57 protein-coding genes (1 of these 57 cut by a window edge) are annotated in these 55,618 nt (G+C 75.3%); 31 read left to right on the top strand and 26 right to left on the bottom strand.

Going from position 1 to position 55,618, the window contains the following annotated elements; translation table 11 throughout:
- Positions 1 to 3 carry the final stretch of a DUF1330 domain-containing protein gene (locus tag EAD96_RS14865; protein WP_121684686.1) on the top strand. It extends 303 nt beyond the left edge of the window, so only the last 3 of its 306 coding nucleotides appear in the window; its start codon lies beyond the left edge, outside the window; its stop codon occupies positions 1 to 3.
- 4 nt (positions 4 to 7) lie between these two features.
- Here EAD96_RS14865 and EAD96_RS14860 read toward each other — a convergent pair whose 3' ends face one another.
- Positions 8 to 751, bottom strand: coding sequence for an N-acetyltransferase (locus tag EAD96_RS14860; protein WP_233585780.1), 744 nt, complete (start codon positions 749 to 751; stop codon positions 8 to 10).
- A 71-nt stretch (positions 752 to 822) separates the two neighbouring features.
- On the opposite strand from EAD96_RS14860, the gene EAD96_RS14855 reads away from it, so the two are divergent.
- Entirely contained in the window at positions 823 to 1,245 is a 423-nt protein-coding gene (locus EAD96_RS14855; protein WP_121684684.1) for a thioesterase family protein, read from the top strand.
- Between the two features lie 7 nt (positions 1,246 to 1,252).
- On the opposite strand, the gene EAD96_RS14850 is transcribed toward EAD96_RS14855, so the two are convergent.
- Together EAD96_RS14850 and EAD96_RS14845 are read right to left on the bottom strand one after the other, a co-directional pair.
- Complete coding sequence (locus tag EAD96_RS14850; RefSeq protein WP_121684683.1) at positions 1,253 to 1,912, bottom strand: response regulator transcription factor; 660 nt, start codon at positions 1,910 to 1,912, stop codon at positions 1,253 to 1,255.
- Positions 1,900 to 3,183 carry a sensor histidine kinase gene (locus EAD96_RS14845; RefSeq protein ID WP_121684682.1) on the bottom strand — a complete coding sequence of 428 codons (1,284 nt, stop codon included), beginning with the start codon at positions 3,181 to 3,183 and terminating at the stop codon, positions 1,900 to 1,902. Before EAD96_RS14845 ends, EAD96_RS14850 begins: the two co-directional genes overlap by 13 nt.
- 133 nt (positions 3,184 to 3,316) lie before the next feature.
- On the opposite strand from EAD96_RS14845, the gene EAD96_RS14840 reads away from it, so the two are divergent.
- The 7 genes from EAD96_RS14840 to EAD96_RS14810 all read left to right on the top strand — a co-directional run bounded on the left by EAD96_RS14840 (position 3,317) and on the right by EAD96_RS14810 (position 9,813).
- Positions 3,317 to 3,961 (top strand): DUF998 domain-containing protein, encoded by a 645-nt coding sequence (locus EAD96_RS14840; protein WP_121684681.1) that lies wholly within the window; start codon positions 3,317 to 3,319, stop codon positions 3,959 to 3,961.
- Positions 3,962 to 3,965: 4 nt separating this feature from the next.
- Positions 3,966 to 4,253 (top strand): DUF1905 domain-containing protein, encoded by a 288-nt coding sequence (locus EAD96_RS14835; RefSeq protein ID WP_120569760.1) that lies wholly within the window; start codon positions 3,966 to 3,968, stop codon positions 4,251 to 4,253.
- The gene (locus tag EAD96_RS14830; RefSeq protein ID WP_121684680.1) at positions 4,250 to 5,107 is read left to right on the top strand and encodes a Sir2 family NAD-dependent protein deacetylase; all 858 of its coding nucleotides are present in this window, start codon (positions 4,250 to 4,252) and stop codon (positions 5,105 to 5,107) included. Before EAD96_RS14835 ends, EAD96_RS14830 begins: the two co-directional genes overlap by 4 nt.
- A gap of 183 nt (positions 5,108 to 5,290) precedes the next feature.
- A complete protein-coding gene (locus EAD96_RS14825) occupies positions 5,291 to 6,517 on the top strand; it encodes a low temperature requirement protein A (RefSeq protein WP_121684679.1) in 1,227 nt (408 codons plus the stop codon).
- 69 nt (positions 6,518 to 6,586) lie between these two features.
- Complete coding sequence (locus tag EAD96_RS14820; protein ID WP_121684678.1) at positions 6,587 to 7,939, top strand: extracellular solute-binding protein; 1,353 nt, start codon at positions 6,587 to 6,589, stop codon at positions 7,937 to 7,939.
- Between the two features lie 6 nt (positions 7,940 to 7,945).
- The gene (locus tag EAD96_RS14815; protein ID WP_121684677.1) at positions 7,946 to 8,899 is read left to right on the top strand and encodes a carbohydrate ABC transporter permease; all 954 of its coding nucleotides are present in this window, start codon (positions 7,946 to 7,948) and stop codon (positions 8,897 to 8,899) included.
- Positions 8,896 to 9,813 (top strand): carbohydrate ABC transporter permease, encoded by a 918-nt coding sequence (locus EAD96_RS14810; protein ID WP_199733176.1) that lies wholly within the window; start codon positions 8,896 to 8,898, stop codon positions 9,811 to 9,813. Before EAD96_RS14815 ends, EAD96_RS14810 begins: the two co-directional genes overlap by 4 nt.
- Before the next feature lie 3 nt (positions 9,814 to 9,816).
- On the opposite strand, the gene EAD96_RS14805 is transcribed toward EAD96_RS14810, so the two are convergent.
- Positions 9,817 to 10,362: a hypothetical protein gene (locus EAD96_RS14805; protein ID WP_120569764.1), complete on the bottom strand. Its 546-nt coding sequence runs from the start codon at positions 10,360 to 10,362 to the stop codon at positions 9,817 to 9,819.
- Positions 10,363 to 10,432: 70 nt separating this feature from the next.
- Here EAD96_RS14805 and EAD96_RS14800 point away from each other — a divergent pair, with 70 nt between their 5' ends.
- Positions 10,433 to 11,011 (top strand): TetR/AcrR family transcriptional regulator, encoded by a 579-nt coding sequence (locus EAD96_RS14800; protein ID WP_120569765.1) that lies wholly within the window; start codon positions 10,433 to 10,435, stop codon positions 11,009 to 11,011.
- Positions 11,012 to 11,036: 25 nt separating this feature from the next.
- On the opposite strand, the gene EAD96_RS14795 is transcribed toward EAD96_RS14800, so the two are convergent.
- From EAD96_RS14795 to EAD96_RS14775, 5 genes are read right to left on the bottom strand one after another with little or no spacing between them, the layout of a single operon-like run.
- On the bottom strand, positions 11,037 to 13,778 hold the full coding sequence (locus EAD96_RS14795) for an AAA family ATPase (protein WP_120569766.1): 2,742 nt from the start codon (positions 13,776 to 13,778) through the stop codon (positions 11,037 to 11,039).
- A gap of 48 nt (positions 13,779 to 13,826) precedes the next feature.
- Complete coding sequence (locus EAD96_RS14790) at positions 13,827 to 15,248, bottom strand: hypothetical protein (protein WP_121684676.1); 1,422 nt, start codon at positions 15,246 to 15,248, stop codon at positions 13,827 to 13,829.
- An 8-nt stretch (positions 15,249 to 15,256) separates the two neighbouring features.
- Positions 15,257 to 15,799, bottom strand: coding sequence for a hypothetical protein (locus tag EAD96_RS14785; protein ID WP_121684675.1), 543 nt, complete (start codon positions 15,797 to 15,799; stop codon positions 15,257 to 15,259).
- A gap of 11 nt (positions 15,800 to 15,810) precedes the next feature.
- Positions 15,811 to 16,377, bottom strand: coding sequence for a hypothetical protein (locus EAD96_RS14780; RefSeq protein ID WP_121684674.1), 567 nt, complete (start codon positions 16,375 to 16,377; stop codon positions 15,811 to 15,813).
- A 46-nt stretch (positions 16,378 to 16,423) separates the two neighbouring features.
- A complete protein-coding gene (locus EAD96_RS14775; protein WP_121684673.1) occupies positions 16,424 to 18,130 on the bottom strand; it encodes a sugar ABC transporter permease in 1,707 nt (568 codons plus the stop codon).
- Between the two features lie 115 nt (positions 18,131 to 18,245).
- Here EAD96_RS14775 and EAD96_RS14770 point away from each other — a divergent pair, with 115 nt between their 5' ends.
- A complete protein-coding gene (locus tag EAD96_RS14770) occupies positions 18,246 to 19,175 on the top strand; it encodes a diacylglycerol kinase family protein (protein ID WP_121684672.1) in 930 nt (309 codons plus the stop codon).
- A gap of 4 nt (positions 19,176 to 19,179) precedes the next feature.
- Here the strand turns inward: EAD96_RS14770 and EAD96_RS14765 are convergent, their stop codons facing one another.
- Both EAD96_RS14765 and EAD96_RS14760 read right to left on the bottom strand, forming a co-directional pair.
- Complete coding sequence (locus tag EAD96_RS14765) at positions 19,180 to 19,440, bottom strand: hypothetical protein (protein WP_121684671.1); 261 nt, start codon at positions 19,438 to 19,440, stop codon at positions 19,180 to 19,182.
- Positions 19,441 to 19,453: 13 nt separating this feature from the next.
- Positions 19,454 to 19,852, bottom strand: a complete 399-nt coding sequence (locus tag EAD96_RS14760; protein WP_121684670.1) for a DUF2267 domain-containing protein — start codon at positions 19,850 to 19,852, stop codon at positions 19,454 to 19,456.
- Between the two features lie 135 nt (positions 19,853 to 19,987).
- On the opposite strand from EAD96_RS14760, the gene EAD96_RS14755 reads away from it, so the two are divergent.
- The 3 genes from EAD96_RS14755 to EAD96_RS14745 all read left to right on the top strand — a co-directional run bounded on the left by EAD96_RS14755 (position 19,988) and on the right by EAD96_RS14745 (position 22,976).
- A complete protein-coding gene (locus EAD96_RS14755) occupies positions 19,988 to 20,740 on the top strand; it encodes a dienelactone hydrolase family protein (protein WP_121684690.1) in 753 nt (250 codons plus the stop codon).
- A gap of 63 nt (positions 20,741 to 20,803) precedes the next feature.
- Positions 20,804 to 22,099: an aromatic acid exporter family protein gene (locus tag EAD96_RS14750; protein WP_121684669.1), complete on the top strand. Its 1,296-nt coding sequence runs from the start codon at positions 20,804 to 20,806 to the stop codon at positions 22,097 to 22,099.
- Positions 22,100 to 22,262: 163 nt separating this feature from the next.
- Entirely contained in the window at positions 22,263 to 22,976 is a 714-nt protein-coding gene (locus tag EAD96_RS14745) for an RraA family protein (RefSeq protein ID WP_121684668.1), read from the top strand.
- Between the two features lie 5 nt (positions 22,977 to 22,981).
- On the opposite strand, the gene EAD96_RS14740 is transcribed toward EAD96_RS14745, so the two are convergent.
- The 6 genes from EAD96_RS14740 to EAD96_RS14715 form a co-directional block, all read right to left on the bottom strand.
- Positions 22,982 to 23,608, bottom strand: coding sequence for a response regulator transcription factor (locus EAD96_RS14740; RefSeq protein ID WP_121684667.1), 627 nt, complete (start codon positions 23,606 to 23,608; stop codon positions 22,982 to 22,984).
- Positions 23,605 to 24,822 carry a sensor histidine kinase gene (locus EAD96_RS14735; protein WP_121684666.1) on the bottom strand — a complete coding sequence of 406 codons (1,218 nt, stop codon included), beginning with the start codon at positions 24,820 to 24,822 and terminating at the stop codon, positions 23,605 to 23,607. The genes EAD96_RS14740 and EAD96_RS14735 overlap by 4 nt, the downstream gene beginning before the upstream one ends.
- Positions 24,823 to 24,921: 99 nt before the next feature.
- Positions 24,922 to 25,854, bottom strand: a complete 933-nt coding sequence (locus tag EAD96_RS14730) for a hypothetical protein (protein WP_121684665.1) — start codon at positions 25,852 to 25,854, stop codon at positions 24,922 to 24,924.
- 105 nt (positions 25,855 to 25,959) lie between these two features.
- Positions 25,960 to 27,147, bottom strand: a complete 1,188-nt coding sequence (dinB, locus tag EAD96_RS14725; RefSeq protein WP_121684664.1) for a DNA polymerase IV — start codon at positions 27,145 to 27,147, stop codon at positions 25,960 to 25,962.
- Between the two features lie 97 nt (positions 27,148 to 27,244).
- Positions 27,245 to 30,430, bottom strand: a complete 3,186-nt coding sequence (locus EAD96_RS14720; RefSeq protein ID WP_121684663.1) for a penicillin acylase family protein — start codon at positions 30,428 to 30,430, stop codon at positions 27,245 to 27,247.
- A gap of 258 nt (positions 30,431 to 30,688) precedes the next feature.
- Positions 30,689 to 31,822: an N-acetylmuramoyl-L-alanine amidase gene (locus EAD96_RS14715; protein ID WP_121684662.1), complete on the bottom strand. Its 1,134-nt coding sequence runs from the start codon at positions 31,820 to 31,822 to the stop codon at positions 30,689 to 30,691.
- A 223-nt stretch (positions 31,823 to 32,045) separates the two neighbouring features.
- On the opposite strand from EAD96_RS14715, the gene EAD96_RS14710 reads away from it, so the two are divergent.
- The 10 genes from EAD96_RS14710 to EAD96_RS14670 all read left to right on the top strand — a co-directional run bounded on the left by EAD96_RS14710 (position 32,046) and on the right by EAD96_RS14670 (position 42,691).
- Complete coding sequence (locus EAD96_RS14710; protein WP_233585778.1) at positions 32,046 to 32,492, top strand: thioredoxin family protein; 447 nt, start codon at positions 32,046 to 32,048, stop codon at positions 32,490 to 32,492.
- Between the two features lie 114 nt (positions 32,493 to 32,606).
- Positions 32,607 to 33,047, top strand: coding sequence for a DUF4395 domain-containing protein (locus tag EAD96_RS14705; RefSeq protein ID WP_120569782.1), 441 nt, complete (start codon positions 32,607 to 32,609; stop codon positions 33,045 to 33,047).
- Between the two features lie 42 nt (positions 33,048 to 33,089).
- A complete protein-coding gene (locus EAD96_RS14700) occupies positions 33,090 to 34,877 on the top strand; it encodes a hypothetical protein (RefSeq protein WP_121684660.1) in 1,788 nt (595 codons plus the stop codon).
- 304 nt (positions 34,878 to 35,181) lie between these two features.
- Positions 35,182 to 36,381: a serine/threonine-protein kinase gene (locus EAD96_RS14695; RefSeq protein WP_233585777.1), complete on the top strand. Its 1,200-nt coding sequence runs from the start codon at positions 35,182 to 35,184 to the stop codon at positions 36,379 to 36,381.
- Positions 36,378 to 36,728: a hypothetical protein gene (locus tag EAD96_RS31535; RefSeq protein WP_233585775.1), complete on the top strand. Its 351-nt coding sequence runs from the start codon at positions 36,378 to 36,380 to the stop codon at positions 36,726 to 36,728. The genes EAD96_RS14695 and EAD96_RS31535 overlap by 4 nt, the downstream gene beginning before the upstream one ends.
- 54 nt (positions 36,729 to 36,782) lie before the next feature.
- Entirely contained in the window at positions 36,783 to 37,742 is a 960-nt protein-coding gene (locus EAD96_RS14690) for a hypothetical protein (RefSeq protein ID WP_121684659.1), read from the top strand.
- Between the two features lie 73 nt (positions 37,743 to 37,815).
- A complete protein-coding gene (locus EAD96_RS14685) occupies positions 37,816 to 38,832 on the top strand; it encodes a hypothetical protein (protein WP_121684658.1) in 1,017 nt (338 codons plus the stop codon).
- Positions 38,833 to 39,038: 206 nt separating this feature from the next.
- On the top strand, positions 39,039 to 40,271 hold the full coding sequence (locus EAD96_RS14680; protein WP_121684657.1) for an MFS transporter: 1,233 nt from the start codon (positions 39,039 to 39,041) through the stop codon (positions 40,269 to 40,271).
- A 79-nt stretch (positions 40,272 to 40,350) separates the two neighbouring features.
- On the top strand, positions 40,351 to 42,213 hold the full coding sequence (locus EAD96_RS14675; RefSeq protein WP_121684656.1) for a transketolase: 1,863 nt from the start codon (positions 40,351 to 40,353) through the stop codon (positions 42,211 to 42,213).
- An 88-nt stretch (positions 42,214 to 42,301) separates the two neighbouring features.
- Positions 42,302 to 42,691: a DUF2267 domain-containing protein gene (locus EAD96_RS14670; protein WP_121684655.1), complete on the top strand. Its 390-nt coding sequence runs from the start codon at positions 42,302 to 42,304 to the stop codon at positions 42,689 to 42,691.
- A gap of 18 nt (positions 42,692 to 42,709) precedes the next feature.
- On the opposite strand, the gene EAD96_RS14665 is transcribed toward EAD96_RS14670, so the two are convergent.
- Positions 42,710 to 43,108 carry a YchJ family protein gene (locus tag EAD96_RS14665; protein WP_121684654.1) on the bottom strand — a complete coding sequence of 133 codons (399 nt, stop codon included), beginning with the start codon at positions 43,106 to 43,108 and terminating at the stop codon, positions 42,710 to 42,712.
- A gap of 79 nt (positions 43,109 to 43,187) precedes the next feature.
- Between EAD96_RS14665 and EAD96_RS14660 the strand changes: the two genes are divergently transcribed.
- A complete protein-coding gene (locus EAD96_RS14660) occupies positions 43,188 to 44,189 on the top strand; it encodes a phosphotransferase family protein (protein ID WP_121684653.1) in 1,002 nt (333 codons plus the stop codon).
- A 3-nt stretch (positions 44,190 to 44,192) separates the two neighbouring features.
- Here the strand turns inward: EAD96_RS14660 and EAD96_RS14655 are convergent, their stop codons facing one another.
- The 4 genes from EAD96_RS14655 to EAD96_RS14640 form a co-directional block, all read right to left on the bottom strand.
- Entirely contained in the window at positions 44,193 to 44,834 is a 642-nt protein-coding gene (locus EAD96_RS14655; protein WP_121684652.1) for a class F sortase, read from the bottom strand.
- A 73-nt stretch (positions 44,835 to 44,907) separates the two neighbouring features.
- Positions 44,908 to 45,390: a hypothetical protein gene (locus EAD96_RS14650; protein ID WP_073829387.1), complete on the bottom strand. Its 483-nt coding sequence runs from the start codon at positions 45,388 to 45,390 to the stop codon at positions 44,908 to 44,910.
- 242 nt (positions 45,391 to 45,632) lie between these two features.
- Positions 45,633 to 46,301: a response regulator transcription factor gene (locus EAD96_RS14645; RefSeq protein WP_121684651.1), complete on the bottom strand. Its 669-nt coding sequence runs from the start codon at positions 46,299 to 46,301 to the stop codon at positions 45,633 to 45,635.
- A complete protein-coding gene (locus EAD96_RS14640) occupies positions 46,298 to 47,401 on the bottom strand; it encodes a sensor histidine kinase (protein WP_121684650.1) in 1,104 nt (367 codons plus the stop codon). The genes EAD96_RS14645 and EAD96_RS14640 overlap by 4 nt, the downstream gene beginning before the upstream one ends.
- Before the next feature lie 169 nt (positions 47,402 to 47,570).
- On the opposite strand from EAD96_RS14640, the gene EAD96_RS14635 reads away from it, so the two are divergent.
- The 5 genes from EAD96_RS14635 (at position 47,571) to EAD96_RS14615 (ending at position 52,267) form a co-directional block, all read left to right on the top strand.
- A complete protein-coding gene (locus EAD96_RS14635) occupies positions 47,571 to 47,987 on the top strand; it encodes a DUF6069 family protein (protein WP_121684649.1) in 417 nt (138 codons plus the stop codon).
- 198 nt (positions 47,988 to 48,185) lie between these two features.
- Positions 48,186 to 48,593, top strand: a complete 408-nt coding sequence (locus EAD96_RS14630; protein ID WP_121684648.1) for a YciI family protein — start codon at positions 48,186 to 48,188, stop codon at positions 48,591 to 48,593.
- 8 nt (positions 48,594 to 48,601) lie between these two features.
- A complete protein-coding gene (locus EAD96_RS14625) occupies positions 48,602 to 49,744 on the top strand; it encodes an RNA polymerase sigma factor (protein ID WP_121684647.1) in 1,143 nt (380 codons plus the stop codon).
- 42 nt (positions 49,745 to 49,786) lie between these two features.
- Entirely contained in the window at positions 49,787 to 51,034 is a 1,248-nt protein-coding gene (locus tag EAD96_RS14620; RefSeq protein WP_121684646.1) for an MFS transporter, read from the top strand.
- A gap of 48 nt (positions 51,035 to 51,082) precedes the next feature.
- Positions 51,083 to 52,267 carry a lycopene cyclase family protein gene (locus tag EAD96_RS14615; RefSeq protein ID WP_199733175.1) on the top strand — a complete coding sequence of 395 codons (1,185 nt, stop codon included), beginning with the start codon at positions 51,083 to 51,085 and terminating at the stop codon, positions 52,265 to 52,267.
- On the opposite strand, the gene EAD96_RS14610 is transcribed toward EAD96_RS14615, so the two are convergent.
- Together EAD96_RS14610 and EAD96_RS14605 are read right to left on the bottom strand one after the other, a co-directional pair.
- The gene (locus EAD96_RS14610) at positions 52,264 to 53,382 is read right to left on the bottom strand and encodes a serine hydrolase (RefSeq protein WP_199733174.1); all 1,119 of its coding nucleotides are present in this window, start codon (positions 53,380 to 53,382) and stop codon (positions 52,264 to 52,266) included. The two genes, EAD96_RS14615 and EAD96_RS14610, sit on opposite strands and share 4 nt — an antisense overlap.
- 160 nt (positions 53,383 to 53,542) lie before the next feature.
- Entirely contained in the window at positions 53,543 to 54,331 is a 789-nt protein-coding gene (locus tag EAD96_RS14605) for a tyrosine-protein phosphatase (protein ID WP_121684644.1), read from the bottom strand.
- 70 nt (positions 54,332 to 54,401) lie between these two features.
- Here EAD96_RS14605 and rnhA point away from each other — a divergent pair, with 70 nt between their 5' ends.
- Positions 54,402 to 54,965 carry a ribonuclease HI gene (gene rnhA / locus EAD96_RS14600; protein ID WP_013476715.1) on the top strand — a complete coding sequence of 188 codons (564 nt, stop codon included), beginning with the start codon at positions 54,402 to 54,404 and terminating at the stop codon, positions 54,963 to 54,965.
- Here the strand turns inward: rnhA and EAD96_RS14595 are convergent.
- Together EAD96_RS14595 and EAD96_RS14590 are read right to left on the bottom strand one after the other, a co-directional pair.
- Entirely contained in the window at positions 54,884 to 55,144 is a 261-nt protein-coding gene (locus tag EAD96_RS14595; RefSeq protein WP_120569802.1) for a hypothetical protein, read from the bottom strand. The two genes, rnhA and EAD96_RS14595, sit on opposite strands and share 82 nt — an antisense overlap.
- Before the next feature lie 162 nt (positions 55,145 to 55,306).
- Positions 55,307 to 55,561, bottom strand: a complete 255-nt coding sequence (locus tag EAD96_RS14590) for a preprotein translocase YidC (RefSeq protein WP_120569803.1) — start codon at positions 55,559 to 55,561, stop codon at positions 55,307 to 55,309.
- Positions 55,562 to 55,618 lie beyond the last annotated feature (57 nt).

The following is a 55,618-nucleotide window of genomic DNA, read 5'->3' as shown; positions in this document are numbered from 1 at the left end:
TGAGCCGTCAGAGCCGGTGGCGCACCCACACGTTGGGCTCGACGTACGCGGCGTGGTCGTGGTCGACGTCGACGAGCACCGGCGTCAGCGCGCCCGGCACGCGTACCGGGCCGGAGGTGTCGAACGGCAGCCCGGTCCAGCGCCGCCAGTCGGCGAGCGTGCCGGTCACCGTCATCGACCGGGGCGCGATCCGCTCGACGACCCCGCCCGCCCGCACGTGCACCCGCAGCCACGGGTCGGCCGGCAGCCCGTCCGGGCCGCGCCGGGCCACGTACTCGGTCATCGGCACGTCCGGGACGGCGGCCTTGCCGTTCGGGCGCACCGGCGCCACCAGCGTGTCGAAGCCCGCGCCGGCCACCGCCGCGCGCATGGCCGCGAGCATCAGCCCGGACAGCCCGCCGCCGCGCCGGTCCGGGCGCACGCAGATCTCCAGCGCCGACACCAGGTTCGGAGTGGACCCGGTGAGCCGGCCCAGCGTGGCCCGCTGGATCACCCGGTCCCAGCCGCCGTCGGGCAGCTCGTCCTCGGTCCAGCGCAGCGGCACCGCGTACCCCCGGGCCACCGCCCGGCCCGGCTCGGCCGGGTCGACGGCGGCGAAGACGAACTCGGGGTACGTCTCGTGCGCGACGCCGTAGTAGATCGCGCCCATCGGGTCCCAGAGCATGAACGGCGGCCAGGCGCCGTCGAAGTCGGTGTCCAGCAGCGGCGCCAGGTCGGGCCGCTGCGCCAGGGTCACGATCTCCACTGTCACGCCGGGCAGGCTAGAGCCGCGCGGCCCGGACCGCACGCCGTTTTGTCGGCGCCGGTGGCTAGGCTGCCGGCATGGCAGATCCGTTCCGGGTGCGCGTCACCGTGCGCGGCTACGAACTCGACACGCAGGGGCACCTCAACCAGGCGGTCTACCTCCAGTACGCCGAGCACGCCCGCTGGGAGTGCCTGCGCGCGTCCGGCATCGGCCAGGACCGGCTGCTCGCCGGCGGCGTCGGGCCGGTCGCGCTGGAGGTGACGGTGCGCTACCTGCGGGAGCTGCGCGGCGGCGACGAGGTCGACGTGACCTGCGAGTTCCACTGGGGCGAGGGCAAGACGTTCCGGATCGGCCAGGAGTTCACCCGTGCCGACGGCACCCCGGTCGCCTCGGTGACCGGCGTCGGCGGGCTGCTCGACCTCACCGGGCGGCGGCTCGTGGCCGACCCGCGCGAGCGGTTCCGGGCGCTGGCCACCGACCCCGTGCCGATGAACCTGTGACGCCCGGTCAGCCCGCCGCGCGCAGGTAGGCGAGCACGGCGAGCACCCGCCGGTTGGTGTCCTCGTCCGGCGGCAGGCCGAGTTTGGCCAGGATGTTGCCCACGTGCTTGCCGACCGCCGCCTCGGTGACGTACAGCCGGGCCGCGATGGCCGCGTTGGAGTGGCCCTCGGCGACCAGGCCCAGCACCTCCCGCTCACGGGGGGACAGCGCGCCGAGCGGGTCGCGCGGACGCCGCAGCAGGTGCCGCACCACGTCCGGGTCGACGGCGGTGCCGCCGGCCGCCACCCGGCGCAGCGTCGCGGCGAACTCCGCGACGTCGGCCACCCGGTCCTTGAGCAGGTAGCCGACCCGGTTGCCGTCGCCGCTGTCGAGCAGCGCGGCGGCGTACCCGCTCTGCACGTGCTGGCTGAGCACCACCACGGCGAGGTCCGGGCATTCGGCACGCAGCGTGACGGCCGCGCGCAGGCCGTCGTCGCGATGCTGCGGCGGCATCCGGATGTCGGTCACCAGGAGGTCGGGCCGGTGCGTGCGCACCGCGTCGAGCAGCTCCGGGGCGGAGCCGACCGCGGCGTCCACCGCGAAGCCGAACCGGGTCAGCAGGCCCACCAGGCCCTCCCGGAGCAGCACCTCGTCCTCGGCCAGGACGACCCGGGTCACGGACGGCACGGCAGCTCCACCCGCACGAGGGTAGGCCCACCGGGCGGGCTGGACAGCAGCAGCCGCCCGTCCGCCGCGGCCACCCGGTCCGCGAGCCCGGTCAGGCCGGTGCCGCGCGCCGGGTCGGCGCCGCCCCGGCCGTCGTCGCGTACCTCCACCACCAGCAGGCGGTCGGTACGGGTCAGCCGCACCTGCGCCCGGGTGGCCCCGGCGTGCCGGGCGACGTTGCCGAGCGTCTCCGAGACCACGTACCAGGCGGTGGTCTCCACCAGGTCGGGCACCGGGCGGGTCAGGTCGGCGTGCACGGTGACCGGGACGACCGACCGGGCGGCCAGGTCGCCGACGGCGGCGGCCAGACCGAGTTCGGTGAGCTGTGGCGGGCGGATGCCCTGCACTATGCCGCGCAACGTCACCATCAGCTCCTTGGCCTGCTCGTGCGCCGCCGCGAGCGGCTTCGCCACCGGGGAGTCGTCCGGCACGTCCAGGCGGGCCAGCCCGAGCTGGAGGGTGAGACTGGTCAGGCGTGGCTGCACGCCGTCGTGCACGTCCCGCTCGATGCGGCGCCGCTCCGCCTCGTAGGCGCTCACCAGGCGGGCACGGGACCGGGTCACCTCGCGCAGGGCCGTCCCGGCGGGCGCGTCGTCGAGCAGCAGGCGGGTCACCGCCGCCTGCGCCGCGACGAGCAGGCCGGCCAGGTAGACCAGTGCCGGGGCCGCCAGCAGGCCGGCGAAGGCGTACGGCACCGCCTCGGCCGGGGAGTCGACAGTGGCCCAGACCAGCACGATCCGGTCCTCGCCGCCGGCCAGCCAGGGACCGGCGACGAGCGCCGCGTCCAGCAGCACGAGCAGCCCGAACATCCCGTACGCCAGCGGCACCGCCGCACCCAGCACGGCCAGGTACGCGCCCTCCCGCCACCCGGTGGCGGTGGTGAAACGGGCGGCGAGCCCGCGCCACCTCGGCGCGGTCACCGGGCGGTCGTCGACCAGGCCGAGGCGCCACCGCTCGAACGCGGCCAGCGGCGCGCCGGCCAGCGGGGCGAGCGCCACCACCGCCAGCGCCACCACGGCCAGCGCCGCCAGCGCCCCGGCGTCGACCGGGCGGCCCCGCCGCAGCGCGGCGGCCACCAGCAGCACCGGCGCGGCGACGACCGCCGCGCCGAGCGCCGCCGCGCCGGCCAGGGGCAGGGTCGTGACGGCGTACGCCAGGGCCCGCCACGGCCACGCGGAGAGCAGGTAGCGGCGGCGGCGCAACGCGACGGCCAGCCCGTGATCAACTGTCATGGCCCGACGCTAGCCAGACCACGCCGCCCGGCCCAGCCGGTTGGACCCCGCTCTCCGGGTAGGTCTGGCCCTACCCCGAACCGGCCCGCCACGCCCCGTGCGCCGGGCCGCCCCGGGACGGTGCACTCGGCGGATGAGAAACCGCCTCGCGGGCGCCTGCTGGCTGCTCGCCACCGCGTCGTTCCTGGCCGCCAACGTCGTCGTCGGCCTGGCCTGGGACCAGCCCGGGTTCAGCTGGGCCGAGCACAACATCAGCGACCTCGGCAACGTCACCTGCGGCGTGTGGGACAGCAGCCGGCCCCGCCCGGTCTGCTCGCCGTGGCACCCGGCCATGAACGCCGTATTCGTCGGCGCCGGGCTGCTGCTCGCGCTGGGCGCGCTGCTCGCACACCGCGCGCTGCGCCCGGGCCGCGCCGCGGCCGTCGCCGTCGCGTCGATCGTGGCCGCCGGGTCCGGGTACGTGCTGGCCGGCCTCCACCCGGCGGACGTGGACGAGAACCTGCACGTGCTCGGCGCGCTGCTGGTCTTCGCGCCCGGCAACGCCGCGCTGCTCGCCGCCGCGCTCGCCCGCCGGTCGCCGCTGCTGCGCGAGCTGCGGACCGTCAGCGCGCTCCTGGGCCTGCTCGGGCTCGCCGGCACCGTGCTGTTCCTGTCCCGGGTGGACGCCGGCATCGGCGTGGGCGGCATGGAACGCGTCGCCGTGTTCCCGCTGTTCGCCTGGGTGACGGCGGCCGGGCTCCGGCTGCTGTGGTCGTGTCGGTCCCGGCCCCTATCCTGACCGGATGGAGCTGGCGTTCAGCGGCGAGGTGTGGTTCTGGCGCGGCCCGGCGCCGTACCACTTCGTCACGGTGCCCGACGAGCAGAGCGCGGCGATCGAGGCCGCCTCGGCGTCGGTCACCTACGGCTGGGGCATGATCCCGGTGACGGTCCGCATCGGTGACACCGACTGGCGGACGTCGCTGTGGCCCAAGGACGGCCGGTACGTGGTGCCGCTGCGGGTCGCGGCGCGCCGGGCGGAGGGCATCGAGCTGGGCGACCGGGTCGACGTGCGGCTGACGGTGGACGTGTGACCGGGCCGGAACTGGTCGAGGCGGGCCGGCTGCTCGCCGCCGCGCGGCGGCCGGTGGTCTTCACCGGGGCGGGCATGTCGGCCGAGAGCGGCGTGCCGACGTTCCGCGACGCGCAGACCGGGCTCTGGCAGCGCTACGACCCGCAGGAGCTGGCGACCCCGGCGGCGTTCCGGGCCGACCCGGCGCTGGTCTGGGGCTGGTACGAGGCACGCCGGCGTGGGGTGCGGCGGGCGCTGCCGAATCCGGGGCACCGGGCGGTGGCGGCGATCCAGGCCCGCCTCCCGGAGACGGTGGTGATCACCCAGAACGTCGACGACCTGCACGAGCGTGGCGGCGTGCCCGCACCGGTACGCCTGCACGGCAGCCTGTTCGCGCCCCGCTGCTCGGCCTGCGCCCGGCCCGCGCCGCTGCCGTCCGACCTGCCGCCGCCCTCCGACGCGCCGGTGCCCGGCGCTCCGGAGGCGCGCGACGAGGCGGAACCGCCCGGCGGGCCCGTGTCGCATGCGCCGGAACCGCAGGACGGACCGCTGACCCCGCCCGCGTGCGCCGGATGCGGCGCGCCCGTGCGGCCCGGGGTGGTGTGGTTCGGCGAGGCGCTGCCGTCGGCCGCGCTGGACGCGGCGGTCGAGGCGGCGACCGGCTGCGACCTGCTGCTGACGGTGGGCACCTCGGCGCTCGTGCACCCGGCCGCCGAGATCCCGCTCGTGGCGGCCCGTCTCGGCGCGCCCGTGGTGCAGGTGAACCCGGTGCCGACGCCGCTGGACGCGATCTGCGCGGTGAACCTGCGCGGCCCGGCCGGCGAGGTGCTGCCCGCGCTGGTGCGTGCCGCCTGGCCGGACGCCGACGCCGGCTGAGCTGCCCGCCGCCGCCCTGCCCGTCGCCCTGCCTGACAGCCCAGCCGCGCCGCCTCGTCGTACCGCCCGGCGGGCACCGGTCCGGCGGACCGGCGCCGGGCGTGATCGCGGGAATCACCCGATTCGACCGTCCGGGGCCGCCTACCGTCGGCGCAGGAGGTGGACCGGCGGAGGGCGGCGGACGTGGGACGCGAACGGGTGCGACGGCGGCTGCGTGCGCCCCGGCCGGGGCCGGACCAGCGCCGGGTCACCCCGTTCGAGATCTTCTTCGACCTGGTCTTCGTCTTCGCGCTCACCCGGATCATGGCGCTGATCGAGCCGCACCCGACCCCGGCCGGGATGGCCAAGGGCCTGCTCCTGCTCGTGCTGCTCTGGGTGGCGTGGCTGTCGTACACCTGGTTGGGCAACCACACGCCCGCCGACGTCGGGGTGGTGCGCGGCGGGTTCCTGGTCGCGATGGCCGCGTTGTTCCTGGCCGCGCTCGCCATGCCGCAGGCGTGGACGCCGGGCCCGGGGCTGGACGGACCGCTGATCGTCGTGCTGGCCTACGTGGTGCTGCGCGTGGTGCACCTGACGCTGTTCCACTGGGCCGCGGCGGGTGACCCGGAACTGCGCGCCCGGATCCGGTTCTTCGCGTTCGTCAGCGCCGTCGGCTGGGTGCCGCTACTGCTCGGCGCGCTGCTGGACGGTGCCGCGCACGCGGCGCTGTGGGTGCTGGGCTTCGCCGTCGAGGTGGCCGGTCAACGGCTGTCGTACGCCCGCCGGGGCGCCTGGCCGCTGCGCAGCCCGACGCACTTCGCCGAGCGGTACGGCCTGGTGCTGATCATCTCGCTGGGGGAGTCGGTGGTGGCCGCGGGGGTGGGAGCGGCCTCGGCGGTCACCGAGCCGCCGGTCCTCGCCGTGGCGCTCGTCGCCTTCGTGGTGACCGTCTGCCTCTGGTGGCTCTACTTCCACCGCACGTCCCCGGCGGCGGCCCGGGCGCTCTCCGCCGCACCGGCGGCGCAGCGGGACCGGATGGCCGCGGACGCCTACAGCCAGACCCATCTGCTGCTCGTCGCCGGCGTCATCTACCTGGCACTCGGCGTCGAACAGGTGCTGGAGCACGTCGCCGACCCGGAGGCCGGGCCCCGGCTGAACCCCTCAGCGGCGGTGGCGCTGTTCGGCGGCGCGGCCGTCTACCTGGCCGGACGGCTGCTGTTCCGCCGGCTGACCGGGCAGCCGGTCGGACCGGCCCGGCTGGCCGTCGCCGGGGCGGCGCTGCCGCTGGCCGTGCTCGGGACGGTATTGCCGCCACCGCTGGCGCTCGCGGCGCTGGCCGGGCTGCTGCTGGCCGCGATCGCCGTCGATCGGCGCGGTGCGCCGTCCGCCGCCGGGCGGTCGACGGTAACCGATGCGCATCAACCGGTTTGAAAGCCGCACACACCGGAGAAGTGCAGGTCGCGCCCGGCAGAGTGGCCGGCGCGATCACGGGAGGTGGCGATGTCACGGAAACTGCGGGCGACCGCGTTGGCCGGGGTGCTGACCCTGGCGATCAGCGGCTGCGGCGGCGTCGGCGGGGGAGGGGACTCCGGCGGCGGTGGCGCCGAGGGCAGCGGCGCGCTGAGCACCATGGGCTTCAGCCTGTCCGACGAGATCGCCACCACCCGGGTGGACGCGTTCAAGCGCGACCACGGCGACGTCCGGCTGACGATCACCGAGGGCGCGTTCGACGAGCAGCAGTTCCTGTCGGCGGTTGCCTCGGGCAACCCACCGGACCTGGTCTACATGGACCGCAAGCTCATCGGCACGTACGCCGAGCGCGGCTCGATCCAGCCGCTCACCGACTGCGTCGAGAAGCAGCGGATCGACATGGCGGAGTACCGGCAGTCCGCGCGGGAGCAGGTGACGCTCGACGGCACGGTGTACGGCATCCCCGAGTTCTCCCAGGTCCGCGTGCTCTACCTGAACGAGGCGCTGCTCAAGCGGGCCGGGCTGGGCGCCGACGACGTGAACCTGGCCGACTGGGCGGGCCTGCCCGCGCTCAACGCCAGGCTCGCCGCCGTCTCCGGAGGCCGGCTCAGCCGCATCGGCATCGACCCGAAGATCCCCGAGTTCCTGCCGATGTGGGCCAAGGCCAACGGCGCCGACATGATCTCCGCCGACGGCACCCGGGCCAACCTCACCGACCCGAAGGTGGTCGAGGCGCTCACCACCGGCGTCGGGCTCATCCAGGCCCAGGGCGGCTGGGGGAAGTTCAAGTCGTTCCGGGACACGTTCGACTTCTTCGGCGCGCAGAACCCGCTGGCGAAGAACCAGATCGCCGCGTGGCCGATGGAGGAGTGGTTCCTCAACCAGGCCGCGAAGAACAGCCCGGACGCCGAGCTGGTGGTCAAGCCGTTCGTGGACCGGCAGGGCAAGCCGCTGAGCCTGTCCTCCGGGCAGGCGTGGGTGATCACCAAGGGGGCGAAGAACCCGGACGCCGCCTGCGCGTTCGTCAAGCAGATGACCGCCACCGACACCTGGCTGGCCGCCGCCCGGGCCCGCGCCGAGGCGCGCAAGGCCGCCAACCTGCCCTTCACCGGCCTCTGGACCGGCAACACCACAGCCGACAAGAAGATCTTCGACGAGGTGTACAAGCCCACCGGCAACAAGCGCTTCGACGACGCGGTGCAGACCATCCGCCAGGCGCAGGACGCCGCGTTCGCGATGCCCGCCTCGCCCGCCGGCGCCGAGTTCGACAAGGCGTGGACGGACGCGGTCAACCGGGTGCTGTCCGGTCAGGAGCAGCCCGCGCAGGCGCTCGACCGGGCCCAGCGGGAGGCGACCGCCGCGCTGGACAAGGCCGCGGACTAGCCCGCCATGGCCACCACCACCGTCACCCCTGCCGTACCGGGCCGGCGGCGCCGCACGTCGCTGGCCCGGCGGGAGGCCCGCTGGGCGTACCTGTTCCTGGCGCCGTGGATCGTCGGGTTCCTGGCGTTCACCGCCGGGCCGATGATCGCCAGCCTGTGGCTCAGCTTCACCGAGTACGACGTGATCAACTCGCCGCGCTTCACCGGGCTGGACAACTACCGGCAACTGATGTCGGACCCGCAGGTGGCGCGCAGCCTCGGCAACACCGTCTACTACACCGCGCTGCACGTGCCGCTGGTGATGGCGATCTCGCTCGGGCTGGCCCTGCTGCTCAAGCGCGTCGGCCGGCTCTCCGGCTTCTTCCGTACCGTGTTCTACCTGCCGGTGATGACCCCGGCGGTGGCGGTCGGCATCCTGTTCCTGCTGCTGCTCAACACGCAGGACGGCCTGATCAACCGCGGCCTGGCGCTGGTCGGGATCGACGGTCCGAGCTGGACCACGGACCCGGACTGGGTGATGCCCGGCATCGTGCTGATGAGCCTGTGGAGCCTCGGCTCCACCGTGATCATCTATCTGGCCGCGTTGCAGGGCGTGCCCCGCGACCTGTACGAGGCGGCCCAGCTCGACGGTGCCGGCGCCTGGGCGCGGTTCCGGCACGTCACGCTGCCGATGATCTCCGGCGCGCTGTTCTTCACGCTGATCGTCAACACCATCGCGTCGCTGCAGATGTTCACCGAGGTCTACACCATGTACTTCGGCAACCGGCAGACCGCCGGTTCGTTCAGCAGCGACGCGGCGTCGTTCTACGTGATCCACCTGTTCCGGGAGGCGTTCCAGTTCCTGCACATGGGTTTCGCCTCGGCGATGGCCTGGCTGCTCTTCCTGATCATCCTGGTGATCACGCTGGTGCAGGTGAAGCTGGGCAACCGGTTTGTCTACTACGAGGGGGAGGACCGGTGACCACCACGAGTCAGCCGCCGGCCGCCGGCGCCGTGGTGGCGCCGGTGACCGCGCCCGGACCGGTGCGGCAGGCCGACGACGGCCGCCGGCCCCGCTGGCAGCGCGTGCTGTTCGTGCTCGCCCTGGTGGCCGCCGCCGTGGTCTTCCTGCTGCCGTTCGTCTGGCTGGTCGGCGCGTCGCTGCGACCCCGGGAGTACGTCTTCGCGCCCGGCCTGCTGCCCACGCCGTTCGCGCCGGACAACTACGCCCGGGCGTGGGACGCCATGCCGCTGTTCACCTGGCTGTTCAACAGCGTCGTGGTGGGCGTGGCGGCGGCGGCCGCGGCCACGCTGTCCAGCGCCTGGGTCGCGTTCGGGTTCGCGTACTTCCGGTTCCCCGGCCGCAACCTGCTGTTCGGGCTGGTGCTGGCCACCATGATGCTGCCGTTCGCGGTCACCATGATCCCGACGTACCTGATCTGGAACCGGCTCGGCCTGGTCGACACACAGGTGCCGCTCTGGGCCGGCAACCTGTTCGGCTCGGCGTTCTACATCTTCCTGCTGCGCCAGTTCTTCCTGTCGCTGCCCCGGGAGTACTTCGAGGCGGCCCGGGTCGACGGGGCCAGCTATCCGCAGCTGTTCTGGCGGATGGCGTTCCCGCTGGTCCGTCCGGCCCTGCTGGTGGCGTTCGTGTTCGAGTTCAAGGCGAGCTGGACGGACCTGGTGAAGCCGCTGATCTACCTGCGCAACGAGCAGCTCTACACGCTGCCCCGGGGGCTGAAGGTGATCCTGGACCGGTTCGGCTACGGCGGCGAGCAGCAGTGGGAGGTCGTGCTCGCCGCCAGCGTGATCGCCACCGTACCGATGATCATCCTGTTCTTCCTGGCCCAACGGCACTTCGTGGAAGGGATCGCGACGGGCGGGCGCAAGGGGTGAGCCTCACGCGCCGCGCGGCGCCCGCTTCGGGAAGACGGTGTACGCGACCGGCCAGAACACCAACCAGCCCGCCATCACCACGGTGAGCCGGCCGGTCCACGCCCACAGTTCGGCGGTGCGCTCGCCGTCGCCGACCAGGGCGATGCCGGCGAGCAGCACGGCGCAGGCGACCGCCCAGCCGATCATGCCCTTGCCCCACTCGCGCCACTCGTGCCGGGCCCGCGCCATCCCGTACCGGGGGGCCCGGCGCGGGGGAGGGCCGCCGGCGAACCGGTGCGCGAACCGCTCGTCGGCCCAGCGCACCATGCTGTGCCCGAACGCCACCGAGAACCCGAGGTACGCGGCGGCCAGGCCGTGGGCGAACGTGGCGGTGGCGCCCCGGCGCAGGTCGATCATCGTGGCGGCGAGCAGCACGAGGTCGACCACCGGCACGGCGATCAGCAGGGCGGCGCCGAGGCGGGGCCGCCGCAGCGGGTACCGGGCGATCAGCCCGGCGAGCAGCACCACCCAGAACGCCACCTCGCATCCGACGATCACTGCCACGAGCATGCGGACTCCTTTTTTAGTACGCTGTGCGATAACCGTAACAGCGGCCGTCAACCAGGTTCCGGAGGGGCCCGTGCCCAAGATCGTCGACCACGACGCGCGCCGTGCCGAGCTGGCGCGGGCGATGTGGCGGGTGGTCTACCGCGACGGCGTCGGCGCCGCCACCGTCCGCAGCATCGCGGCCGAGGCGGGCTGGTCACCGAGCGCGCTGCGGCACTATTTCGCCACCCAGACCGAGCTGCTGGTGTTCGCCATGGAGCACGTGCAGGCCGAGGCGGCCGAGCGGATCGCCGCCGACGACCGCACCGGCAGTCCGCGCGAGGTCGCCCAGCGGATCCTGGAACAACTGCTGCCGCTGGACCGCCAGCGCGTCCGCGAGGCCGAGGTGTGGCTGCTGCTCGCCGCGCGCGCCCAGACCGACCCGGCGGCGCGAACCCGGATGGCCGACGCGGACGACGGCATCCGCCGCGCCGCCGAGTTCGCCGTCGCGCTGCTCACCGGACAACCGGCCGCCGGCCCCGAGGCGGTCGCCCGGTTGCACGCCCTGCTCGACGGGCTCGCGCTGCACGCGCTGCTGTATCCCGAGCGGATGCCGCCCGCGCGCGCCCGCGAGCTGCTCGGCGCGCACCTGGACACGCTGGTCGCGTCCTGAGCGCCCTGGCCGCGGCCAGGGCGACTCAGTCGCCCGGCGGCCGGCCCATCGCCGCGCCCAGCTCGGCGCGGCTGGCGATGCCCAGCTTGCGGTAGACCCGGGCCAGGTTGGCCTCCACCGTCTTCGGGCTGATGTAGAGCGCGTCGGCGATGAGCCGGTTGGTCTGACCCCGGGCGGCGAGCCGGGCGACCCGCTCCTCGGTGGCGGTGAGCGTGGTCGGCGCCGGGGTGCGGGCGCCGATGCGGCCCAGCTCCGCCCGCGCCCGGTCGGCGAACGCGGACGCGCCCAGCGCGTCGAACTCGGCCGCGGCCGCGTCGAGCGCCGCCCGCGCCTCCCGACGTCGCCGCACCCGCCGGTACGTGCGGCCGGCGGCGAGCAGGCAGCGGGCCCGGTCCAGCGGCAGCACCCCCTCCGGCACCGCGGCCCGGGCCTGCGTCAGCGCGTCCAGCGCCGCGCCCGGATCCGCCCCGGTCGCCCCGGCCAGCAGCACCCGGCTGCGGGCCAGCCCGAGCGTCGTCCACGGGCGCGGCAGCCGGCGGTGGCGCCCGGCCAGCCGGTCCAGCGCGGCGCGCGCGGTGTCCAGGTCACCGGCGCCCACGCACGCCTCGATCCAGTCCGGCTCGAAACGCTGCCCCAGCGGTTCGGCGATGCCCGACCCGTCGAGATCGGCGGCGAGCGCGCCGTACGCAGCCGCGGCGGTGACCCACTCCCCGGAGGCCAGCGCCACCAGGCCGGTGAGCTGATGGTGCAGTCGCCGGCTCCACGCGTCGCCGAGGTCGTCGTCGCGGCGCAGCCCGGCGGCCGCGGCGCCCGCCCGCGCCAGCCGCCCCCGGTGCGCGTCGAGCACACCGGCCAGCCAGCTCTCGCCCACCAGCCCGGTGCCCAGCTGCTCACCCAGGTCACGGGCGGCGGCGATGTGCGTACCGGCCTCGGCGAAGCGCCCCGCCAGCAGTTCCGTCTCGCCGAGGTGGGTCAGCACCTCGTGCCGCAGCGGGTCGTCGCCGCGCGCCACCGCCAGGTCCAGCATCAGGTGCAGCCGGGACCGCGCCCGGTCGTGGTCGTCGACCGACTTCCACCAGATCGCCGGCACCGAACCGGCCAGGAAGGACGGTTCACCCGCCTCCAGCGACAGGGCCCGGTCCAGCAGATCGGTGGGCGCCGGGCCGCCGGCGCGTACCTCGTGGAAGAACAGCAGCAGCAGCGCGGCGGTGAGCAGCGGGCGGTGCTCGTCCCGGTCGGACAGGCGGGCGATCGCGGCCCGCGCGTGCCGGCGGGCGGGCTCCGGCTGGTCGTGGAACATGGTCAGGTGGGTGTGGATCCGCCCGGCCAGATCCCCGTCCGGCCCGGCGGCCGCGAGCGCCTGCTCGGCGACGCGGACGGCGGTGACGAGGTCGTCGGCGCACCACGCGACGAGCGCGCGCAGCAGCAGCGCCTCGCCCCGCTCGGCGCCGGTCAGCTCCCCGGCCGCCGCCTCGGCGGCCCGCCCGGCCGCCGCGTAGTCGCCGCCGTCGATGCGGCACTGCACCGCGTCGAGGCGACGCCGGTTCCGGTCGGCGGCGGCGGACGAAGGGGTCAGCTCGGCCGCCCGGGCGTACCAGTCGGCGGCGAGCGCTGAGGCGCCACGCATCCGCTGCCGGGCCGCCGCGGCGGCCAGGTCGGCGGCGACAGCGGCGTCCGGCGCCACGGTGCACCGGGACAGGTGCCGGGCCCGCTCGTCCGGCTCGGCGACCGTGCCGGCGAGCAGCGCGTGCATCCGCCGCCGGACCCCCGGCGGGATGCTCTCGCGCACCGCCGCCGCGTACCGGGGGTGCGCGAAGTCGACCCGGCTCGGGGTGACCACGACCAGCCCGGCGTCCTCGGCCGCGTCCAGTGCCCCGGCCGGCACACCCGCCGCCGCCAGGTCCCGCAGCGTCGGCACGGTCAGCAGCGCGGCCAGCCGCACCGCGTCCCGGCTCGGGCCGGGCAGCGCCCGCAGCGTCTCCGCGAGCAGCAGGCGCAGCGACGACGGGACGGGCAGGTCCTCGTCGTGCGCGGGCGGGCGGGGCAGCCGCAGCACCGCTCGGGCCAGTTCGATCGCGAGCAGCGGATTGCCGTCGGCGTCGCGGGCCAGCCGGTCGGTGAGCGGACGGCTGAGCGTGCCGCCGAGCCGGGCCGCCAGGACGCGGTGCAGGTCCGGCGGGGTGAGCGGGGGTACGTCGGCGCGCAGCAGCGGATGCCGGCCGGTCGGGTCGTCGTCCAGCCCCAGCGGCACCGGCGCCGGCGGGCTGTCCCCGGTGCGGTGGGTGGCCAGGACGGCGGGCCACCGGGTCAGCCGGCGCAGCGCGAACCGCAGCGCCCGGGCGCTCGGCGGGTCCAGCCACTGGGGATCGTCGACCGCGAGCAGGACCCGGGGCGCGTCGGTGACCGCCGCGTCGAGCAGCGTACGGGTGGCCGCGCCCACCGCCCGCTCGTCCACCGCGCCGTCGTGCTCACCGGTCAGCAGCACCATGTCGGCGGCCACCCGTTGCGGCGCGGGCAGCCCCGGCAGGGCGTCGGCGAGCGGGCGCAGCACGTCGGCCAGAGCCGCGTACGGCAGCGCGGTCTCGGCCTCGGTGGGCGCGGCGGACAGCACCCGCCAGCCGGTCCGCCCGGCGTGGGCGACCACGGCCCGCCAGAGCGCGGTCTTGCCGATGCCGCTGGGACCGTCGAGCAGCACCGGCGTACCGGAGGTCAGGGCACGCCACACCCGCTCGACGACCGCGTCGCGGCCGACCAGTGCGGCGTCCATGGCGGGATGGTGGCACAGCCGCGCCCGCGAACCCAGCGTCGGCGCGGCCTAGCCCGGAAGCTGTCCGCATATCGAGACGGGCGGGATCACCTCCTGGTTGCGGTAGACGGCGGCGCTCCAGCTCGGCCCGCCCGACGCCACGATCGGCGGGATCCGGGGCGCCCGGGACGGGCTGAGCAGGCTGAGGAACTTGTTGATCACCTGGACGACGGGTTCCAGGATCCGGTAGCCGATCCCGAACCGCGCATGCACACCGAGCCCGACGCCCCGGCACAGCGCGTACGGCGCGCCGAGCGCGGAACCGATGGTGGCGCCGTACGAGGCGATCAGCTCGAACCAGATGCCGGCGGTGAACAGGAACGCGCTGATCCCCATGGTGAACCGCACGCCGTGCCGGACGACCAGGCCCATCACGCCGACCGGCACGCCGGTGAGCGAGTCGAGCAGGCTCACCCGGCGCGCGAACCCCTCCGTCACGCGCGAGCCCACCTGGCCGTTCGCGTAACCGAACCCGAGCCTGCCGGCCAGCGCGTACTCACCGGCGCCGCGGAACGTGCCCCGGCGGGCGCCGAACGCGGTGGCCACCTCCAGCGTCTGGCTCACCGTGAACGACAGCGGCAGGCCGGCGACCAGCCCGATCGGGAACGCGATGTCGACCGGGACCGGAAACGTGCGGCGGTGGTTCTGCCCGCCGTCGATGCCGGCGGTGAAGTCCACCTTGATGCCGAAGCCGCCACCGATCTCCAGCTCGGCCCGGGTCACCTTGCCCGCGCCGACCGCCAGGTGGAACGACGCGGCCGGGCGCCCCACGGTCAGCGTCACGGTCCCGGCCAGCCGGAGCCCGCCGTCGTCGTACGTGAAGTGCGTGCCGACGCCACCGGCGCAGCAGAACGTCCGCACCCGGTAGCCGTGGGCGGTGGCGCCCGCCTGCCCGCCCGGCGCCGGTGGCGGCTGCGCGGGCGCGACGGCGAGCGGACGCGACCGGCCCAGCGTGCCGCCGGCCGCCGCGACCTCCCGGGTCCACGAGGGTTCACCCGCCACGTAGACGGTCGGGCGGTCGAGGGCGACGTCGTCGCCGCCGAACGTGCCGTCGCGGATCACCTCGGTGAGCGTGACCGGTCCGATCGTGACGACCAGGTCACCGCCTTCCTCGGCCAGGTCGAGCACCCGGCCCACGCCGCGTCCGGTGAGGAACATGACCCGGCCGGGCGCGAGCCGGTCCGCGTCGCGCGCGCCGGGGTCGAGCCGCCAGGTCAGCCCGTCCGGGCTCACCGACCGCACGGTCCGGCTGCCGCCGCCGACCAGCACTACGTCCGGTTGCAGCGTGACGTCCTTCCCCGGCGCCGGGGCCTGCCCGTACCGGGGCTGCCCGCCGTCGCCCCCGTCCGCCGGGCCGGGCGTGGGCCCGCCGCAGCCGGTCACCAGGAGCAGCGCCGCCAGGCCGGCCGCGAGCAGCCGTCGGCCGCGCACCGGCCGCCTCACATCCGGCCGGCGACGGTACGGGCGAGCCGTTCCAGCGGCGCCCGGTTCTCCTGCGGGTCGTTGAGCCGCACCAGCCGCACCGCGACCCACAGCTCGCCCTTGCGCAGGAAGAACGCCTCCGCGGTGAGCAGCGCCTCGTCGGCGGTCCCGGCCAGCTCACGGATCTCGTGCCCGAGCTGCCGTTCGATGTCGAGGTACTTCTTGGCGCCCTCGCCCACGAACACCTCGACCTGGGCGGTCGGCCCGGTCACCGGCCCGGTGTAGGTGCACGACTGCCCGGCCACCACCGGTTCGTCCAGCGCCGTGCCGGCGAGGCGTTCCGCGTCGGCCTTCGACACCAGCGTGCACGCCTGTGGGGCGGCGTCGTCCACCGGTCCGGCGCTCGGCTCGGCCGGTGCCTCCCCGGTCGGCTCGGCGACCGGCGCGCCCGCACCGGGCGGAGCGCCGCCGGCGGCCGGCGGTTCGTCGTCGCCGCAGCCGGCGGGCGCGGTGAGCAGGGTCGCGGTCAGCGCGAGCGCGACCAGTCGGCGGCTTCGCATGCCGGCCCCGCTCAGGCCGGGATCGCGTCGAGCGTACGGCGCAGGATCTGTTCGTTGCCCGCGGTGCCGCCGCCGAAGCTGCTGATGGTCACCGTGTACGTGCCCTTGCCCTCGATCAGCACCGCCTCGCCGCGGATGTCCTTGACCGCGAGGTAGCCCCGCTCGCCCCGGTCCAGGTCGACGACCTTCTCGTACTGCTGGCCGGCCTGCTCGTGCTGGTAGTCGTAGGTGGCCTTGCCGGCGGTGGCGGAGGCGGTGGTGACCGCCAGCTGGGCGACGCCGTCGCCGAACGAGCAGTTCCCCTCGTCGCGCAGCTTGCGGTCGACCAGTTCGGAGACCTGGGCGGCGGTGAACGGGCACGGGGGCCGGACGTCGTCCACCGCGCCCGCGTCCACGTCGCCGCCGTCCTCGCCCGCCGCGGAGCCGGCCGGCCCGCCGTCGACGATCCCGTCGCCGGAGTCGCACCCGGCCGGCGCGAGCAGGGCGAGCAGCAGCAGGGGCAGGATCAGCCCTCGCGGGAGCCCGCCGTCGCGGCGGGCACGGGCGGTCCGGGCCGGGGTGAGCGCGTCAGTTGCCATGGCCCGACGCTAGGCGCGCCGTCACCGGCCGTAATCGGGGGTTTCCCTATGCGGTGACCTTGCCGACGGGCTCGCCCGACCCCACCGGCGGCGCGTCCGCGTCGCTGCGCCGCCCCACCCGGATGGCGAGCCGATCCACGTAGCCGACCATGAGCGCGACGAACAGCAGCACGAACAGGATCAGCATGGGCAGCGGCAGGATCAGGCCCAGCGGAAGCTCGCCCCCGGCGCCGAAGGCGCGGCTGGCGATCATGTTCACCAGCGCGGGAGCGGTCAGGCTGTCCGGGCCCCGGCTCACCAGCATCGACCACAGTGGCGACTGGGCGTGCGCCAGCCAGGTCACCGACGCGGTCACGGCCAGCATCGGCAGCGCCGGCAGCAGCAGCGTACGGCCGACGCCGCCGCCGGAGCGCCACCGCTCGTGCTGGCCTCGGAACAGCAGCGTGAACGCGAACAGCGCGGGCACCGACAGCCAGGTCGGCGGCACCAGGCCGAGGAACAGGCCGAGCTGGTCGAGTTCCCTGGTGCGCTCGAAACCGGCGATGGCCAGCGGGCCGACGCCGACGAACAACCACGGCGCGAACGGCACCAGCAGCAGTTCGCTGTAGCGCCCGAGCGGGCGCAGCGCGCCGATCCCGAACCCGGCCAGCGCGGCGAGCGCCACCGCGACGAGTGTGGACAGCAGCGGCGGCACCCAGGTGTTGGCGAACAGGTTCGCGGTCTCGACCCCCCGGGGCAGGGGCCCGGTGTCGGCGGAGAGGTTCCGCAGCCACGGCAGCGACGCCCAGACGGTCACGCTGAGGACGACGACGAGCGCGACAGCGGTCAGCCCGACGAGCAGCGGCCGGCGGCCGGAGTAGGACTCCGCCTCCCGCACGGCCGGGCCGTCCCGCCAGCCGTCGAACTCGATGCGCAGCCGGGTGGCCAGGATGAGCGCCACCGCGGCCAGTCCGAGCAGCCCGAGCAGCACCAGCAGCAGCGTCGACGTGGCCGATCCGGCGCCCAGGCGCATCGTCCGGAACGAGGTCTGCGCGGCGGTGAACACCGGCGTCGCCGTGTCGTCGCCGCCCGGCCCGCCGCCGGTCAGGATGTACGGGGCGGTGTAGGTCTGCAGGGCGGCGGCGAGAACGCTCAGGCCGAGCAACCCACCGACGGCCAGCATGGCGGGCGCGGGCCGCTGGTCGGGCTCGCGGCGGCGCAGGGCGCTCAGGTACAGCGTCGCGGCCACCGCGACGACCAGCCCGAACGTCACCTGTGCCAGCGCCGAGACGAGGAGCGTCCGGGGAGACTGCAGTTCCTGGGTGAAGGTGCCGTTCTCGATGTGCTCGGCGCGCCGGCCGAGGAACACCGCGACCGGCGCGTACGCGGCGAGCGGCAGCGCCAGCACGCCCCGGGTGACCAGGCGGGCCACCCGGCCGGCCCGGTCGGCGACGATCGCGAGCAGCGGCGCGGCGAGCAGCGCCACCGCCAGCGGGATCAGGCTTAGCAGCACCGCGAGCCCGACCTGCCCGACGAACCCGGAGGTGAAGGCGGCCTCGTAGTTCGCCGTGCCGACCGACTCGCCCGAGCCGCGCGGCCCGTCACCCTGGAAGCTGCGAGCCACTGTGGACAGCGTCGGCAGGACGTACGACCAGATCCAGGCGATCACCGCCGGGACGACCAGGGCCAGCCCGATCAGGGCCCTCCCCGGACGGTTCGGCGGCGTGAGCGGGGGCACTGACGCTGTCGCCTGCGGTGCTGCCGGCTGGTTCATCGGGACATCCACCCTCGAAGATCGACGATCACGGCCGCCGCGACGATAGCCGACCCGGTCAAAACCGGCAGCGCCACCGGCCCACGTCGGCGCGGGGGCGGCTAGGGTCGCAACCGTGCGGACCAAGCAGGAGCTGTCGACGGCGATCCGGGAACGACGGCGGGCGGCGCTCGTGGTCAACGCCCACTCCCGCCGTGGCCGGCGGCTCTACGACACCGTCCACGCACGCCTGCGGGCGGCCGGTTTCGCGCTGCTCGGCGCGTACCCGGTGGACCGGCCCGGCGAGCTGGACCGGGTGCTCGCCGAGGCCGCCGACCTCGGGCCGGACCTGCTGGTCACCGGCGGCGGCGACGGCACCGTCGGCGCGGCCGCCCGGCTGCTCGCCCACCGGGACATCGCGATGGGCCTGCTGCCGCTGGGCACCACGAACAACTTCGCCCGCACCGTCGGCGTCCCGCTCGACCTGGACGCCGCCGTCGCGGTGCTCACCGACGGCAAGGTCATCGACGTCGACCTGGGCCTGATCGGCGACACCCGGTTCACCAACCACGTCGGGATCGGGTTGTCCGCCGACATCATGCAGGCCGCGCCGCCGAGGCTGAAGCGGGTCGTCGGGCGGCTCGCGTACCCGATGACCGGGCTGGGGCTGCTGGCCCGGCACCGGCCGCTGGCCGTGACGGTCCGCGCCGAGGGCCGCGAGCACACGTTCACCACCCACCAGGTGTACGTGGCCAACGGCGGCTTCCACGCCGGCCGGCCCATCACCGCCGACGCCACCGCCGACGACCGGCTGCTGGTCGCGTACCCGGTGGGTGGGCCGACCCGGCGCGGGCTGCTGCGCGAGACGGCGCGCAACGCGGCGGCCGGCCACCGCCGCACGCTCGGCGACGAGCCGTTCCTGGCGGTACGCCAGCTGTGGCTGGACACCGACCGGCCGGCCCGCATCGAGGTCGACGGCGAGCCGTACGGGCAGACGCCGGTACGCATCGGCCTGGACCCGAACGCGTTGCGGCTGATGGCCCGCGCCGACAGCCCGGATCACTGACCGGTCAGGCCCAGTGCTCCTCGTCGGGCAGTGGGATCTCCGTGTTCTGCTCCACCGCGTCGGCGGCGGTCAGGTCGTCGCGCACCGACTCACCCAGGCCCGCCCGGTCGCTCGGCGGGCGCAGCACGCCCTGCTCGGCCAGGTCCGACTCGCTCGCCTCGGGCACCGCCGTGCCGACCGTGCCGGGCGGTCCGACGAGTGTCTCGTCCTGCCGCTGTTCCTGCGCGTCGGCCTCGGGCGGGCGGCGCAGCGCGTCCTCGCTCATCGGGCGCGCCCCGTCACGCCGTGCGCCGCACGTACGGCGCGCTCTGGTCGGCCACCTCGCCGTACTCGGCCGGGAGCTGCCCGACGACCTGCGCGTAGGCGGCCGGGTCGACCGCGTCGCGCAGCACGTCGAACACCGCCGTGATCCCGTCCCGCGCGGCGTCCACGTCGACGTCGGCGCGTCCGCTCACCCGCTCCACGAACACGTCGAGCCCGAACGGCTCGGCGTCCTCGGCCGGGCCGAACGCGTACGCCCGCAGCGCCTCCGGCAGCCGGTCGGCGAGGTCGCGGGCCTCTCCGCCGTCGATGCGCTCGGCCAGCGTGGTCAACGTCGCCCGGGTGATCGCGGTGGCCTGCTCCGTGGACGCGCCGCACCGTTCGGCCACCGCGCCGACGAACTGATCCTGGTCCATCTCGCCGCCTTCCTCCGCTGGGATTGCCGGATTCCCACGCTGGACCTCGGCAAACGGGGCGTGAGCCCGAGGAGCCGGAGCCGCCGGACCGGGGGTAGCGTGCAGGCCGGAACCCGCAGCGAGGAGGCCCCGACAGTGCAGCCGACGATCGTGGACGTGCCCACCCCCGACGGAACGGCCGACGCCTACCTGGCCACGCCGGGGTCCGGCGGGCCCTTCCCGGCCGTCCTGCTGTTCATGGACGCGTTCGGGCTGCGGCCCCGGGTCGCGGAGATGGCCGCCACGATCGCCGACCGCGGGTACGTGGTGCTCGCCCCCAACCTGTTCCACCGCGCCGGGCGCGCCCCGCTGATCGACCTCGGCGCGCTCGCCGACGACAGCCGCCGGGCCGCCCTGTTCGAGAGCATCGGGCCGATGATGGCCGCGTTGACGCCGGACGCGGTGGCCCGCGACACGGCCGCCTACCTGGACTTCCTCGCCGCCCGCCCGGACGTCGCGCCGGGCCCGGCGGCGATCACCGGCTACTGCATGGGCGGCACGAACGCGCTGCGCGCGATCGAGGCGCTCCCGGACCGGATCGCCGCGGTGGCCGCGTTCCACGCCGGGCGGGTGGTCACCGACGCCCCGGACAGCCCGCACCTGGCCGTCGGCGCGGTGACCGGCGAACTCTACTTCGGGCACGCCGACGCCGACCCGTCGATGACCGCCGAGCAGATCGCCACGCTGGAGAAGACGCTGGACGCGGCCGGGGTGACCTACCGTTCCGAGGTGTACGCCGGCGCCCGCCACGGCTACACCCAGTCGGACACCCCGATGTACGACGAGCAGGCCACGCGGAGGCACTGGAGGGCGCTGTTCGACCTGCTGGACCGCACGTACCGCCGCTGACTCCGAAGGGCGCGCGGGGGCACGGCCGACGATTCACCGGCCCGGAGCCGGGTAACCGCCGTCATGACCGACCGCCGCGCCGACGACACCGTCCGCTCGCCCCTGGACGGGGCGGTCGAGCGGGGCGGTCTCGCGCTCTCCCGGGTCCGTGACCAGGGCGGCGCGGCCGGCCGGAACCGGCTGCGCCAACTGGAGATCACCGTGGTGATCTCCGCGCAGGCCGGGCTGGCCGCGGCGCTCGCCGCGCTGCTCGCCCAGATGCTGCTCGGCTCCGGCGCGCACGTCTTCGCCCCCGCCGCCGCGGTCGGCACCATCGCCACCGCCATCGGCCAGCGCGCCCGCCGCACGTTCGAGCTGCTCGTCGGCGTCGGCCTCGGCATCGTGGTCGGTGACCTGCTGCGCGCGCTGCTCGGCAGCGGATCCTGGCAGACCGGCCTGGTGGTCACGCTCGCCATCGCCACCGCGCTGCTGGTGGCCGGACGCGGCGGCGCGCTGGTGGGCCAGGCCGGCGGTACGGCGGTGCTGATCGCCACGCTCGCGCCGGTGCAGCCCGGCCTGGAACTGCCCCGCATCTTCGACGCGCTGGTCGGCGGCCTGGTCGGCCTGTTCGTGGTGGCGCTGCTGCTGCCGGTCAACCCGATCCGCGTGCTGGACCGGGCGGTGGAGCCGGTGGTCGCCCGGCTCACCGAGCAGCTCGACGCCGTCGCCCACGCGCTGACCCGCCGCGACGCCGACGCGGCGCAGCGCGCACTGGACGATCTGCGCGGGATCGAACCGGACATCGGGCGGCTCAACGAGGCGCTCAGCGGGGCCGAGGAGGTGGTCACCATCGCCCCGGCCCGCTGGCACCGCCGGGCCCGGTTCCACCGGTACGCCGACGCGACCCAGCACCTCGAACGGCTGGTCCTGTACGCCCGCTCGATCGCCCGCCGCTCCGCCACCGCGTTGCAGTACGACGAGCCGGTCCCGCCCGCGCTGCCCGACGCGGTGGCCCGCCTCGGCGACGCGGTGCGGGAGCTGAAGCGGGCCTGCAGGTCCGGGGAGGACCTGGACCGCACCCGGGAGCTGGTACGGCAGGGCGCCGAGCTGGCCGGGCGCGCGTGGTCGCAGGGTGTGCGCGCCTACGGCGAGGCGATGATCAGCGATCTGCGGACCGGGCAGAGCGAGCTGCTGCGGGCCACCGGCTGCCGGCCCGAGGACGCCAACGGCACCGTGCGCCGGGCCGCCGGTGCGGGGGAGGCGGAGGCGCGCCCGCCGGTCCGGGCCCGGATGAGCCGCCCGGTCCGGCGCCGGCCCGCTGCCCGGGGCGCGCCGGGGCGGCGTCCGGACATGTTCCGCCCACCGACCCGCGTCGCCTGACCCGGCCCGGCCACCCGTCGTCGTCCGGCCGTCGTCGTCCGGCCCGGCCGCCCGCCTCCGGCCGGTCCGGCTGCCCGTCGTCGTCCGGCCGGGTTGCCGGCCGCAGGCCACCGGGCGTCGACTGGCACCTGCCCAGGGCGGCCCGGCTGGTTAGCGTCGGCGCATGGACATCAGTCAGGACGCGCCGGCCGCGCGATTCGCCGCTCTGACCACCGCCCACGTCGCCGACGCCTGCCTGCGCGCCGGCGTGCCCGTCCGCTGCGCCCCGGCCGCCGTCGTCCCGGTGTTGCCGGGGCGGCGCCTGGCCGGCCGGGTCCGACCGGCCCGGCACGCCGGCAGCGTGGACGTCTTCCTGGAGGCGATCGAGCTGGCCGCCGACGGGGACGTGCTCGTCGTCGACGACGCCGGCCGCACCGACCGGGCGTGCGTCGGCGACCTGGTGGTGCTGGAGGCGCGGGCCGCCGGCTTGGCCGGGCTGGTGGTGTGGGGCGCGCACCGCGACACCGCGGACCTGGTCGCGGTCGGACTGCCGGTGTTCAGCCTCGGCGCCACCCCGAGCGGGCCGCTGGAGCTGGACCCGCGCCCGGCCGGGGCGCTGGAGCACGCCCGGGTCGGGCCGTTCACCGTCGGCCCGCAGGATCTGGCGCTGGCCGACGACGACGGCGTGCTGTTCGTACCCGCCGACCGGGCCGGGGAGCTGTTCGACCTGGCCGGGTCCATCCGGGACACCGAGCGGCGGCAGGCCGACCGGATCCGGGCCGGGGAGTCGCTGCGCGTGCAGGTCGGGTTCGGCGCGTACCTGGCGGCCCGGGAGGCGGACCCGGCGCTGACGTTCCGGGCGCACCTGCGGGCGGTGGGCGGCGCGATCGAGGAGTGACCCGGTCAGCCGCCGCGCGCCCACAGCGCCAGGCGGACCCGGTTGGCGCTGCCGGTCTTGGTCATCAGGCTGGTGATGTGCGTCTTCACAGTGGTCACCCCGATGTGCAGGCGGTCGGCGATCTCGGTGTTCGACAGCCCGTCGGCGACCAGGTCCAGCACGTCCCGCTCGCGGGCGGTCAGCTCGGCCGCACGCCGGGGCGCGCCGGCGCGGGCGTGCACCGCGCGTTCGACCAGCCGGCGCAGGACGTCCGGGCTGAACGGGCTGTCGCCGGCGGCGGCGCGGCGGACGCCGTCGAGCAGGTCGACCGGGGGCGCGTCCTTGAGCAGGAACCCGCAGGCGCCGGCGGTCAGCGCCGGGTAGAGGTGGTCGTCGTCGCCGAACGTGGTGAGCACCATGATCCGGGTGGCCGGACGGTCGGCGAGGATCCGGCTGGTCGCGGTGATCCCGTCGACGCCGGGCATCCGCAGGTCCATCACCACCACGTCGGGGCGTAGCCGGGCGGCCAGGGTGACCGCGTCCCGGCCGTTGTCGGCCTCGCCGACGACCTCGAGGTCGGGCTGGGCGTCGCACAGCATCCGCAGGCCGGCCCGGATGAGGTGCTGGTCGTCGACCAGCAGCACCCGGATCACGCCGGCTCCGGCGTGCCCGCGCGGGGCCGGGGCGCCTGGTGGGCCGGCCCGGGCGGGGGCAGCACGGTCCGGACCCGCCAGCCGGAACCGGTGGGCCCGGCCTCCAGCCGCCCGCCGAGCACCTCGACCCGTTCCCGCATCCCGACGAGGCCGTGCCCGCCGCCGGAGGGCACCCCGGCCGGCGCGGCGCCGCGCCCGTCGTCGGTCACCGCCCAGTGCACCGCGCCGTCCTCGACCGACACGGCCAGCCGGGCCCGGGCCGCCGCGCCCGCGTGTTTCGCCACGTTCGTCAACGCCTCCTGGGTCAGTCGCAGCACCGCCTGGCCGCGTACCGCGTCGAGCCTGCCGACCGCCGGGTCGACGTCGGCCTCCACCACGACGCCCGCCTGCCGGGCCCGGTCGACAGCCGCGCCGAGCGCGGCCGGCAGCGCCGACGGCTCGATCGCGGTCAGGGCGGCGTCGCCGCGGACACCGTCCGGGTCACGCAGCACCGCCACCAGCCGCCGCAGGTCGGTCAGCGCGGCCGTGCCGGTGGCGTGCACGTCGTCGAACACCTCGCCGACCCGGGGGTCCAGGTCGGGCAGCACGTGCCGGGCCACGCCGACCCGCAGCACCATCGACGCGACGTGGTGCGCGAGCACGTCGTGCAGTTCCCGGGCGATGGCGCCGCGCTCGTCGGCGCGGGCCGCCCGGCTCTCCGACTCGCGCCGGCGCCGCTCCGCCTCTGCCCGCACCTCGGCCTGCCGCCCGAGTTCCCGGGTGGTCCGCACCACCAGCCCGAGCAGCAGCGGCAGGCCGACTGTGACGGCCAGCCCGAACAGGCCGGTGAGCGCCGCACGGACCGGTTCGCCGATCTGGCCGGACAGGTCGACGGCGGCGAGCAGTCCGGCGCCCAACCAGACCGTGCGCGGCCGGGTGGCCCGCATGGTCAGCTCCAGCAGCGCCCAGCTCGCACCGACCTGGTTGATCATCACGTCGTCGACCAGCACGAGCGCGGCGACCAGCAGGGCCGACTGGATCAGCAGGTTCACCAGAGGGCGGCGGTGGCACAGCAGCGCCAGCGCGAACGCCGGGACCGCCAGCGCCCACTGCGTACCGGTGGCGGCCTGGCCCGCGTGCGGTCCGAAGACCAGGTAGCCGACGCCGCTGAGATCCAGCAGCAGGATCCGCGCGAGCGTGTCGCGCGCGTCGAACAGCCGACCGACCCAGCTCACCGCGTCAGCCTAGGCAACCGGAGCGGCCGGAGGCCACCGCGTTCGCCGGCCGCCGGCCCGGCGGTCCGAGGTGGACCACCGGGCCGAACACCACGGCGCTCATCCGACCAGCACCACACCGGTACGCCGGGTCCGGCGGGCCAGCACCAGCGTGGTGGCCGCCGCGGTGGCCGCCACCAGCACCCCCGCCGCGGCGAGCGTGAGCGCGTCCGGCGCGAGCAGCGCCTGCCCGCGCAGCGCCTGCCCGGTCAGCAGCAGCGTCAGTGCCGCGTACGCGGCCCCGCCGACGAGCACCAGCCGGGCCCGGGTCAGCTCGTCCAGCCGCGCGCCGAAGAACCGGTCGAGCAGGATCGCCAGCAGCGGCAGCGCCTGCAACGCGTGCATCCCGACGAAGTGCCCGACGCGCAGGTCGCCGCCGGTGGTGCTCCAGCCGAGCAGCGGCAGCCCCGGCCCGCCGTCGGGCACCCCGACGCTGTGCGCACCGCTGATCCCGGCGGGCGCGCCGGCCGGGCTCTGCGCCACCATCGGGAACGCGACGAGCATGCCGAGCAGGGACACGGCGAGGCCGAGCCGGACCGCGTATCCGCCGGCCCGGTCCGGAAGGGCCCGGCGGGCCAGCACGACCGCCAGTACGAACTGGGCCGCGAACAGCACGGTGATCGCCACGCCCATGACGTCGAACAGCACCGCGTTCAGCGTCGTGGTGCCGTTGAAGTGGCTGGTGGTGCCGCGGAGCACCTGACCCACGATGACGACCATCTCCAGCACGGACATGGCCACGATCACTGTGGCCGCCCGCTCGGCGGCCCGGCTGCGGCGGGGCAGCAGGGACAGCATCCAGGCGAGGGTGACGCCGTAGAGCACGAACGAGATCGCGAACTTCAGCGGCTTGAGCCAGATGGGCACGCCGGTCAGCACGCGCGGGTCGGCCACGACGCCGACCGCGGCGACGACGGTGAGCACCGCCATCGCGGACACGAGGAGCATCAGGGGGCGGTGCCATCCGGCCGCCCGGTTCCGCAGGGTAGTCATGCCTGTAGATGCTCGTGACGGGCCGGGCCGGTCGCGCCCGCCCGCGGGCCGCACTCGCGGCCACGGGTCGGAGCGTGTCTCCTACCGGGGGAGGAGGCCGGCCGGTCAGTCCGGCAGCCGGGGCATCTCGACGCCCGGGTCGCGGCCGAGCAGCACGCCACGGGTCAGCGCCCGTGAGCCGAAGCGGTCCCGCACCGCGTCGACGGCGGCGTCCAGCGCCGGCCCGGGGTCGGCGGTGAACGGCAGGGCGAGCTGGGTGTGCCCGCCGCCGAGGTTGCCCACCGACACGCCGAGCAGCGTCACGCCCCGTTCCGCGATCTGCGGCAGCGCGGCCCGCAGCAGGTCACGGGCGGCGGCCCGCAACGGCCCGGTCTGCGCGGTCGGCTCGTCGAGCGTGTGCGACCGGGTGGCCCGGGTGTAGTCGGCGAAACGCAGCCGCAGCGTCACCGTGCGGCCGGTGCGGCGGGCGGCGCGCATCCGGCCGGTGACCCGGTCGACCAGCCCGGCCAGCACCGCGTCCAGGTCGGCGGGGGAGTTCGGCCCGCGTCCCAGCGCGTGCTGCGCGCCCATCGAGGAACGGCGGCGGCCCACCTGCACCGCCCGGGGGTCGCGGTTGTGCGCCAGGGCGTGCAGGTGCCGCCCGGCGTCCGCGCCGAGCAGCGACACCAGCGCCGGCTCGTCCAGCCGGGCCACCTGCCCGACGGTACGGATGCCGCGTTCGCGCAGCCGGGCGGCGGTGACCGGGCCGACGCCCCACAGCCGCTCGACCGGCAGGGGGTGCAGGAACGCCAGTTCCCGCTCCGGCTCCACCACCAGCAGCCCGTCCGGTTTGGCCACCCCGCTGGCCACCTTCGCGAGGAACTTCGTCCGGGCCACGCCGACGGTGATCGGCAGGCCGACCTCGCGGCGTACCCGTTCCCGCAGCGTGGCCGCGACGGCGGCCGGCGCTCCGGCGAGCCGCCGCAGCCCACCCACGTCGAGGAACGCCTCGTCGATGCTGAGCCCTTCGACGAGCGGGGTGGTGTGCCGGAAGATCTCGAACACCGCCCGGCTGGCGGCCGTGTACGCGGCCATCCGGGGCGGCACCACCAGCGCGTCGGGGCAGAGCCGCCGAGCCTGCCGGCCGCCCATCGCGCTGCGCACGCCCCGGGCCTTGGCCTCGTAGCTGCACGCGAGCACCACGCCGCCGCCGACGATCACCGGCCGGCCGCGCAGCCGGGGGTCGTCGCGCTGCTCGACCGAGGCGTAGAACGCGTCCAGGTCGGCGTGCAGGATGGTGGCCTCGCTCGACACCCGGTCATCTTCGCACAGATGTTCGAACAGGCGTGGCTGACCTGCCCCGACGCAGGCGACCGGCCGGCGGGAGCGCCCGCCGGCCGGTCGCGTGCGGTCACCGTCCGTAGACCTCGAACTCGTAGAGCGAGAAGCCGTACGAGGTGGCCCGGGTGACGCCGTACATCCGCACGTATCGCGCGCTGACCGGGGCGAACGTCACGTTGTCGACGCCGCCGTTGCCGGTGGTGGTGCTGAACACCGGCTGCCAGGAGTTGCCGTCAGCGGAGACCTCGATCCGGTAGCCGGTGGCGTACGCGGCCTCCCACCGCAGCACCGCCCGGCTGATGGTCCGGGCCGAACCGAGGTCCACCCGCAGCCACTGGTTGTCGTTGTAGCTGCTGGCCCACCGGCTGCCCAGACTGCCGTCGACCGCCTTGGCCGGGGTGTTGCTGGTCAGGAACTGGGTGCTGGACGCGGTGGCGGTGCGGCCCTGCGCCAGGTTGGTCACCGCGTCGCCCCGGCGCGCCGGGAACGAGACGACCTGCTGGTAGGTGGGCCGGTTCTGCCAGGCGATCAGCGGGTGGGTGATGCCGCCGAGCCCGGACTGGGCGATCGAGTCGGCGCACCACTGGTCGCCCGCGCCGCACGAGGAGTCGCCCGGGTAGACGGTGGTCGCGGGCGCCGCCGCGGCCTGGCCGAGCGTGTCCAGCAGCGCCTGCCGGCACGCGCCGAGGTTGCCGTTGCCGCAGTACGTGCGCCCGAGCCCGCCGGCCACCGGGTCGCCGAGCACGGCCCGCAGGTCCTTGTCGACGTAACCCCACCAGCCGTACTGGAAGGCCGAGCCCTTGTGCGCCTGCCCCTGCGACGCCCAGTTGACGGTGCCGTCGCGGGCGCCGTTCTGGCCGCCCGAGGGCGCCTCGTTGACTTCGAGCGCGTCGACGAGCGCGGCGTACAGGTCGGGGCCGAGGCCGGGACGGAACTGCGCCGAGGCCAGCAGCGGCCACCACGCGTCGAAGATCCGGATGGCGTCGGCGTGCTGGTAGACCTTCGACCCGGGTGACGTCTCCACCCGCCGCGACCCGGCCTGCTGCCAGGCCCGCAGCTTGGTCACCGCGGCGGCGAGCGCCGGGTCGGTGACGGGCGTGCTGTCGAGCACCCGCAGCAGCTCGCCGAGCACCTGCTGGCCGCGCAGGTCGGTCACGGCCGCCTCGGCGGTGATCCGGACGATGTCGGCGCGGCCGACCTTGCGCTGGGCGATGGCCGCCTTCACCGGACCGTCGAGTAGCTGACCCCGGTGCACCGCGCCGTAGCTGAAGTTGCCGTCGGCCGCGCCGAAGTCACGCGCCTGCTTGTTGTTCCAGCTGACGTAGTAGTCCTGGTTGACCGACTGGGGGTGGGCCGACGCCGGGGCGTACGTGGCGTCGTTGGTGTCCGGGTTCCAGCCGGCCCACTCGTACGCCGGCTCCGCCTTCATCGGCAGGTTCGGGTCGGAGGTGGACGAGCGCACCGGGTTCGAGCCGGAGTTGAAGTACGCCGCCTCGGTCGAGTTGACGTAGAACCAGTTGAACGCGTATCCGACGCTGGCCGCGGACGCCTGGAACGCCGCCGCGCTGCCCATCGCCGCCGGGTCGTTGTACGCCTGGAAGCCGATCGCCGAGTCGGCCTCGTGCCGGTAGGTGGAGCGCAGCTTGGTGAACGCGGTGGGCTGCCCGTTGACCAGCCCTCGGTAGGACACCAGCCCGTACTTGGTGCGCAGCGCGCGCAGCGTGTACGCGCCGGCGGGGGTGGAGTCGGCGAGCGTCGGCGACCAGGAGTTGCGCTTCTCCAGCACCTCCATGGCCACGCACTGGCCGCGGTAGAGGTAGCGGTTGGAGCGCAGCGTCGGCGCGCTGCCGTCGGTGGTGCACAGCGGCACCGCGTACGTGTCGGTCAGGTCCTGCGAGGCGGAGGTGGCGCTCCACGCGTAGTCCTGGCCGCGGCCGAGCAGCACGTAGAGGTTCAGCCCGGCGAAGGCGGCGCCGCGCGCGCTGATCCCCGGCCCCTGGAGTTCCTGGAGCATGAGCAGTTGCGGGGCGAAGTAGCCGGTCTGCGGGCCGAACACGGCCACCGGGTTGCCGGTGGTGGTGTGCCGGCCGGAGACCACGACCGCGTTGGACATGCCGTGCGTACGCAGGGTGGACAGGCCGCCGAGCAGGTCCTTGGTGGCGGCGCTGGTGCCGGTGCGGGCGGCGGCCCCGCCGGTGGCGTCGTACGCGAGCGGCTCGGCGACCACGGTGCCGGCGTCGGGCAGCACCGCGCTGGTGGCGCCGGGCGGCGTCGCGCCGTACGGGAAGCTCTGCCCGTCGTGCAGCGTCAGTACGGTCTCCGGGTCGTTCTGCGAGCGGAACGCGGTCCAGACCCGGTCGCCCTCGGTGGGGCCGTACTTGGCCCGGGCGGCCACCCGGACCAGCGCGGACTGCACCTCGCTGCCGCCGCCTCCGCCGAACAGCCCGCCGATGACACCGGCGGTGGCGATCAGGTCGGTCATGGTGAAGTGCTTCGGCTTGCCGGCGCCGGTGAGCACGTACTCGCCGGGGTAGTTGTCGTCGGCGATCGACTTGTCGATGTAGGCGTTGATGCCGGCGATGTAGTCGGCCACGTCGGTGTAGAGCTGCTGGCCCCGGGTGCCCTTGAGGCGCAGCGCGTCCACCTGGGCCTGGAGGTCCGCCTCGGTGTAGGGCGAGTTGGCCCAGACGCTCTGCTCCAGTTCCCGGTTGCCGGGGGCGCCGCCGGCGAACGAGGTGACGTTGCCGCGGCCGACGTGCCGCAGCAGGTCCATCACCCAGAGCCGGTCCTGGGCGCCGGCGTACCCGGCGCCGAACATGGTGCCGGCGCGGGTGGTGCCGGTGACGTGCGGGACGCCGGTGGCCTTGTCCCGCACGATGGTGACGTCCGAACGCGGCGAGATCCTGCTCTCGACCTGCGCGTCGGGGACGCCGAACGAGGCGTCGTTGTAGAAGTGGGCGATCTGCTCGTCGGTCAGCCCGGCGTAGTTGTAGACCAGGTTGGCGTACTCGTCGAGCTGGTCGCTGGAGTGCGCGGGGCGGGTGCCGAGCGCCTGGTGGGCCAGGATGCCGGCGAGCGTGGCGTTGCCGTTCTGCCCGGGGGGCAGGATGTCGGCGCACTGGCCGAGGCAGTAGTCGTCGGGGGTGAACGTGGTGGCGGCGAGCGCCGGCGACGGCGGGGTGACCGTCAGGACGCTCGCGGTGAGGGCGGCGGCGGTGAGCGCCGCGAGGCGGGCACGGATGGCGGGTAATGGCATGGCGATCCTCCGGGGACGCGGAGCAGGGCCGTTCGGTACGCCCGGCTGACGGCGTCTCGGCCTCCGTGCCCGGGCGTCCTGCCCGGAGGTGAGAATGACTCATATCTATCTGCGGGCAATGATCGGCGCACCACTGCCGTCCGGGATAGCCGTCGTTCACCAGTCGTCAATGCCGACGTTTCGTCGCGATCCGTCCCGCAACGACGCGGTGGGGGTGGCGCCGTTGCCACCCCCACCGCTCTCCCCGCCGGTGCGCCGTCAGTGCTTGTGGAACGACTGGCGCACCACACCCCCCACCAGCGCGCACCAGGTAGTGGTGCTGATCTTGCCGTTGGGCGGTAGTCCGTGCAGGCGCTGGAGGTCCTTCACCGCCGTGCGGGTGGCGTGGTCGTACTCACCGGTCGCGGTGACCTCGGCGTAGCCCTTGGAGGCGAGCATGAACTGCGCGGCGGCCACCGGAACGCCGGACGACTTCTGGTCCAGCTCCGGGGCCAGGGTCTCCCAGGTCGGCGCCGTGAGCGTGGCGTCGACGTCGACCGGGATGCCGTTGCGGGCCTGCCAGTCCTGCACCGCCGCGACCGTCGCCGTGTCGAACACGCCGGTCACCGGCACTGTGTAGCCGTGGAACGTCAGCAGGTACTGCGCGACGCGGACCACCGGGCCGCCGACGAAGCGCCAGATGTCCGGCCAGCGGCGGGCCGGCACGTCGCCCAGGTCGGTGCCCAGGTTCTCGAACACGGCGCGGCGCAGCGCCGGGAACTCCCGGTAGAACATCGCGCCCGGGCAGAGCGTGGCGCGGAAGTCCCAGTGGCCGAAGATGTCGTGGGCGTGCAGCCCGTACTGCCGGCAGATCGCGGTGCACAGCCGGACCAGCCCGTCGAGCAGCTCCTCCGGCGGCGTCTCGGTGACGTAGGTGCCCTCGTTCTCGATGCCGATGGCCCGCCCGTTCTCGCCCGGGCAGTGCGCGGCGATCATCTGCCGGTCGCCGGCGAGCAGCCGGTCCAGGCTGCCGTGGCGTCCCTCCAGGACGTGACCGCCGCGGCTCACCGTGAAGTGCTGCCCGGTGTCGGACCAGCCGTTGCCGTCCATGTGCAGGTCCTGGCAGTCGCGGGCGAGCTGCTTGGCGTGCTCCTCGGAGTAGTCCGTGACGTTCGGGAACGCCATGTGGTGCACGATGATCTTGTTGGTCGGGATCGCGCTGACCGACAGCGGGTCGGCCGGCGGGCGGGCGGCCCACTCGTCGCAGCTGATGATCCAGTCGAGGTCGGCGCCCGGTGCGGCGTGCGCGGCGGCCGGCCGGGCGAGCTCGCTGCCGACGACCGCGACCGCCGCGGCGCCGAGGCCGGCCCGCAGCAGCGTACGGCGGTCCAGCTCGGGGTGGTCGAAGTGCATCTCGCCTCCTCGATGGCCCGAACGGCGCCGGGCGGTGTAAAGGAACTGCAACGACTGCGCGCGTGGTGGAGAATATTGCCAAGCTCGCGCGGTGCGCCAGAGGACAAAAGCGACGTTCGCCGGCCGGTGCGCCTGCCGTTCCTACCGCCGGAGTAGGCGATCTCACGTCCGCTGACCGGGACGGACCATGGCCTTCCGCGACCTGCCGTGGCAGCCTGGGCCGGTGCAGTCGCCCAGCCTGACCGGGATCCTCGTGCTCGTCGCGGTGCTCGCGGTCGCCACCGCGTTCGGCTGGTGGCGCCGCCGCCACGACGGGCGGCTGCGCGCCGTCCGGAAGCGCCCATCGGCCGCCGACGCGCCGCACCTCGCCACCCTCACCGCCCTCGGGGTACGCCCCGGCGAGGTCACGCTGGTGCAGTTCTCCGCACCGGTCTGCGCGCCCTGCCGGGCCGCCCGCCGGGTGCTCGCCGAGGTCGCCGCCCGCCTCGACGGCGTCGCGGTGCGGGAGGTGGGCGTGGACGAACACCTCGACGCGGCCCGGGAACTGGACGTGTGGCGCACCCCGACCGTGCTGGTGGTGGACGCGGCGGGCCGCGTGGTGCGCCGGGCCGCGGGCGTGCCCGACCGCGACGACCTGATCGCCGCGCTCACGGTCGGGGCGGGGCGATGACCGGCGTACGGCTGACCCGCCGCCGGGTGGTGGACCACGGCCGGCTCGCCACGAGCCTCTGTGCGGCGGCGCGTCCCGCCTGACCGACCGCCCCCGCACGAACGGACCCACCCCATGCTGCTCGACCCCCGGGGACCGCGCTTCGCCGCCGTCCTCACCACAGTCGTCCTCGCGATCGTCCTCGTCACCGGCTCCGGGCTGCTCCTGCTCGCCCAGGCCGTGGTGTTCGCGCTCACCGCCGTCAACCCGCGCCTCGGCCCGTACGGCCTGCTGTTCCGCGCCCTGGTGGCGCCCCGGCTGGACCCGCCGGCGGAGCTGGAGCCGGTCGCGCCGGTGCGCTTCGCCCAGGTCGTCGGCCTGGCCTTCAGCGCCGTCGGCGCGGCCGGCTGGTTCGCCGGGCTGCCCGCGCTCGGCCTGGCCGCCACCGGCGCCGCGCTGGCCGCCGCGTTTCTCAACGCCGCGTTCGGGCTCTGCCTCGGCTGCGAGGCGTACCTGGCGATCCGGCGGCTGGCCGGGCGCCCGCTCGCCGCCCGGGTGGCGGTACCCCCGCGCTGACCGCCCGCCCGTACGCTGACCCCGGCGGAACGGGGGAGTGGCATGGCGGGTCGCGGACGGCTGGACCGGCGCAGCGTGCTCGTCGCCGCCGGCGGGCTGGCGGTGGCGGGGATCGGCGTGCCGGTCGGGCTCGCCGCCACGAACGACCGGCCGCCGCCCCCGCCGCGCGGCCGGCGGCCGATCAGCATGGCGATGCACCTGCACGCCTCGTTCAGCGAGGGCGTGGCCAGCTACGCCGCCCACCTCGACCAGGCCAGCCGCAACGGCGTCGACGTGCTCTGGTGGACCGACCACGACTTCCGGGTCGCCGCCCACGACCACCGCCGGGTCGTCCACTTCGACGGCCCGGAGGAACGCGAGGGCGGCCTGGCCTGGACCTGGCAGCCGGCCACCGAGGGCCGCCTGCGCGCCTCGGCCGCCGACTTCGTGGACGCGCCGGACGCCCCCGACGGCCCGGGCCGCGCGCTGCGCCTCACCGCCGCCGGTGCCGGCACCCACTGGTACGCGGGCAAGGCGTGGAACTGGACGCACACCGCCAACATCTCCGACACGAGACTGCACCTCGACGTACGCCCCGAAGCGGCGGGCCGGGACGCCACGCTCACCGTGGAGGTCGCGCTGTCGCACCACCCGGCCGGCCCCGGCCGCCCCGCCGGACAGCTCGTGCTGCGCTACCGCCTCGGCGGCGTGGACGCGGTCCGGCACACAGTGGACGGCCGCCACGGCACCGTCGAGCTGCCCGCCCCGGCCGCCGTCTGGCGGCGGCACACGTTCGACCTGCTCGCCGACGTACGGCGGCTCTGGCCCGGCCTGGTCGCCGGGGACAACTCGCTGCGCGGGCTGCGTCTCGGCGTGACCGTGTCCGGTGGCGCACGCGGCGCGTACCTGGTGGACCGGCTCGTCTTCGACCGCGCCCGCCGCGCCGGCCAGGCGGGCGAGGAGTTGCGCGCCGAGGTGCTGCGCGGCTACGCCGGGGCGTACGAGGGCGTCACCCACCACCGCGCGTACGAGGTGTCGATGGTGCGGCACCTCAACTGGTTCGGCGGCGACGGCACGCTGCCGCGCTTCCCGTCCCCGCCGTACCGGGACAACGACGTGGACGCCACCGAGGCGATGGTGCGGTTCCTGCACTCGCACGGCGGGGTGGTGTGCTGGAACCACCCGCTGGACACCGAGCGCCGCGAATCCCTGGCCCGCCTGCTGGTCAGCCGCGACGCGCTCGGCGTCGACCTGATCGAGATCGGACGCCGGCCGGTCGAGGACCACCTCTGGGCGTACGACGTGGCGGCCCGCAACGCGATCCCGCTGACCGCCGTGGGGGTCACCGACGACCACGACGGCACCGACTGGCGCGCGGGCCGGGACCGGAACATCACCTCGGTGTGGGCGGCCTCGACCGGCCGGGACGACCTGGTCGCGGCGCTGCGCGCCGGGCAGGCGTGGTTCGCCGACCTGGCCGGCTACCGGGGCGCGCTGGATCTGGAACTGGGTGGCCGCGGCGCCATGGGCGCGCTCGCCGTGCTCGCCGAGGACACCGTCACGGTGCGGCTGCGCGCCACCGACCTGCCCGCCGGGGCCACACTGGAGACGGTCACCGGCGAGGTCGACCGGGCCGGTGTCGCGGACCCGACACCGGCGGTCCGGGTCGGGCAGGTCCCCTGGCGGCAGTTGCGGCCGGGCTGGCACGACCTGCCGGTGCGCGTCGGCGCCGGCACGTACGTCCGCACCCAGGTCCGCGACCGCGACGGCGAGATCGTGGGCGCGAGCAACCCCCTCTGGCTGCTCCGCACCCCTCCACCGGCGGGAATCCCCCCACCCCGCCGCCGCTGACCCGCGCCCTCTCACCCGCCGTGCTCCCTTTCGTCGATCATGAAGTTGGCGGCGGTCTCGGTCCCTCTTGTCCCCGTCAACTTCATGATCGACGAGGTCGGGGACGGTTGCCGGGGTCTGGTACTCGTGGCGGTGTGTCCGATACCGACCACCTGCCGGGCGGCGCCGCGCCGTCCGGGGAACCGGGCGCCGACCGGCGTCCGGAAGCAGCCGTTGCGGCGATGGCCGACGGCCGCGCCACGGTCAGAATGACGAGCGAGGCGGCGTCCGACACCCGCCCGTGGGACGCCGTGGAGTCTGTCGCATGAGCGGCTGGGAACTATCCGGATACACGCCGGTCCGCCGGCTCGGCGCGGGCGCGTCGGGCAGCGTCGTGCTCGCCACCCACGACCCGACCGGCACCCCGGTCGCGATCAAGTACCTGATCCGCGACCTGGGTGAGGACTCGGCGTTCCGGACCGCGTTCCGCACCGAGGCCCGGCTGCTCGGCGAGATCGACGACCCGCACGTCAGCCGCCTCTACGAGTACGTGGAGAGCCCGCACGGCGCGGCCATCGTGATGGAACTGGTCGACGGCGTCTCGCTGCGCCAGATGCTGCGCGCGCACGGCCCGACCACGCCCGAGGCCGCGCTCTGCGTCCTGAAGGGCTCACTCGCCGGCCTGGCCGCCGCGCATGCCCACGGTGTCGTGCACCGCGACTACAAACCGGAGAACGTGCTGGTCACCGGCGCCGGGCTGAGCAAGCTCGCCGACTTCGGCATCGCCATGCCGATCGGCCAGGGCTCCGACACCACGGTGTCCGGCACGCCCCGCTACATGGCCCCCGAGCAGTGGACCGGCGCCCCGGCGAGCCCGGCGTGCGACGTCTACGCCGCCACCGCCACGTTCTTCGAGTGCCTCACCGGCCGGCCCCCGTACCAGGGACCGGACCTGCTCTCCCTGCGCGACCAGCACGCCAGCGCGCCGATCCCCACCGAGGCGGCGCCCCCGCCGGTGCACGAACTGCTGCGCCACGGCATGGCCAAACGCCCCGACGACCGCCCGCCGTCCGCCGAGGCGTTCCTGGACCTGCTGGAACAGGTCGCCGGCAGCGGCTACGACAGCGGCTGGGAGGAACGAGGGCTGCGGGAGCTGGCCCGGCGGGCGGCGCTGCTCGCCGCGCTGTGGCCGTTCCCGGACCGGGCCGAGGGCGCCACCGCGGTGGCACACACCGAGCTGGGCGCCACCACCGGCCGGGGCGGACGGTTCCGCAGTGGCCGCACCCGTACCGCGCTCGCCGCCGGCGCCCTGGTCGCCGCCGTCCTGGCCGGGGGCGCCGGCTACAGCTACGCCGCCCACGACGGCACGCCCGCCGCCGGCCCGGCCGGCCCGGCGAGCGCCGGTCCCGCCACCACCGGCGCACCCGTACCGGACCCGACCGGCGTCGAGTCGCCGAGCCCGTCGCCGACGCCCGGCCCGTCCACCGCGTCCGCCGCACCACCAGCCCGCCGCCACCGGACGTGACAGCGCCGGTAGTGGACGGCGTCCGCGCCGACCCGGGCGAGCTGGACCCGAAGGGCTGCCCCTACGGCGCCAAGACCAGCACCGTCACCGTCACCGTCACCGACGACCGCAGCGGCCCGGCCGCGCTCACCGTCACGTTCGGCTACACCCTCGACGGCGCCACCGGCACGATCCGGATGGCCGCCGCCGGGCGCGGCGTGTTCACCGGCACGCTCGGCCCGCTGTCCACGCCCAGGCGCAGCGCCCGCATCCCCGTCCGGGTCACCGCCGCCGACGCCGCCGGCAACACGACCACCTCGGCGTCACCGGTGTACGTGACGCTCTACCACGACTGCACCCCCGGCTAGGAGGACGACAGTGCCCGCTGCCCCGCACCGCAGCCCGTCCCCGGGATCGCCGGCGTGACCCGCCCCGACGAGCCCACCGAGGCGCTGCCCACCCGCGCCCTGCCGATCACCGGGGACGCGGACACCGCCGAACCCACCGTCCACCTCCCCGGGGTGGCGGCCGACCTGCCGCCTACCGCCGAACCCACGGTCCACCTGGCCGCGATCCCCGGCGCGGACGACCGCACCGCGGACCTCGCCGTCTCGGCCACGGCGGCACCGCCGGCTGCCGAGCCGACCGTGCACGTGAGGCCGGGCCGGGCAGACGACGTGGGTGAGGTGACCGTTCAGACACCGGGGCCGACGAACCGCCCCGGCGCGGAACCGGCCGCATCGTGGCAGCCCACCGCATCGTGGCAGCCCACCGGCGTCCCACCCCAGCATTACGCCACCGGGACGGCGGCGGCGGGCGCCGGGGCGTACCCGGATCGGATCGGCGACGCGCGGGCGGTGAGCGGCGCACCAGGGCCCGGCCCCGGCGGCGAGCTGCGCTTCGGGCCGGGCGTACCGGCCACGCCGCCGCCCGCGCCGCCCTGGCCCACCGCGCCTCCGATCCGCCCGCGTCCGGTCTGGCGTCGCGTCGTCTCGGTGCTGTCCACGCTGCTCACCGTGGTGCTGCTGCTGGCGGTCGGCCTCTACCTGTGGCAGCGGCTGCGCCCGCTGGAGGTCGAGGGGGTCACCGTCGCGGTGCCCCGGCCGGCCGGTGTGGCCTGCGACGTGACAGTCGACGTGGTCGCCACCGTACGCACCAACGGGCGCGGCGGGACGATCCGCTACCAGTGGTTCCGCTCGGACGCGCCGCCCGGCGCCGTGCTCACCGAACGGGTCGGCAGCGGGCAGCACACCACGGCGCTCACGCTCAAGTGGACGTTCACCGGGGTCGGGACGACCACCGGCATCGCCACCGTCAACATCATCGAACCGACGACGGCGCAGGCCAGCACGCGCGTCGTCTACCGCTGCCCCGGAGGCTGACCGCGTTTCCCCGCGCTCGCGTCCGGGTAGCCCCACCCGAACAGACCTGGACCACGTACGTGGAGGCCCTTCGATGAGAGACAACTTCGGGGACGCGGTGGGCGACGCGTTCCGTTCGGTGATGCTGTTCCTGCCCAAGGCGGTCGCGTTCGTCGCGATCCTGGTCGTCGGCTGGCTGATCGCCAAGGCCGTGCTGAAGCTCGTCGACAAGGTGCTGGAGCGGGTCCACTTCGACCGGGCCGTCGAGCGCGGCGGGATCAAGACCGCGCTGGCCCGCTCGAAGTACGACGCCAGCGACATCGTCGCGAAGCTGGCCTACTACGGCGTGCTGCTGGTCACGCTCCAGCTCGCGTTCGGCATCTGGGGCCCGAACCCCATCTCCGACCTGATCGCCGGTGTGATCGCCTGGCTGCCCCGGGCATTCGTCGCCATCGTCATCGTGGTGGTCGCCGCGGCCATCGCCCGCGCGGTGAAGGACATCATCTCCAGCGCGCTCGGCGGCCTCTCGTACGGCCGGGTGCTGGCCAACCTCGCGTCGGTGTTCATCCTGGGCCTCGGTGTCATCGCCGCGCTCAACCAGATCGGCGTCGCCACCACCGTCACCACCCCGGTGCTGATCGCGGTGCTCGCCACCGTCGGCGGCATCCTGGTCGTCGGTGTCGGCGGCGGGCTGGTCCGGCCGATGCAGAGCCGCTGGGAGAACTGGCTGACCCGGGCCGAGGAGGAGTCGCGCACCATCGCCACGCACGCCCGGGCGTACCAGGCCGGTCGGCGTGACGTCGAGGCCCGCCTGGCCGCCACCGGCCCGTACGCGGATTCCGAGCTGACCCAGCCGGTGAGCCGCGACGCCGAGGCGGACCGCACCCAGCCGGTCCCGGCGTACCCGGGCACCCAGCCGGCCGCCGCCGCGGACGCCACCGGGCCGGTGCCGTCGCAGGCGGGCGTGGAGGCCACGCAGCACATCCCGGCGTACGCGGACTCCGAGCGCACCCAGCCGACCACGCCGCGCCAGCCGACGGCTGAGCAGGCCGCGGACAGCGAGGCCACCATGGTCATTCCGCAGGCCGACGTGGACAAGTTCCGCCGCTGACCCGACAGCGGGGCGACCGATCGGGGCGGGACCGCACGGTCCCGCCCCGATCGCGTGCCCGCCGGGGGACCACCCGGGCGCCTCGCGGCGGATAGGATCCCGGCATGACCTGGCGATGTTGATGCCCTCCTGAGCGACGAGGCCGCGGGCCGCCGCGGACACCGTGCATTCCGACCGGTGTCCGTCACGTCCCGTGGGAAGGTTCCATGCTCGTCGCTCCTGCCCGCGTGCCCGCGACCCGCCGTCTGGCGGCGACGCTCTACGGGTACGCGTTCCTCACCGACCTCGTCCTGCTCTACCCGCTCTACGTGCTGCTGTTCGCCGACACGGGGTTGTCGGTCGGGCAGATCTCCTCGCTGTTCGTGCTCTGGGCGGCCGCCGGCATCGTGCTGGAGGTGCCCTCCGGCGTATGGGCCGACGCGGTGTCGCGCCGCCTGCTGCTCTGCCTCGCGCCGCTGCTGGCCGCGGGCGGGTTCGCACTCTGGGTGCTGCTGCCGTCCTATCCGGCGTTCGCTGTGGGCTTCCTGCTCTGGGGCGCCGGTGGCGCGCTGCGGTCCGGCGCGCTGGAGGCGCTCGTCTTCACCGAGCTGGAACGCCTCGGCGCGGCCGACCGGTACGCCCGGCTGATCGGCCGGACCCGCACCGCCGAGGTGCTCGGCGCGGTCGGCTCCGGGGTGCTCGCCGGGCCGGTGTTCGCGATCGGCGGCTACCTCGCGGTCGGCGCGGCGAGCGTGGCGACGTGCCTGCTGGCGGCGGCCGTCGCGGCCCGCTTCCCGGAACACCGCCCACCGCCGACCCCGAGCGCCGCACCGGACGGGCCGAGCGTGGGCGACGAGCCGGGGGAGGAGCAGGGTGACGACGAGCCCGGCTGGCTGGACAGCCTGCGCCTGGGCCTGCGCGAGGTGCGGGCCGACCGCCGCGTCCGTGCCGCCGTGCTGCTGGTCGCGGCCGTCACCGCGATCTGGGGTGGGCTGGACGAGTACACCGGGCTGCTGGCCGCCGACACCGGCACGGCCGAGGTGGGCGTACCGCTGCTGCTCCTGCTGGTCTGGGCCGGGATGACTGTGGGCGGGCTGCTGGCACCGCTGGGTGAGCGGCTGTCCCACCGGGGGTACGCCGGTCTGCTGGTGTTCGCGGCGGGAGCGACGGCGGCCGGGGCGCTGCTGCGGCACCCGGGCGGGTTCCTGCTGCTGGCGGCGGCGTTCGCCGCGTTCCAGCTGGCCACCGTGCTCGCCGACGTGCGGCTCCAGGCCCGGATCGCCGGGCCGGCCCGGGCCACCGTCACGTCGCTGGCCGGGATGGCCACCGACCTGACCGTCGTCGCCTTCTACGGCGGGTACGGGCTGCTCGCCGGCGCGGTGGGCAACCCGGCGGCCTTCGCGGTCGCGGTGCTGCCGTACCTGCTGGTGGCGCTCTGGCTGCTCACCGGTCGGGCGTGAATCGGCAGAAAGGGGACCAATGGTCGCGTTCGCGGCCTAGCGTGAGTGCGGAAATCGGCGACCCCGGGAGACGATCGCGGTGACGTTGGAAGCAGAGCGCACGTTGCGCGACGAGGAGCTGTCCGGGCTGGCGGACCTGGCCGCCCAGCTACGGGTGGACGCGATCCGGTGCAGCACGGCGGCCGGCTCCGGGCACCCCACGTCCAGCCTGTCCGCCGCCGACCTGCTCGCCGTGCTCGTCGCCCGGCACCTGCGCTACGACTGGTCCTACCCGGGCAACCCCGGCAACGACCACCTGATCTTCTCCAAGGGGCACGCCTCCCCACTGCTGTACGCGGTGTTCCGCGCCACCGGCGCGATCAGCGAGCAGGAGCTGCTGGAGACGTACCGGCGGTCCGGGTCGCGCCTCCAGGGCCACCCCACGCCGGTGCTGCCCTGGGTGGACGTGGCCACCGGCTCGCTCGGGCAGGGCCTGCCGGTCGGCGTCGGGGTGGCGCTCGCCGCCCAGTACCTGGACCGGTCGCCCGCGCACGTCTGGGTGCTCTGCGGAGACAGCGAGACCGCCGAGGGCTCGGTGTGGGAGGCGCTGGACAAGGCCGGCCACTACGGGCTGCGCAACCTCACCACGATCGTGGACGTCAACCGGTTCGGCCAGCGCGGCCCCACCGAGCTGGAGTGGGACCTGGACACCTACCGGCGGCGCGTCGAGGCGTTCGGCTGCCGGGCGATCGTGGTCGACGGCCACGACCTGGGCGCGATCGACGAGGCGTACGGGCAGGCGCGCGAGGCCACCGGGCCGACAGTGGTGCTGGCCCGCACGGTCAAGGGCAAGGGCGTGCCCGAGGTGGAGAACGACCCGGCCTGGCACGGCAAGCCGTTCGACCCGGAGCTGGCCGAGCGCGCCGTGCGGGCGCTCGGCGGTCCCCGGCGCATCCGGGTCGCCGGACCGAAACCACCACCCGCGCCCCGGGCCGCCGCGCCGCAGATCCGGCAACCGGAACTGCCGACCTACGAGCGCGGCGCGAAGGTCGCCACCCGGGACGCGTACGGTGACGCGCTGCGCGCCCTCGGCGCCGCCCGGCCCGACGTGGTCGCGCTCGACGGCGAGGTCAGCGACTCCACCCGGGCGGAGCACTTCGCCGCCGCGTACCCGGACCGGTTCTTTCAGATGTTCATCGCCGAACAGCAGCTCGCCGCCGCGGCGGTGGGCCTGGCGGTGCGCGGCTACCGGCCGTTCGCGGCGACGTTCGCCGCGTTCTGGTCCCGGGCGTACGACTTCATCCGGATGGCGGGCGTGTCCCGCGCCGACATCGCGCTCGTCGGCTCGCACGCCGGGGTGGAGATCGGCCCGGACGGCCCGTCCCAGATGGGGCTGGAGGACATCGCCGCGCTGCGCGCGGTGCCCGGCTCCACGGTGCTGTGCCCGGCCGACGCGGTCTCCTGCGCGGCCCTCGTCGCCCAGATGCCCGACCACCCGGGGGTGAGCTACCTGCGCACCACGCGCGGCAAGTACCCGGTGCTCTACGACGACGCCGAGCCGTTCCCGATCGGCGGCAGCCGGATGGTGCGCGACGGCGGGGACGTGGCGCTGCTGGGCACCGGCGTGACGGTGCACCTGTGCCTCGCCGCCGCCGAGGAGCTGACCCGCGAGGGCATCGACGCCCGGGTGATCGACCTGTACTCGATCAAGCCGGTGGACCGGCAGCGCCTGGCCGAGACCGTCGTGGAGACCGGCGGGCGGCTCGTCGTGGTCGAGGACCACTACCCGGAGGGTGGGCTGGGCTCGGCCGTGCTGGAGGCGCTCGCCGACCTGGGCGAACCGGCTCGGGTCAACCACCTGGCGGTACGCGGGCTGCCCGGCTCCGGCACCCCCGCCCAGCAGCTCGACCGGGCCGGAATCGGTGTGGGCGCGATCGTCTCGGCGGCGCGGGCCCTGGCCTGAGCCCGTACCGCCGGGGCCGGCGGCGCGGCGGTGTTTGCCGAGGCCGGCGGCGGGTAGCCACGCTGCCGTTGCGACGGGAGGACCGACGATGGCCGAACCGGAGTTCTACGCGCGGGTCTCCGCCCGCGCCGGCGTGCCGGTGGAGACGGCCCGCGCGCTGACCCAGGCGACACTGCGCACGCTCGCCGAACGCATCAGCGGCGGCGAGGCCGACGACCTGTCCGCGCACGTCGCGCACGAGCTTCGTCCGCTGCTGGCCCGCGCCCGGGTCGAGGATCCCGAGGTCTTCGGGTACGACGAGTTCCTGCGCCGGGTCGCCGAGCGCTCCGGCGCGACACCGTCCGACGCCGAGCGCGGCGCCCGGGCGGTGTTGCAGGCGCTGCACCGGGTGGTCGGACCGGCCCAGTTCAACCGGGCGTTGTCCCAGCTGCCGCGCGAGATCGCCGAGCTGGCCCAGCCCGCCCCGCGCCCGGCCTGACCGCGCCCGCCCTGACCGTTACTCGGGCAGCGCGTCGAGGTAGACCCAGCGGCCGTCCTCGCGGGCGAAGCGGCTGTGCTCGGCCAGCACGCCCGCCCGGCCGCCCTCGCGGTAGTGCGCCCGGAACCGGACCGTCCCGGCGCTGTCGAACAGGCCGCCCTGCCCGGCCTCCACGATCTCCAGCCGGGTCCAGCGGGTGCCCCGGTCCAGCTCCAGGCGGTCGGGGCGGGTGCTGGAGTGCCAGCTGTGCCGCAGGTACGCGGCGTCGCCGAGCGCGAACGCGCTGAACCGGGACCGCATCAGCGCCTCCGCGCTCGCCGCCGTCGCCTCGCCCCGGTGCACCGGACCGCAGCAGTCCGCGTACGGCCGGCCGGTGCCGCACGGGCAGGCCGCCGGACGCTCACCCCGTTTCGCCATGCCACGATTCTCCCAAGCGCCGGGGCGGTGTTCAGCAGGGGCCCTTCCAGGCACCCCGACGCACTAGGCTCCCCGGACCATGAGCGTGAGTCCGACTCAGCGTGTCCTCGACCCGGATCAGGTCCGCCGCTACCTGACCGCCTCGCTCGGATCCGACGCCGAGGTGGCCGACTGCGGGCCGCTGACCGGTGGCGGCTTCGCCGCCGTCTGGTGGGTACGCCTCACCGACGGCCGCGAGGTGGTGCTCAAGGTCGGTCCGCCGCCACACGTGCCGCTGCTGCGCTACGAACGCGACATGATCGGCGCGGAGGCGCACTACCTGCGCCTGGTGGCCGACCGCGCACCGGGGGTGCCCACGCCCGCGCTGCTGCACCACGGCACCCACCCCGGCCTCGGTGACTGGCTGCTGATGGCGCGGCTACCAGGTCGTACCCTCTGGGACCTGACCCAGGGCGGCGCGGACGTCGGGCCGCTGCGCGCGGAGTTCGGCCGCGCGCTCGCCGCGTTGCACACGGTCACCGGCGAGCGGTACGGCTACGACGGCGACCGGGCCTCCGGCGCGACCTGGCGGGACGCCTACACGGTCATGGTGGACGACATGCTCGCCGACGCCGCGGACTGGGCGGTGCCGTTGCCGGTGCCCGCGTCCCGGATCCGGGAGCTGGTGGCCCGGCACGCGGCGGTGCTCGACGTGGTCGACCGTCCGGCGCTGCTGCACTTCGACGGCTGGGCCGGGAACGTGCTCGCCGTCGACGGGCCGGACGGCACCCCTCGGCTCACCGGTCTGGTCGACGGCGAGCGGTACCTGTGGGGCGACCCGCTGATGGACCTGGTGTCGCCGCTGCTGTTCCGCCGCGCCGAGGACGAGCCGGACGACCCGCTGGTGCGCGCCTACCGCGAGGCGGCGCCGTTTCCGCTGGACGCCGGGGCGCGGCGGCGGCTCGGGCTCTACCGGCTGTATCTCTACCTGCTGATGACTGTCGAGATGCCCAGCCGGAACATCACCGCCGACAACGACCCGGGCCGGGTGGAGCTGCTGGCGGACCTGCTCGACGCCGAACTCGCCGACCTGGCCGGCTGAGCCTCACCGGGTCGCGGTGGCGAAGACGACGATGTTGTCCGGGTAGCTGCCGGTGCGCGGGTCGAACCGCCCGCCACACGTGATCAGCCGCAGCCGTGCCGCCGCGTCGCCGCCGTAGACCCGCGCGGTGGGGAAGCGCTCCTTCGGGTACGCCCCGACGCCGTCGACTGTGAACGTCGCGGTCCGCCCGTCGGCCCGCAGCACCCGGATCGTGTCGCCGCCGCGCAGCCGCCCGAGGTCGAAGAAGACCGCCGGGCCGTGCTGCGAGTCGACGTGCCCGACCAGCACCGCGTTGCCGGCCTGGCCGGGCGCCGGACCGGGGTGGTACCAGCCGGTCACCTCGGGGCGTTCCAGCGGCGGCACCTCCAGCGCGCCGTCGGCGTCGGTGGCGACCGGGACGATCTCGGCGTCCACGCCGATGCGCGGGATGGTGACCCGCACCGGTGTGGCGCGGGGGAGTGCCGGGCCGGCCGTACCCGGTCGTTCGGTCGCCGGCGCGGCGGAGGCGCCGGGCTGCGGTGGTGACGCCGACGTGGTGCCGAGCCCGGCCGAGACCAGCCCGGCGCCGGTGGCGGCGGCCACGGTGACGGCGGTGACCACGACGGCGGCGTGCAGGCGCGACCGGCGCTGCGACTCCGACAGCATCGCACCTCCGTCCGACAGGGACGCGGCGCCCGCGCCGGATGCTCCGGCGCGGGCGGACCGCTCGACGAGCCGGTCAGGCGACGGCGCCCGCGCGGCGCCGGCGGATCACCGCGTACGCGCCTCCGGCGAGCGCCCCGGCGGCCAGGACGCCACCGGCGATCAGCACCCCGGTGTCGCCGTCGCGCCCTCCGCCACCGGCCTGCGCGCCGCCGATCGGGGTGACGGTGAACGTGGCGCTGCCGCCGTCACTGCCGTCGCCGCAGGTGGTGGCCACCGTGTACGTGCCGAGCGTGAACCCGGCGGTGAACAGTTCGGCGCTCAGGCCACCGCCCGCGGCGGCCGTGGTGGACCGGACGTTCTGGTCCCGGTCCGGGCCGGTGACCCGGAAGATCGCGTCACCGGCGTTCGGGTTGCACGTGGTGGTCAGCACGACGGTGCCGCCGACCGGGGTGGTGGCGGGTGAGACTCTGGTGTCCGCCAGCGCGGCGGCCGGGAGCAGCAGTGCGCCGAGGCCCACGCCGAACGCCGCCGATCCGAGAAATGACTGTGCCTTCATCCGCGTCTTCCCTCACTTTTCGTCCGCTGTAGGCGTGGGACGTCGTTCGGGTGGCCAACTCCGTGACGAGCACCGGTGTGGCCAACACTAGGAGGGTTGCGGCGGTCACTGGGGGTAATTGAGAAATCTTCGTTGCCGTCCGGTGTGCTCCCTGCCGCCACGAGACGGCGGACATGCCGGGCCAGGCCGGACGGCGAACGGTCCGGCTTCGGCACGTCTGGGTCCGGTGTCCGGTTCGGCGCCTACCGGACCGGCGGCTCCGGCCGGACCAGGCCGGTGTCGTACGCGAGCACCACCGCCTGGATCCGGTCTCGCAGGCCCAGCTTGGTGAGGATCGCCGAGACGTGGGTCTTCACGGTGGCGGTGCTCAGGTGCAACCGGGCAGCGATCTCCGCATTGGACAGTGCCCGCGCGGTGAGCGTCAGCACCTCCCGCTCGCGGGCGGTCAGCACGGCGAGCGCGTCGGCGGTGGGCGTGCGCCCGGGCAGCCGGTCGGCGTACCGGTCCAGCAGCCGCCGGGTCACTGTGGGCGCGAGCAGGGCCTCGCCCCGGGCCACCACGCGTACCGCCTCGGCGAGGTCGGCCGGGCGGGTGTCCTTGAGCAGGAACGCGCTCGCCCCGGCGCGCAACGCGGCGTAGACGTGCTCGTCCAGGTCGAACGTGGTCAGCATGACCACCCGGGCCGGGTTGCCGGCGGCCACCAGGTCGCGGGTGGCGGCGATGCCGTCGCGCCGGGGCATCCGGACGTCCATCAGCACCACGTCCGGCCTCGTACGGGTCGCCACCGCCACCGCCTCGACGCCGTCGCCGGCCTCGCCGACCACGCTCAGGTCGGGTCGCGCGTCGAGGACTGTGCGCAGCCCGGCGCGGATCAGCTCCTGGTCGTCGGCGACCACCACCCGCACGGTCACCGGTCCGCTCCGACCGGCAGTCGCGCGTGGACCCGGAACCCGCCGGCCGGCAGCGGACCGGCGTCGAGCGTGCCGCCGAGCAGCCGGGCCCGCTCCCGCATGCCGACGATGCCACGCCCGGTGGGCGTACCGGGCCGGCGGGCGGGGGCCGGGCCGTCGTTGACGACCTCCAGCCGCAGTAAGCCGTCGCGGTAGCGGACGTCGACGTCGGCGCGTGTGGCGTGCCCGTGGCGCAGCGCGTTCGTCAGTGACTCCTGCACGATCCGGTACGCCGACAGTTGCACCCCGCCCGGCAGCGCGTCGCCGTCGCCCTCCCGGCGCAGCGTCACCGGCAGCCCGACCGCCCGTACCGCGTCGGCGAGCGCGTCGAGCTGCGCCAGACCCGGCTGCGGCCCGTCCGGCTCGGACCCGTCGTCGAGGGCGAGCGCGTGCAGCATGGCCCGTAGCTCGGTGAGCGCCGACCGGGCCGCCGCGTCGATCGCGCCGAGCGCCGCCCGCGCCTGGGCCGGTTGCGTGTCGAACACGTCCTCGGCTGCGGCGGCCTGTACGGCGATGACCGCGACGTGGTGCGCCACCACGTCGTGCAGTTCCCGGGAGATGCGTTCCCGTTCGGTCGCGAGTACGTGCCGTTCCCAGGCGCAGCGCCGTTGCGCCTGGCCCCGCTGCAACTCGCCCAGCGTCCAGCTCAGGCCCAGCGCGGTCACCGCCAGCAGCAGGTCCCGCCAGCCGCCGGTGACCAGCTTCCACGGCGTGGGCGCCAGCAGCAGCCCGAGCGCGACGAGCGAGTACCGGGGTGGGCGCAGCCGGGCCACGTACGCCAGCGGCACCGCGACCAGGCCGAGCCAGCCGAGCTGCGGGCAGAGCGCCTCCAGGCCGGCCCCTGCCAGCGTGGCGACGGTGAGGGCGTACCCGGGGTGGCGCCTGATCCACAGCAGACAGCTCGCCTGCGCCACGGCGAGCCCGACCGCGACGGCGGTCGCGCCGGCCGTGTCCGGTCCGGCGTCGGAGGCCAGCAGCGCGAGTAGGCAGACGGCGAGGCTCACGATGGCGATGCCGCCGTCGAGTAGCAGCAGGAACCGGGGACGGGGCGCGCACCTCATGTCCGGATGCTAGGCCGCCGGCCCGCCGATTCTCATCGGTCGCCGGACGGAGATCCGGGCCGGTGGTCGTCCCGGCGACGGAGCCGGGAACCGCTCCGCGGCCCGATCCGCGCGACGGCCCGCCGGACCTAGCGTTTCCGGCAGTCGTTCCGATGTGGAGGAGTCACCGATGGAGACCACGATCCCGACCGTCGCCGCCCGCCCGAATCGCCGCCGGGACCGCCTGCTCACGGTGTTCGCGGCGACCGCCGTCGCGCTGCTGGGCTGGCTGGTCGCGGTGCCACTCGCCGGAGTGGAGCTGATCGCGCGGAGCGGCTCCGCCGATCAGCGGGTCACGCCGGTGGCCGTGGTGGTGAGCACGCTGCTCGCCGGGCTGGCCGGCTGGGCGCTGCTGGCCCTGCTGGAACGGCTCACCGCCCGCGCCCGGACCGCCTGGACCGCTGTCGCGGTGCTGGTGCTGCTGGTGTCGCTGCTCGGGCCGCTGGGCGGGGGAGTGGGGAGTGCGGCGACGCTGACGCTGGTGGTGTTGCACCTGGTCGCGGGCGCGGTGCTGATCACCGGTCTGCGCCGGACCGCCGCCCGCTGAGGGCGGGCGATCCGCTGACGGGTCCGGACCGCCGCGACGGGGGCAGGCGGCTTGGACCAGCAGAACTAGCCTCCTAGGACGGCGTACGCGATGTGACGCCCGGAATTTCCCCGCCGCCGATGTCGAGAACGCCAGGGCGGCTTCGTCCCCGGAGTGAACGCGGCCAGAATGGGTCGCACCCTCCACGAGGAGACACAGATGAAGTACCTGCTCCTGAAGCACTACCGCGGCGGCCCGACCCCGGTGTCCGACATGCCGATGATCGACAAGTGGACGCCGGAGGAGATCTCCGCGCACGTGCGCTACATGCAGGAGTTCGCGGCCCGGCTCCAGGAGAGCGGCGAGTACGTCGACGGCCAGGCGCTCGCCCCGGAGGGCACGTTCGTCCGCTACGACGGCGAGGGACGCCCGCCGGTCACCGACGGCCCGTTCGCCGAGACGAAGGACCTGATCGCGGGCTGGATGGTGATCGACGTGGACAGCTACGACCGCGCGCTCGAACTGGCCGCCGAGCTGTCGGCCGCGCCGGGGCAGGGCGGCAAGCCGATCCACGAGTGGCTGGAGCTGCGCCCGTTCCTGACCGCGCCGCCCACCATCACGGAGTGACCCGTCCGATGGACGAGGTCGCACTCCGCAGCCTCATCCCGGGCGTGCTCGGTGTCCTCGTCCGCCGCGGAGTCGACTTCGCGGCGGCCGAGGACGCCGTGCAGGACGCGCTCGTGGAGGCGCTGCGTGTCTGGCCGGCCGACATGCCCCGCGATCCGCTGGGCTGGCTGGTCACCGTGGCGTGGCGGCGGTTCCTCGACGTGGTTCGCGCCGACGCCGCCCGGCGCCGGCGCGAGGACGTCGTGGACGAGGAGCCGCCGCCCGGCCCGGTGTCCGCCGTGGACGACACGCTGCGGCTCTACTTCCTCTGCGCACATCCGTCGCTGAGCCCGTCGTCGGCCGTCGCGTTGACGCTGCGCGCCGTCGGCGGGCTCACCACCCGGCAGATCGCGCAGGCGTACCTGGTGCCGGAGGCCACCATGGCGCAGCGGATCAGCCGGGCCAAGCGCACCGTCTCCCGGGTCCGGTTCGACCAGCCCGGTGACGTCGCCACCGTGCTGCGGGTGCTGTACCTGGTGTTCAACGAGGGCTACTCCGGCGACGTGGACCTGGCGGCCGAGGCGATCCGGCTCACCCGGCAACTCGCCGCCGCGATCGACCACCCCGAGGTGGCCGGGCTGCTCGCGCTCATGCTGCTGCACCACGCCCGCCGGGCCGGGCGGACCGCGCCCGACGGCAGCCTGGTGCCGCTCGCCGAGCAGGACCGCAGCCGGTGGGACACCACGCTGATCGCCGAGGGCGTCGGCATCCTCCAGACCGCCCTGTCCCGCGACCGGCTGGGCGAGTTCCAGGCCCAGGCCGCCGTCGCGGCCCTGCACGCGGACGCGCCCACCGCGGCGGAGACCGACTGGGTGCAGATCGTCGAGTGGTACGACGAACTCGTGCGCCTGACCGGCAGCCCGATCGCGCGGCTCAACCGGGCGGTCGCGGTCGGCGAGGCGGACGGCCCGCGCGCCGGGCTGGCGGCGCTCGCGGCGCTCGACGACACGTTGCCCCGGTACACGGCGGTGGCCGCGTACCTGCACGAACGCGACGGTGATCCGGACCGGGCGGCCGCGCTGTACGCGGAGGCGGCCCGCCGCGCGTCCAGCCTGGCCGAGCGCGACCACCTGAACCGGCAGGCGGCCCGCCTCAACTCCCGCCGCCGGTAAACCGGTCGGCGGCGCGCGTCGCCGCTGGTAGGTTGCCTCGCCGTGACGGGGGAACGGCTCGGCGGGCGCTTCGCCCGACTGTGGACGGCGAGCACGCTGTCCGCGCTGGGCAGCGGGACGGCGACTGTGGCCGCGCCGCTGTACGTGGCGTCGATTACCGACGATCCGCTGGTGGTGTCGGCCGGGGCGGCGGTGTCGTGGCTGCCGTGGCTGCTGTTCGCGCTACCCGGCGGAGTGCTCGCGGACCGGGTGGACCGGCGGCGGCTGATGGTGCTCATCGACTGGGTACGCGTCGCCGCGCTGGCCGCCCTGGCGGTGGCGATGCTCGCCGACCGGGCCGGGATCGCGCTGCTCTACGCGGTGCTGTTCGTGGTGAACACCGGCGAGGTGGTGTTCCGTACCGCCGCGCAGGCGGTGCTGCCGGCGGTGGTGCCGCGCTCGATGCTGGAACGCGCCAACGGCTGGCTCGGCGGCGGCACCCAGGTGATGCAGAACATGATCGCCGGCCCGCTCGGCGGGTTCCTGTTCGTGCTGGCGGCGTCGCTGCCGTTCGCGCTCAACGCCGGCACGTACGCGCTCAGCGCCGTGCTGGTCGGGCTGCTCGCCGGGACGTACCGTGCCGGGCCGGCGCTTCCGGAGCGGCGTTCGGTTCGGGCGGAGGTCGCGGAGGGGTTCCGCTGGCTGTGGGGGCAGCGGCTGCTGCGCACCATGACGATGCTGATCGGTCTGCTCAACGTCACGCTCACCGCCGCGGTGGCGGTGCTGGTGCTGCTCGCCACCGAACGGCTGGGTCTCGGCTCGGTCGGCTACGGCGCGTTGTTCACCTGCATGGCGGTCGGCGGGGTGCTCGGCTCGGTGGTGGGGGACCGGCTGATCGCCGCGATCACGCCCACCTGGACGGTGCGGACCGGGCTGCTGGTCGAGGCGGGGCTGCACCTGGCGCTCGCCGCGTCCCGCAGCGCCGCCGTGGTCGGGTTCGCGCTGTTCGCGTTCGGGGCGCACAGCGCGCTGTGGAACATCGTGGCGAACTCGCTGCGGCAGCGGCTCACCCCGCCGGCGTTGATGGGCCGGGTCGGCAGCACCACGTTGTTCGTCGCGGCGGGTGGCAACTGCGTCGGCGCGCTGCTCGGCGGCGTGGTCGCCGCCCGGTTCGGCATCACCGCGCCGTACTGGGTGGGTTTCGTGGTGGCGGTCGCGGTGATCGCCGCGACGTGGCGGGTCTTCGACCGGGCGACGGTGGCCGCCGCCTACGCCGAGCCGGCCCCGCAGAAGCCCGCCCCGGTGGCCTGAGCGCGGGTCGGCGGGTGGCGGTTCCCGCCGGTGTGGCAGCGTGGCCGGATGCACGCATCCTTCCCGGCCGACGTCGACCTCGCGCTGGTCGGCGGTGGCGGCGCCGCGTCCCTGGTCCTGGCCGCGCTGGACCGGCACGGCGTGACCGGGCTGCGGGTCGCGGTGGTCGATCCGGTGCACAAGCGCGGCCAGGACCGCACCTGGGCGTTCTGGGGCCTGCCCGGCGACGACCTGGACCCGCTGCTGAGCGCGAGCTGGTCGCAGGTCGACGTGGTCACGCCCGCCGGGCGCCGCGTCCTGCCGCTGCACCCGCTGCGGTACGCCATGCTCCGCTCCGCCCCGGTCTACGACCGGGCTGCCGCGGCCGAGCGGCGGCTGGACGCGGTCCGGATCAGCGTCCCGGCGGGGGACCTGCACGACGACGGTGAGCGGGTCACGGTCCGCGACCCGGACGGGCGGGACCTGGTGCGGGCCGGGTGGGTGCTGGACTCGCGGCCCCGGCGGCCGAAGCGGCCGGGGCGTACCAGCTGGTTGCAGCACTTCCGCGGCTGGTGGCTGGCCGCCGACCGGCCCACGTTCGACCCGCAGCGGGCGGTGCTGATGGACTTCCGCACGCCGCAGCCGGCGCGCGGGGTGTCCTTCGGGTACGTGCTGCCGGTCGACGACCGGTTCGCGCTCGTCGAGTACACCGAGTTCGGGCCGGCCCTGCTCGACGACGCGGGCTACGACAGGGCGCTGCGCGGCTATGCGGATCTGCTCGGGCTGGACCTGACCGCGCTGCGGGTGCGGGAGGTCGAGGACGGCGTGATCCCGATGACCGACGGCCCGTTCGAGTCCCGTCCCAGCCCGCGGGTGGTGCGGCTGGGCACCGCGGGTGGGGCGACCCGCCCGTCCACCGGCTTCACGTTCTCCGCGATGCTGCGCCAGGCCGACCAGGTGGCCCGGGCGCTCGCCGCCGGTCGTCCGCCGGTGCCGGCGCCCGCGTACCCGGGCCGGCACCTGTGGATGGACGCGGTGGCGCTGCGCGCGCTGGACCGGGGGCACGTCGGCGGGGTGGAGTTCTTCGAGCGGCTGTTCGACCGCAACCCGCCGGAGCGGGTGCTGCGGTTCCTCGACGGCGTGACCAGCCCGGCCGAAGACCTGGCGGTGATGCGGTCCAGCCCGCTGCTGCCGATGACCGGCGCGGTGCTCGGCGACGCGGCCGGCCGGCTGCGCGCCCGCCTGCGCCGCTAGCCTCGGTGGCCGGTCGCTGCCGTGACGCGGTCGCGCACGAGCGTCCGCAACTGCTCCATCGGATCACCGTCACCGGCGCCGAGCCGGTTGCGCACCGCCGCCACCGTCAACCCCAGTTCGGGGTACGCGAACGCGAGGCTGCCGCCGCTGCCGGCGGTGCCGAACGACCCGTCGTCGTCGACCGCGTACCCCAGCCCGAATGTGCTCGCCTGCCCGAACACCCACTCCTGGGCGCGTACCGCCGGGGCGGACACCTCCCGCATCCGCTCGGCGGAGATCAGCCGCACCCCGTCGACCGGGCCGAGCAGCGCCGCGTACATCCGGGCCACCGCGCGGGCGCTCATCGTGCCGACCGACGGCACGTCGGCGCGCAGCACGTCGGGGCGGGAACCGATGACGGTGTCCGGGCGTACCGCGGGCGGGGCGACCGCGTCGAAGTGCGGCAGGTTGGCCCCGGCCCAGGTCATCAGCGCGGACAGGCCGGCGTCCTCCAGACGCGCCAGCCGGGGCAGGTCCGCCTCCGGTACGCCGAGGAACAGCTCCCGGTCCACGCCGAGCGGCCCGGACACCTCCTCGGCGAGCACTTGCGACACGGGCGCGCCGGTGACCCGCCGGACCACCTCGCCGAGCAGCCAGCCCCACGTCCAGGCGTGGTACGCGAGCCGCTCGCCCGGTGCCCACAGCGGCCGCGCCTCGGCGAGCAGCTCGCACATGCCCGCCCAGTCGGTGAAGTCCTCCGGCGTGATGTCGGCGGGCAGCGCGGGCAGGCCGGCGGTGTGGGTGAGCACGTGCCGCAGCGTGATGCCGTCCTTGCCGTGCCGGGCGAACTCCGGCCACACCGCGGCGAGCGGCAGGTCGTAGTCGAGGCGTCCCCGCTCGGCCAGCACGTGCACCACGGTGGCGGTGAGTCCCTTGCCGGTGGAGACCGCGTGCACGGGCGTGTCGGCGGTCATCGGCCGGCCCGTCGTGGTGTCGGCCAGGCCGGCCTGTTCGGAGACGATCGCGACCCCGTCCAGGTACGCGGCCACCTGCACACCGGCCTCCCGCCCGGAGGAGACCAGTTCGTCGATCGTCGCCCGTACCTCGGCCCGCAGGCCGTCCCACCGCGTGTCCACGATCCCGCAGCGTGCCAGACCGCCGCGTCTGCGTCGTCTGCTTTTCACCGCCACGGGGGGGTGCCGCTGCGCTGCCGTCACCGTCGTTCGTCGGTGGCGCTGTCACCGGGCGGACGGCTGCGCGCCGAGCAGGCCGGCGAACGTTCGCTGTCGGCGGTGCTCAGCGGGTGACCGGTGTCGGCGTACTGCCGGTGGCGCCCTGGGTGGGCAGCGGGTTCGGGCCGCTGGTGAGCAGCCGGGCGCGCAGCGCGTCGACCGTCCGCGCGTCGACGCCGAGCCGGCCGGTCACGTAACCGTCCACGGAACCGTGTGCCGCCCTCAGGTCGGCCAGCACCAGCCGGATGATCTCGGCCGGCGCCCGCCCGTACGCCGGCCAGCCCGGTGTCGCCCCGCCGTTGCGCTCCCGCCACTCGGCCACCAGCCGGTCGGTGGCGTGCTCGGTGAGCGCGAAGTCCGCAGCGATCTGGTCGTCGTCCACGCCGAGCAGGGACAGCACCAGCGCGGCGAGCAGCCCGGTGCGGTCCTTGCCGGAGGCGCAGTGGAACACCAGCGGATGCTCGCCGTCCGCGATCACCTCGAGAGCCCGGCGCAGCTCGGCGACGCCGTCCTCGGCCACCTCGGCGTACCGGTCGGCCAGGTATCGCCACGGGTCCACGTCAGGGTCGATGTCCGCCTGCACGTACGGGCGGTGCTCGATGCTCAGGTTGTGCCAGGTCACGCCGAGGCTCTCCGGGGCCCGGCCCCGGTCGGCGATCTCCCACGGGTACCGCAGGTCGATCACGGTGCGCACGCCCAGCGCCGTGAACCGTTCCAGATCGTCACCGGCGAGCTTGGCCAGCGAGTCGGAGCGGTAGAGCCGGCCCCGGGCGACGGTGCGGCCGTCGCCGGTCCGCCAGCCGCCCAGGTCACGGAAGTTGCAGAGCGTAGCGAAGTCCGGGGGAGTGGTCATGCCCGCACGCTAGCCGGGCGCGGCGGGTCGGGTGGTCCCGCGCGCCCGCGTACCCGGTAGGTTGCCGGGCATGGTGGAGGCGGAGACCGGCCGGGTCGTGGAGATCTGGACCGACGGCGCGTGCAGCGGCAATCCCGGGCCCGGCGGCTGGGGCGCGGTGCTGCGCTGGGGCGGGCACGAGCGGGAGCTGTGCGGCGGCGAGGCCACCCCGACCACGAACAACCGGATGGAGCTGACCGCCGCGATCCGGGCGTTGGAGAGCCTGACCCGTCCGGTCACGGTACGGCTGCACACCGACAGCACGTACGTGCGCAACGGCATCACCGGCTGGCTGAACGCGTGGAAGCGCAACGGCTGGCTGACCGCCGCGAAGCAGCCGGTGAAGAACGCCGACCTGTGGCAGGCGCTGGAGGCGGCCTGCGCCCGGCACGACGTGACGTGGCTGTGGGTGAAGGGCCACAACGGGCACCCGGAGAACGAGCGCGCCGACGCGCTGGCGAACCGGGGCATGACCGAGGCGCGGAGCGGCGCTGCCGCCGCCCCGCGTACGGCTCAGCGCAGCGGCCGGCCCTCCTCGATCTCCTCCGGCTCCTCGGACGGGTCGCCGGTGCCGGAGACGGCCTCCACGTCGTAGCCGGCGCGGCTGACCTCCCGCGCCGACCGCCGGTCCTCGGCGGGCAGGTCGGCGAAGTCGTCACCGGTGTCGTCGGTGGTGTGCAGGGATTCACCCGGCGGGCGCAGGGACGCCTCGTACGCGGTCGCGCCGTCTGGTTCGTCGCCGGCCGCGCGGCCGAAGGACTGTTCACTGGTCATGTCGCACTCCTGCCCGCAGCGGTTGACGGCAAACGTCGAGCGGCCCTTGCCCGGCCGGTGACCTGCGTCGGTTCGGCGGCCCGTGTCGGTTCGGTGGCCTGCGCCCGTTCCGTGACCTGCATCGGGCTCGGCTCGGTGGCCGTTCCGTGGCGCGCGCCCGTTTCAGCCGGCCGCGTCCGGGCCGCGGGCCGCGTCCGGGTGGGTCGGCATCGACGAGCCGCCCGAGCTGCTGCCGGACGCCCCGCCCGCCATGCCGGACCCGTCGTCCTCGGTCACCTCGTCCGGCTTCGGCGCGCCGGGAGCGGGCGCCGGCACGTCGGTGTCCGCCGCGGTCTGCACCAGCGGAACCTGCCCGGCCTCGTCCTCGGCGTGCGCCGGGTCGACCGGCTCCTCACCGTCGCGTGCCCGATACCCCACCGGTGGCCTCCCGTCGGTCGACAGTCGTCCGCGCCGCCTACCCGACCCCACCCCCAC

Source organism: Micromonospora sp. BL1 (genome assembly GCF_003667485.1).
Lineage (GTDB): Bacteria > Actinomycetota > Actinomycetes > Mycobacteriales > Micromonosporaceae > Micromonospora > Micromonospora tulbaghiae.
Note: the sequence above shows the minus strand (reverse complement) of the source record. Positions and strands in the feature narration are given on the sequence as shown.

Coding starts and splice junctions, on each gene's coding strand:
- EAD96_RS14855 (WP_121684684.1), top strand. CDS start 823: ATGGCAGATCCGTTCCGGGTGCGCGTCACCGTGCGCGGCTACGAACTC.
- EAD96_RS14845 (WP_121684682.1), bottom strand. CDS start 3,183: ATGACAGTTGATCACGGGCTGGCCGTCGCGTTGCGCCGCCGCCGCTAC.
- EAD96_RS14795 (WP_120569766.1), bottom strand. CDS start 13,778: ATGGACGCCGCACTGGTCGGCCGCGACGCGGTCGTCGAGCGGGTGTGG.
- EAD96_RS14685 (WP_121684658.1), top strand. CDS start 37,816: ATGAGAGACAACTTCGGGGACGCGGTGGGCGACGCGTTCCGTTCGGTG.
- EAD96_RS14705 (WP_120569782.1), top strand. CDS start 32,607: ATGCTGCTCGACCCCCGGGGACCGCGCTTCGCCGCCGTCCTCACCACA.
- EAD96_RS14775 (WP_121684673.1), bottom strand. CDS start 18,130: ATGAACCAGCCGGCAGCACCGCAGGCGACAGCGTCAGTGCCCCCGCTC.
- EAD96_RS14670 (WP_121684655.1), top strand. CDS start 42,302: ATGGCCGAACCGGAGTTCTACGCGCGGGTCTCCGCCCGCGCCGGCGTG.
- EAD96_RS14785 (WP_121684675.1), bottom strand. CDS start 15,799: ATGCGAAGCCGCCGACTGGTCGCGCTCGCGCTGACCGCGACCCTGCTC.
- EAD96_RS14660 (WP_121684653.1), top strand. CDS start 43,188: ATGAGCGTGAGTCCGACTCAGCGTGTCCTCGACCCGGATCAGGTCCGC.
- EAD96_RS14680 (WP_121684657.1), top strand. CDS start 39,039: ATGCTCGTCGCTCCTGCCCGCGTGCCCGCGACCCGCCGTCTGGCGGCG.
- rnhA (WP_013476715.1), top strand. CDS start 54,402: ATGGTGGAGGCGGAGACCGGCCGGGTCGTGGAGATCTGGACCGACGGC.
- EAD96_RS14595 (WP_120569802.1), bottom strand. CDS start 55,144: ATGACCAGTGAACAGTCCTTCGGCCGCGCGGCCGGCGACGAACCAGAC.
- EAD96_RS14720 (WP_121684663.1), bottom strand. CDS start 30,430: ATGCCATTACCCGCCATCCGTGCCCGCCTCGCGGCGCTCACCGCCGCC.
- EAD96_RS14650 (WP_073829387.1), bottom strand. CDS start 45,390: ATGAAGGCACAGTCATTTCTCGGATCGGCGGCGTTCGGCGTGGGCCTC.
- EAD96_RS14805 (WP_120569764.1), bottom strand. CDS start 10,362: ATGCTCGTGGCAGTGATCGTCGGATGCGAGGTGGCGTTCTGGGTGGTG.
- EAD96_RS14715 (WP_121684662.1), bottom strand. CDS start 31,822: ATGCACTTCGACCACCCCGAGCTGGACCGCCGTACGCTGCTGCGGGCC.
- EAD96_RS14765 (WP_121684671.1), bottom strand. CDS start 19,440: ATGAGCGAGGACGCGCTGCGCCGCCCGCCCGAGGCCGACGCGCAGGAA.
- EAD96_RS14730 (WP_121684665.1), bottom strand. CDS start 25,854: ATGACTACCCTGCGGAACCGGGCGGCCGGATGGCACCGCCCCCTGATG.
- EAD96_RS14700 (WP_121684660.1), top strand. CDS start 33,090: ATGGCGGGTCGCGGACGGCTGGACCGGCGCAGCGTGCTCGTCGCCGCC.
- EAD96_RS14625 (WP_121684647.1), top strand. CDS start 48,602: ATGGACGAGGTCGCACTCCGCAGCCTCATCCCGGGCGTGCTCGGTGTC.
- EAD96_RS14630 (WP_121684648.1), top strand. CDS start 48,186: ATGAAGTACCTGCTCCTGAAGCACTACCGCGGCGGCCCGACCCCGGTG.
- EAD96_RS14615 (WP_199733175.1), top strand. CDS start 51,083: ATGCACGCATCCTTCCCGGCCGACGTCGACCTCGCGCTGGTCGGCGGT.
- EAD96_RS14750 (WP_121684669.1), top strand. CDS start 20,804: ATGACCGACCGCCGCGCCGACGACACCGTCCGCTCGCCCCTGGACGGG.
- EAD96_RS14635 (WP_121684649.1), top strand. CDS start 47,571: ATGGAGACCACGATCCCGACCGTCGCCGCCCGCCCGAATCGCCGCCGG.
- EAD96_RS14835 (WP_120569760.1), top strand. CDS start 3,966: ATGGAGCTGGCGTTCAGCGGCGAGGTGTGGTTCTGGCGCGGCCCGGCG.
- EAD96_RS14665 (WP_121684654.1), bottom strand. CDS start 43,108: ATGGCGAAACGGGGTGAGCGTCCGGCGGCCTGCCCGTGCGGCACCGGC.
- EAD96_RS14695 (WP_233585777.1), top strand. CDS start 35,182: ATGAGCGGCTGGGAACTATCCGGATACACGCCGGTCCGCCGGCTCGGC.
- EAD96_RS14820 (WP_121684678.1), top strand. CDS start 6,587: ATGTCACGGAAACTGCGGGCGACCGCGTTGGCCGGGGTGCTGACCCTG.
- EAD96_RS14655 (WP_121684652.1), bottom strand. CDS start 44,834: ATGCTGTCGGAGTCGCAGCGCCGGTCGCGCCTGCACGCCGCCGTCGTG.
- EAD96_RS14745 (WP_121684668.1), top strand. CDS start 22,263: ATGGACATCAGTCAGGACGCGCCGGCCGCGCGATTCGCCGCTCTGACC.
- EAD96_RS14815 (WP_121684677.1), top strand. CDS start 7,946: ATGGCCACCACCACCGTCACCCCTGCCGTACCGGGCCGGCGGCGCCGC.
- EAD96_RS14840 (WP_121684681.1), top strand. CDS start 3,317: ATGAGAAACCGCCTCGCGGGCGCCTGCTGGCTGCTCGCCACCGCGTCG.
- EAD96_RS14605 (WP_121684644.1), bottom strand. CDS start 54,331: ATGACCACTCCCCCGGACTTCGCTACGCTCTGCAACTTCCGTGACCTG.
- EAD96_RS14760 (WP_121684670.1), bottom strand. CDS start 19,852: ATGGACCAGGATCAGTTCGTCGGCGCGGTGGCCGAACGGTGCGGCGCG.
- EAD96_RS14640 (WP_121684650.1), bottom strand. CDS start 47,401: ATGAGGTGCGCGCCCCGTCCCCGGTTCCTGCTGCTACTCGACGGCGGC.
- EAD96_RS14780 (WP_121684674.1), bottom strand. CDS start 16,377: ATGGCAACTGACGCGCTCACCCCGGCCCGGACCGCCCGTGCCCGCCGC.